Below are 57,671 nucleotides of genomic sequence, written 5' to 3' on the forward strand. Positions count from 1 at the left end.
CTCTTCCACCCTGTCGGGTGATTGACATGTGATCTTCCGGGTACAGGTCGAGCTCCGCACCACAGAGGGTGCGGCGCCGGACGGAAGAGCGGTCGGCTCAGACGTTGACGCCGAAGTCCTGCGCGATGCCGCGCAGACCCGAGGCGTAGCCCTGGCCGATGGCGCGGAACTTCCACTCCGCGCCGTTGCGGTACAGCTCGCCGAAGACCATCGCGGTCTCCGTCGAGGCGTCCTCGCTCAGGTCGTAGCGGGCCAGCTCGGAGTTGTCGGCCTGGTTCACGACGCGGATGTAGGCGTTGCGGACCTGGCCGAAGGACTGCTGGCGGGACTCGGCCTCGTAGATCGAGACCGGGAAGACGATCTTGGCGACGTCGGCCGGGACCCCGGCCAGGTTCACCTTGATGACCTCGTCGTCGCCCTCGCCCTCACCGGTGAGGTTGTCACCGGTGTGCTCGACCGAGCCGTCGGGGCTCTTGAGGTTGTTGAAGAACACGAAGTTCGAATCGTTGGTGACCTTGCCCTGGTCGTTGGTCAGCAGGGCGCTGGCGTCCAGGTCGAAGTCACCCCCGGTGGTGGTGCGTGCGTCCCATCCCAGACCGACGATGACCGCGGTCAGGTTGGGGGCGGCCTTGGTCAGCGAGACGTTGCCGCCCTTGCTGAGGCTGACTCCCACGAGTCCTCCCAATGGTGTGAGGGGCAAGCTTGGTCAGCGTCCCCGTCGTGCGTTGGCATCGGATCAACGAATGGATCCTAGTGACCGGTTCCCGGGTCAAACAGACGATTCGGCCGAACGCCGACCGGGTGTCGGCCGTGCGCCCGGGCCGGGGGTGCCGCGTCTCAGATGGTGTCGAGCGCCTTGAGGTACTCGTCGAGGTCGCGGGCGTCCGGAAGACCGTTCACCACGGTCCAGCGGACCACACCCTCCTTGTCGATGATGAAAGTGCCGCGCACGGCGCAGCCCTTGTCCTCGTCGAAGACGCCGTACGCGCGGCTCACCTCGCCGTGCGGCCAGAAGTCGGAGACCAGCGGGTACTCCAGGCCTTCCTGCTCGGCGAAGACGCGCAGGGTGTGGATGGAGTCGTTGGAGACGGCGAGCAGCTGGGTGTCGTCGTTGACGAACTTCGGCAGGTTGTCGCGCAGTTCGCACAGCTCGCCCGTGCAGACGCCGGTGAAGGCGAACGGGTAGAAGAGCAGCACCACGTTCTTCTCGCCGCGGAAATCGCTGAGCTTCACGGTCCTGCCGTGGTTGTCCTTGAGCTCGAACTCCGGGGCCTTGGTGCCGACCTCGATAGCCATGGAAACGCCTTCCCTTCACTGGGCCGATCTGGTGACACCCACCCTACGCACCCCGCCATGCACAGGGCCCCCTCAGGCGGATGCCTGAGGGGGCCCTGTGGGGCGTGAGGAGGGATCAGCGCTTGGGGGACTTCAGGCGCGTGCCCGACCAGTCCTTTCCGACGCTGACGCTCTTGGCCGCCGACAGGCCGGCCGTCTGCGCGGCGTCGTTGACGTCGCTGGGCTCGACGTAGCCGTCCCGGCCGGTCTTCGGGGTCAGCAGCAGCACCGCGCCACCGTCCTCAAGGAGACCGATGGCGTCCACCAGGGCGTCCGTAAGGTCGCCGTCCTCGTCCCGGAACCAGAGCACCACGACGTCGGCTGTGTCGTCATACTCCTCGTCGACGAGGTCCTGGCCAATAATGGACTCGATGCCCTCGCGGAGATCCTGGTCGACGTCTTCGTCGTAACCGATCTCCTGGACCACCTGTCCGGGCTCGAACCCCAGCCTCATGGCCGGGTTGGTCCGCTCCTCCGCGTGGTCCGCGGTCGCGCTCACGGCTTGCCTCCTGATCTTGATTCGGTAAGTTCTGCAGCCGCGCGCATACGCGTGGCATGGGGCGTAGTCCACACGGGCGGGACGAATCTCGCAAGTACCCGGCACCCGAACCCGCCCTTTGGGGGCCAGTGTGGCCGTGTTCAGGGGAATCCGCATCCCCGTCGGTGATTCATCCCACACGATTAGTGACTGTTTGTACCGTTCCGTTCCTCTGGGTACTCCATTCGGGGCCGAACACCCTTCGGGAACTGATGGCCGGGTTGAGCGTAAGGTTGCGATTTGGCCCGACCCGTCCAGGCCCTGAGCCTACTTCCTGCTCCGGTGACGGTTACCCCGCGGTTACCTCTTGGTAGAGATGACGTTTGCGCCCCAGCGGTACACGATGGGATGCGGCGCACAATTGGCTGTCTCCGCATCCCCCGACAGTGAAGGAACAGCGTGGCTTCCGGATCCGATCGCAACCCGATCATCATTGGCGGCCTGCCGAGCCAGGTCCCGGACTTCGATCCCGAAGAGACCCAGGAGTGGCTCGACTCCCTGGACGCCGCCGTCGACGAACGCGGCAGGGAACGGGCCCGCTATCTGATGCTCCGGCTGATCGAGCGGGCACGCGAGAAGCGCGTGGCCGTGCCCGAGATGCGCAGCTCGGACTATGTCAACACGATCGCCACCAAGGACGAGCCGTTCTTTCCCGGCAACGAGGAGATCGAGCGCAAGGTCCTCAACGCGACCCGCTGGAACGCGGCCGTGATGGTCTCCCGGGCCCAGCGCCCCGGCATCGGCGTCGGCGGCCACATCGCCACCTTCGCCTCCTCCGCCTCGCTGTACGACGTCGGCTTCAACCACTTCTTCCGCGGCAAGGAGGAGGACGGCGGCGACCAGATCTTCTTCCAGGGCCACGCCTCGCCCGGCATCTACGCCCGCGCCTTCCTGCTCGACCGGCTCAGCGAGCAGCAGCTCGACGCCTTCCGCCAGGAGAAGTCGAAGGCCCCGTACGGGCTTTCCTCCTATCCGCACCCGCGGCTCATGCCGGACTTCTGGGAGTTCCCGACCGTCTCGATGGGCCTCGGCCCGCTCGGCGCGATCTACCAGGCCCGGATGAACCGCTACATGGAGGCGCGCGGCATCGCCGACACCTCCAACTCGCATGTGTGGGCGTTCCTCGGCGACGGCGAGATGGACGAGCCCGAGTCGCTCGGCCAGCTCTCCATCGCGGCCCGCGAGAACCTGGACAACCTGACCTTCGTCGTCAACTGCAATCTCCAGCGCCTCGACGGCCCGGTACGCGGCAACGGCAAGATCATCCAGGAGCTGGAGTCGCAGTTCCGCGGCGCCGGATGGAACGTCATCAAGCTGATCTGGGACCGCAGTTGGGACCCGCTGCTCGCCCAGGACCGCGACGGCATCCTCGTCAACCGGATGAACACCACGCCGGACGGCCAGTTCCAGACGTACGCCACCGAGACCGGCGGCTACATCCGCGATCACTTCTTCGGCGACGACCAGCGGCTGCGCGCCATGGTCGAGAACATGACCGACCAGCAGATCCTGCACCTCGGACGCGGCGGCCACGACCACAAGAAGATCTTCGCGGCGTTCTCGGCGGCCAAGGCCCACAAGGGCCAGCCGACCGTGATCCTCGCGCACACCGTCAAGGGCTGGACGCTCGGCCCGAACTTCGAGGGCCGCAACGCGACCCACCAGATGAAGAAGCTGACGGTCGACGACCTCAAGGGCTTCCGCGACCGGCTGCACATCCCGATCACGGACCAGGAGCTGGAGTCCGGCGCCCCGCCGTACTACCACCCCGGACGCAAGTCCGAGGAGATCCAGTACATGCACGACCGCCGGCTCGGGCTCGGCGGCTATGTGCCGACCCGCGTGGTGCGCTCCAAGCCGCTGGCCCTGCCCGAGGACAAGACGTACGCCGTCGCCAAGAAGGGCTCGGGTCAGCAGTCGATCGCCACGACGATGGCGTTCGTCCGCATCCTGAAGGACCTCATGCGGGACAAGGAGATCGGCAAGCGGTTCGTGCTGATCGCGCCGGACGAGTACCGCACCTTCGGCATGGACGCGTTCTTCCCGAGCGCCAAGATCTACAACCCGCTGGGCCAGCAGTACGAGGCGGTCGACCGCGAACTGCTGCTCGCCTACAAGGAGTCGCCGACCGGGCAGATGCTGCACGACGGCATCTCCGAGGCCGGCTGCACGGCGTCACTGATCGCCGCGGGTTCGGCGTACGCCACGCACGGCGAGCCGCTCATCCCGGTGTACGTCTTCTACTCGATGTTCGGTTTCCAGCGCACCGGCGACCAGTTCTGGCAGATGGCCGACCAGTTGGCGCGCGGCTTCGTGCTGGGCGCGACCGCCGGGCGTACGACGCTGACCGGTGAGGGTCTGCAACACGCCGACGGGCACTCGCAGTTGCTCGCCTCGACCAACCCGGCGTGTGTCGCCTACGACCCGGCGTTCGGGTACGAGATCGCGCACATCGTCAAGGACGGTCTGCGCCGGATGTACGGCCCCGAGAGTGAGGATGTCTTCTACTACCTCACCGTCTACAACGAGCCGATCCAGCACCCCGCTGAGCCGGCCGATGTCGACGTGGACGGCATCCTCAAGGGCATCCACCGCTTCGCCCCCGGCACGGCGGGTTCGATCCCGGCGCAGATCATGGCGTCCGGTGTGGCCGTGCCGTGGGCCGTCGAGGCGCAGCGGATCCTCGCCGAGGAGTGGAACGTACGGGCCGACGTGTGGTCGGCGACCTCCTGGAACGAGCTGCGGCGCGAGGCCGTGGCGGTGGAGGAGCACAACCTGCTGCACCCCGAGGAGGAGCAGCGCGTCCCGTATGTGACGCGCAAGCTCCAGGGTGCGCAGGGGCCGTTCGTGGCCGTCTCCGACTGGATGCGGGCCGTTCCCGACCAGATCGCGCGCTGGGTGCCCGGCACGTACCAGTCGCTGGGTGCGGACGGGTTCGGCTTCGCGGACACGCGGGGTGCGGCGCGGCGCTTCTTCCACATCGACGCGCAGTCGATCGTGCTGTCCGTCCTCACGGAGCTGGCGCGTGAGGGCAAGGTCGACCGGTCGGCGCTCAAGCAGGCGGTCGACCGGTACCGGTTGCTGGATGTGGCATCGGCTGACCCCGGTGCGGCGGGCGGGGACGCGTAGCACTGGCGTGCGGCGGGGCGGGGTGCGGCGGGGTGGTGGGTGCGGCGGGGTTCCTCCCCGGGCCCCATCGCTTCCGCCGGTCCGTCCGTCGGGTGCCCGGGTGAGTGTGGCTGGGCGCGCAGTTCCCCGCGCCCCCGGTAGGCGGGCCCAGGCCCACGTCGTGTGGCTCGGCGGGCCTCGTTGCTTGCGCCGGTCCGTCCGTCGGGTGCCGGGGGGAATGTTCCTGGGGGCGCAGTTCCCCGCGCCCCCGGTAGGCGGGCCCAGGCCCACGTCGTGTGGCTCGGCGGGCCTCGTTGCTTCTGCCGGTCCGTCCGTCGGGTGCCCGGGGGAATGTTCCTGGGCGCAGTTCCCCGCGCCTCTGGCAGGGGGCCGGTGCTGATGGCCGAAGGGTGGCAGTCCCTCGCGGGGGGCTGCCACCCTTCGGTCGTTCACGGCACGGTCAGAAGATGCCGTTGCCCAAGGATGCCGTCGCTATCAGCGCGATGATGGACAGCAGTGTGTCGATGGCTCCGAGGACCACGGCTACCAGGGCCGGCACCGAGCCGGAGTTCCAGCGGCGGCCCATGGCCAGCCAGCCGCAGACGATCGCCACCGGACCGAGCACGATCCCGAAGACGAAGAATCCCGCGACCGCGCAGACCAGTCCGACGATGCCCAACGTCGCGCGGTCCTGCCCGGTCCGGGGCCTCATGCGGTTCCGTGACCGAGGGGTCCTGCGCGTGTGGCTGCTGTGTCCGAAGCCCGCCATCATCACTCCCTGAGGTTGGTCGGCTCGGCCTCCTTGAGACTCGGGTACCACGTCTCAGCTCTCCCACACCTTGAACGCCCGCACGCGATAAGGAACTTGTGGGACCCAGGTCCCACCGCCGGGGTAGGTGTCGAACTCGGCGGTCTCCGCGCACTCCTCCGACTGGTACGTGGTGACGGGCCGCCCCATGCGGTTGGCCAGGGACTGGACGTCGGTGCCCGGGGGCAGCAGGGTGCAGTTCTCGATGTCGACGCGTGTCAGGTCGTACACCTGCCTCGGGCCCTTGAAAGCGCCCTTCGTCCACAGGCAGAGCTCCCCCGGCGCGCAGTCGCCCATGCGTGGGGAAGCGGCGACAGCCGGGGCGGCGGCCGGCAGCAGGAGGGCGGTCGCGGCGAGCAGGGCCGCCGCCGCGGTCCTGGACGTCGAGGTGGTCGTCATTGTGGTCGAGGTCCGAGGTGCCGCCTGGGACGCGGTCGTGGTCCTGGCCGTGGTCTTGGTCGTGGTCCTGCGCATGGTCATCAACCCCCGTGATTTTTTGGATCAGTTGAAATCGGCAACGGCCGGCATCCGCGTGGGGTTCCGGCAGATGGGGGGTGGTGCGCACAACCATCCGAATAGGTGAAAGCCCCGCCGGATCGCATCCGGCGGGGCTTCGGCGTACGGGAGTTGACGGGATCAGATGTGAGCCGCGCCGGCCCCCGCCTCGGCGTTGACACCGCGCTTGGTGAACAGGGCGACCACCGCGGCGAGCACCGCCACGATCCCGGCGACGGTGAACGCGGTGCTCATGCCCGACACGAACGTGTCGTGCGCGACGCCCGCGATCTTGGCCGCGATCTGCGGCGGCGTGCCCGGCTGGACCGGGCCGAGGCCGACCTCGACCGCCTTGGAAGCTTCCGAAGTCTGCCCGGGCGTCATGGGCGGCAGCTTCGCGGCGGCCCAGTTGTCCGGGAGCTTGGAGGTGACCACCGACGACATCACGGCGCCCAGTACCGCCGTGCCGAGCGAGCCGCCGACCTGCATGCCGGCCTGCTGGAGGCCGCCTGCGACACCGGACAGCTCCAGCGGCGCGTTGCCGACGATGACCTCGGTGGCGCCGACCATCACCGGCGCGAGGCCCATGCCGAGGAGCGCGAACCAGATCGACATGGTGGCGGTGCCGGTGTCGATGGTCAGCCGGGACATGCCGAACATGGCGACGGCGGTGCAGACCATGCCGCCGACCAGCGGGATGCGCGGGCCGAGCTTGGTGATCAGCGCGCCGGCGATCGGCGAGGCGACGATCATCATGCCGGTGAGCGGCAGCAGGTGGAGTCCGCTGTCGACGGCCGACATGCCGTGCACGTTCTGCAGGTAGAAGGTGACGAAGAAGAGGCCGCCCATGAAGGCGAACGCCATGAGGATCATCAGGACCGTGCCCGCCGAGAGCGGGACCGACCGGAACAGGCCGAGCGGAATCAGCGGCTCCCTGACCTTCGTCTCCCATACGGCGAAGAGGACGAAGCAGATCACCGCGGCCGCGATGAATCCAAGAGTCCTGCCGCTGCCCCAGCCGTACTCCGAGCCCTTGATGAGCGCCCAGATCATGCAGAACATCGCGACCGACAGCAGCACGATCCCGACGACGTCGAAGGACTTCGGCGCGTTCTCCGCGCGGTGGTCGCGCAGGATCAGCAGGCCGAGGACCAGGGCGATCAGGCCCACCGGCACGTTGATGAAGAAGACCGACTGCCAGTTGACGTGCTCGACGAGCACGCCGCCGAGGATCGGGCCGCCCGCGGTGGAGGCACCGATGACCATGCCCCAGATGCCGATCGCCATGTTCAGCTTCTCGGCCGGGAAGGTGGCGCGCAGCAGGCCGAGCGCGGCCGGCATGAGGAGCGCGCCGAACAGTCCCTGAAGGACGCGGAACGCGATGACGAAGGTGACGCTGTGGGAGAGCCCGATGGCGCCGGACGCGGCGCCGAAGCCGACGACACCGATGAGGAAGGTCTGGCGGTGGCCGAACCGGTCACCGAGCTTGCCCGCGGTGATCAGCGAGACGGCCAGGGCGAGCATGTAGCCGTTGGTGATCCATTGGACGTCCTGGAGCGAGGCTCCGAGGTTGTGCTGGATGGCGGGGTTGGCGATCGCCACGATGGTGCCGTCGAGCGCGACCATCATCACGCCGATGGCCACGGCGAAGAGCGTCAGCCAGGGGTGCCCGCGCAGCCCTTTGGCCGGCCCCGGTATCTCGTCCTGTGGCGCCTTTTCGACGGTGGTCTGACTAGTCATGCGATCGAGGCTAATGTCAGCTACTGACAGTTGACAAACCATTTCACAAGTCGGTAACTGTCACGTTGCTCACAGCTAGACTGAACACGCCACATTGACTGAAAGAAGGCCCTGAAGTGACGGTGGAGCAGCAGCCGGTGGCGTCCACGGGCGGCCTGCGCGAGCTGAAGAAGCAGCGCACCCGAGACGCACTGCTGCGGGTGGCTCTGGAGCTCTTCACCACCCACGGGTACGAGCGGACCACGGTCGACGAGATCGCGGACGCCGTCGACGTGTCGCAGCGCACCTTCTTCCGTTACTTCGCCAGCAAGGAGGCCGTGGTCTTCGCGGCGCAGTCCACGGTGGAGTCCCACTTCGTCGACGCGCTGCGCGAACGGCCGCCCGCCGAGGGCCCGTTCACCGCCATGCGCCGGGCGGCGCTCTCGGCATGGGACACCATCGAGGAGCGCCTGTCCCCCGTGGTGCCGGTCACCCTGTACATGCGGACGTACCAGGTGATCGAGTCGACTCCGGCGCTGCTCGCGGTCCATCTGCGGCGCTCGGCGGAGCTTGAGGAGCGCGTCGCACGGCTGATCGCGGAGCGCGAGGGTCTCGACATCGACGCCGACCCGCGGCCCCGGGTGGCCGTGGCCGCCTTCACCGGCGTGATGCGCGTCGCGGGCGGCCTGTGGGGGCAGGGCGAGGACCCCAGCGTCACGGCGATCCGCGAGCTGACCGCCGCCCATCTGGACCATCTCGGCCCCGCGCTCGCCGACGACTGGCGAGCCTGAATCACACCGTCCGGTCACCGCCGTGAGCCGCGACACAGCGCCGTTCACCGGCATGAGCCGCGACACAGCGCCGTCACAGCGAGGCCACAGCCCCGGCCGACGCCGCGCCGAAATCGTACGGAGCGTGCGCCCGCGCGCGCGGTTGGTGAGACCACTCCCCGCTCAAACGTGATCTGAGTCACTGTCAGCCCAGTGGACCTTCCGGGTCTCTTACTGTGTTCAGCAGTGACTTCCTTCGACTCCTCCCCCACGTTGAACGCCTGGCGCGCGCTCCTCGCGCTCGCCGTCGTGTTCGTCATGCTCGCGACCTCCGGCTGGACGGCGATCCGCGGCCACTCCGGTGACTCCGAGCCCCGCTCCAAGGCCCTCGCCGCCTGGGCGCGCGACACCATAGACGGCCACAAGCTGCCCAAGGCGGACGGTACGGCCCAGCAGCTGGCCCAGTTCTTCGGCTCGATCACCGCCGCCGAGCGCGACCGGCTCGCCGACCGCTATCCGCTGGTCGTGGGCAACCTCAACGGCGCCCCCGTGACCCTGCGCTACCGGGCCAACCGGACCGCGCTGGCCGAGGCACGCACCGTCGAGCAGAAACGTACGGTCGATCCACGGCTCTCCGCCGACGGCCGCCAGGACGCGTCCCGCCGGATGCACCGGTTCGACTCGCTGCTCGACGACGACCGTCAGATCCTCGCCTTCGACCCCTCGGACACCGGCCGGGTCGCCGAGGTCTTCGGTGATCTGGACCGCGCCCAGCGTGTCTCGGTGATCATCCCGGGAGTCGACACCAACGTCCTGACCTTCGAGAAGTCCAGCCGCAAGAACACCGCCCCGGTCGGCATGGCCGAATCGCTGTACGCGGCCGAGCACGCCGCCGCCCCCAGCACCCGGACCGCCGTGATCGCCTGGGCCGACTACACCGCGCCGGCCGGTCTCGGCATGGACGCGGCGATCGGCCGACTGGCCGAGGACGGTGCGGTGCGGCTTTCCGCCATGGTGCGCGCGCTGCCCGGCACCGCGCCGGTCGAGCTGTTCTGCCACAGCTACGGCTCAGTGGTGTGCGGGGTCTCCTCCCGTGAACTGCCGTCCCGCGTCAGCGACATCACGGTGGCCGGCAGCCCCGGCATGCGGGTGCGCAACGCCGCCCAGCTGGGCACCAAGGCCCAGGTCTGGGCGATGCGCGACCGGGACGACTGGATCCAGGACGTGCCGTACCTGGACGTCGCGGGCCTCGGCCATGGCGCCGACCCGGTCTCGGCCGCCTTCGGTTCCCGCGTCCTGTCGGCCGCCGGAGCGATCGGCCACACCGGCTATTTCGAGCCGGGTACGCAGAGCCTCGCTAACTTCGCCGCGATCGGAGTTGGTGCATACCGGACGGTCGGCTGCAGCGCCGCCGACGCCGCCTGCGCCGACGGGATCTCCGACCGGCCGGCGGCCTGACGGACACGATCGCGGACTGACACGCGTAGACACCGCGTGATCGCCCGTAGGGCGACGCGATGACGGGGTTTCCTCCGAGGGGGGACGCGCGGGCGTGCGCCGCCTACGATGAGGCACATGGGTGATGTGCTGGCCGGAATTCATGCCACCTGGGAGTTCGAGACCGACTCCGTGCTCATCCGCTTCGAACGGGGGATCCGTGCGCCGAAGCTCTTCCAGGCGCTGCGCGAACGGCGCATCCCCCACGAAGCGTTGGAGGCGGTGACGCTCTCCCCGGGCAAACGCGGCACGGTGGTGCTGCACGCGGTGCCGAGACCGGGCGCCGATCCGCTGATGGAGGCCGCCGCGGGCCAGCTGAAGGAAGGCTGCGACCCCTACCGCCTGGTGCTGCCGGCCGAACGCGAGATGCTCGCCGAGTACTACGCGGACGAGCTGCGGTCCTCCTTGACGCCGTACGCCTCGAAACCCGCCGACCGTCATCTGGTCGCGGCCCCCGAGGCTCCGCTCCACTTCAAGGCGTACGACGGCAGGGCCGCCTTCGACGGGCGGCAGGTCAGCTTCCGCTGGTTCTGGACGGGTGCGTCGTCGGAGAAGTGGAAGGCCGGCGATCAGACCTTCCCCGTCGCCGCGCTCAGCGGCGTCGAATGGCGCTCCCCCGAAGTCTTCGACGGGCATCTGCGGCTGCTGCGCCGCGAGACGGACCGGCCGGGCGGGGGTGCCGGGCCCGGAGTCGCGGGGCACGAAGGCGCCGGGCCCGCAGGCGCCGGGCCCGCCGACCGTGACCCCGCGTCCGTCGTCTTCGGCCTCGGCTACGGCCCGGTGCACGAGTCGCTGCCCTTCGCCGCGGCGGTCCTCGCGGCCGTACGGGGCGGGGGCGGCAGCCCCTCGATCCCGCACCAGCTGGTCTCCGTACCGTCGGCCCGGCGCGACCCCGCGGACATCGCGGAACGGATCCGCCACCTCGGCGACCTGCACCGGGCGGGCCTGGTGACCGACGACGAGTTCACGGCGAAGAAGGCGGAGCTGCTGGCGGAGCTGTAGGGGGCTTCAGGGCTGAGCTGCAGGCGGGGCTTCAGGGCTGAGCTGCAGGCGGGGCTTCAGGGCTGAGCTGCAGGCTGGGTTTCAGGGCTGAGCTCCAGGGCGAGGGCGGCCGGGGCAGGCGCGTAGTACCTGGACGAACGCGACGAAGGCCCGCCGGGCAGCGGCCGGGCAGCTCGCGGCGGGCTTCGCGGTCTTCACCCTGGGGCTCGCAAGAGCCCCGGCCCCGGCGTACGGCCCACTGCTCGGGCCAACCCCGGCCTCGCCGTACGGTCTACCCCTCGCGAGCCGCCGACGTGGAGGACATGTCGGGGTAGCGGTCGCCCGCGACCTTGCCCGCGATGGGCTCAAGGAGCACCAGCTCCTCGGCGCTGAGCGTGAGGCGCGTCGCGCCGGCGTTCTCCAGGAGGCGGCTGCGCTTGCGGGTGCCGGGGATCGGCACGACGGTCAGGCCGTGCACCTGGGCCCGCTGCTGCACCCAGGCCAGCGCGATCTGCGCGGTCGTCGCGCCGTGGGCCGCCGCGATCTTGTGGAGGGGTTCGAGCAGGGCCGCGTTGGTGGCGGCGTTGTCGCCGGTGAAGCGCGGCTGGAACTTACGGAAGTCGCCCTCGCTCAGGTCCTTGCCGGCGTCGGCGAAGGCGCCGGTGAGGAAGCCGCGGCCGAGCGGCGAGTACGGCACGAACGTCACGCCGAGTTCGGCGGCGGCCGGCACCGCGCTGCGCTCCACGTCGCGGCTGAAGACCGACCACTCCGACTGGAGCGCGGCGATCGGGTGCACCGCGTGTGCCTCGCGCAGCTCGGCGCCGGTGACCTCGCTCAGGCCCAGGTACTTGACCTTGCCCTCGGCGACCAGCTCGGCCATCGCACCGACGGACTCGGCGAGCGGCACGTCGGGGTTGCGGCGGTGCATGTAGTACAGGTCGATGACGTCGATGTTCAGGCGGCGCAGGCTCGCCTCGACGGCCTTCTTGATGTAGGCGGGGCTGTTGTTGATGCCGCGGTAGTGCGGATCTTCGGCGCGGCGCTCGATGGAGAACTTGGTGGCCAGGGTCACCTCGTCGCGGTGGGCGGCGAGGAACGGCGCGAGGAACTCCTCGTTGGCGCCGGAACCATAGATGTCGGCGGTGTCGATGAGGGTGACGCCCGTCTCGACGGTCGCCTCCAGGGTGTCGCGGGCGGCCGCCTCGTCGGTGGAGCCGTAGAACTCACTGATGCCCATCGCGCCGAAGCCCTGCACGCCGATCTGCGGGCCGTCGGTGCCGAGACGTACGGTGCTGATCTTCTCAACCGGGGTATTGCTCATGGGTGTTCAGACCCTTTCCGACGCCTTGCGGGCATCCGCATAATGGTCGATCTTGTAGTCGAGTACGGCGAGCGTGTCCTGGAGTTCCGCCATGCGCGCGATCACATCACGCCGGGTCTGCTCCAGGAGCTCTTGGCGCGCCTCGAAGGTGTCCGCTCCCTCGCGGACGAGTTCGGCGTAGCGGACCATGTCGGCGACCGGCATGCCGGTCAGGCGGAGCTTGCCGACGAAGGCCAGCCAGTCGAGATCCTTGTTGGTGAACCGGCGCTGGCCGGTGTGCGAGCGGTCCACGTGCGGCATGAGGCCGATCCGCTCGTACCAGCGCAGGGTGTGCGCGGTGAGCCCGGTGCACGCGACGACCTCACTGATCGTGTAGCGGTCCTGGCCCTCGGGGCGTGGGTGGGGCGGCTCCGTCGCGCAGAGGTCCTGCCGGACCCCCGCCGCCACCTTCACCGCCGTGCTGTCGATCACCGTCATGCCTCCACGCTAGAACCTTCGAGTGCACTCCAAGCAAGCCCATTCCGTGACGTTCTCATGTCGTGGCGCTGCCGGGCTCCCGCCACGCGGTCCGTACGCCGCGCCCACTAGGCTCGTACGCATGGAGAGCCTGCGGATCATCGAGACCTGGCCCGTACCGACCGCGGCGGCGGCCGTGGTGCGGGCCGACGGAACGCTTGCCGGCACCCACGGACCGGTGTCCCACCGGTTCCCCCTCGCCTCCGTCACCAAGCCGCTCGCCGCCTACGCGGCCCTCGTCGCGTACGAGGAGGGGGCGATCGAGCTCGACGAGCCGGCCGGACCGCCCGGAGCCACCGTGCGCCATCTGCTCGCGCACACCTCGGGGCTCGCCTTCGACGAGCACCGGGTGATGGCGCCTCCCGGCGACCGGCGGCTGTACTCCAACGCCGGGTTCGAGATCCTCGGCGACCACATCGCCAAGCAGTCGGGCATCCCCTTCGCCGACTACGTACGCCAGGCCGTGTTCGAGCCGCTCGGCATGGCCTCCACCACGGTGGAGGGCTCCCCCGCCAAGGACGGCGTCTCCACCGTCGAGGACCTCGTACGGTTCGCGGCCGAGGTGCAGGCACCGCAGCTGCTCCACCCGGCGACCGTCGCCGAGGCGATGCAGGTGCAGTACCCGGGCCTCAAGGGCGTCCTGCCGGGATACGGCCACCAGAACCCCAACGACTGGGGGCTGGGCTTCGAGATCCGCGGCTCCAAGTCCCCGCACTGGACGGGCAGTTCGTCCTCGCCGCGCACCTTCGGCCACTTCGGCCAGGCCGGAACGTTCCTGTGGGTCGACCCCGACGCGGGCCTGGCCTGCGTGGCGCTGACCGACCGCGCGTTCGGGCCCTGGGCTGCCGAGGTGTGGCCCGCCTTCACGGACGCGGTACTGACCGAGTACATCCGCGGCTGAGCCGCGCCGCCGGGCCGGCCGGTGTCCGCGGGGCGGCTGAGGCTCCACGCCGTACCGGCCGGGCTCGCGCGGGACCACGCCGTACCGGCCCGGCTCACACGGAACCGAGCTCCCACAGCAGTACTTCGGCGGTGTCGTCCGCCGTCACCTCCAGGTCGGCGGCGCCGGTGATCCGCGCGGAGTCGCCGGGCGCGAGCTCCTCCCGCGCCAGGCGGACCCTGCCGCGTACGACATGGACGTACACCCCCGGGGCGTCCGGTACGGCGGTGCGCTCGCCGGGCGCGAGACGGCGGACGTGGAGCATGGCGCCCGCGGGGCGCACCGCGTACGGCGTGGAGTCCGCGATGCCGCGCACGATGTCGTACGCGGGGGTGCCGCCCGGCTTCGTGGGGGCGAGCCACATCTGGAGGAAGACCAGTGGGTCCGGGCCCTCGTTGCGCTCCTCGTGCCGTACGCCGCCCGCCGCGCTCAGGCACTGCACGTCGCCGGGGCGCACCAGCGTGGTGTGGCCCGCCGAGTCGCGGTGGGTGAGCTCGCCCTCGATCACCCAGGTGAGGATCTCGGTGTGGCTGTGCGGGTGCTCGTCGAAGCCGGCGCCGGGTGCGAGGCGCTCCTCGTTGCAGGCGAGGACGGGCCCGAAGCGGAGGTTGTCCGGATCGTAGAACCGGCCGAAGGAGAAGGCGTGCAAGGACTCGATGCCGGCATCCGGGTCGCCGCCCGGGTAGCGTTCGCCGCCGCGCCTGACTGAAATCACGCCCACCACCGTAGACCCGGTGGCGCCGGCCCCGCCCGTTTGTCGCCCGGACTCACCCCGGCCCGGCGAAGAGGGTTCCCGATAAGGCACTCTTGTCCCCGTGCCAGCACCCGATCCCGTACACCCCGCGAAGAATGCCCATCCGCACGCAGCGACCCTGAAGCGACTTGAGCAGTCCTCCGGCCGGCTCGCGGCGAACGCGATCGCCCGCATGGACGCGACGCTGCCGTGGTACCGGGCGATGCCGCCGGAGAACCGCTCGTGGATCGGTCTGGTCGCCCAGGCCGGGATCGCGGCGTTCACCGAGTGGTTCCGGCATCCCGAGACGCCCCAGGCGATCTCGACCGACGTCTTCGGCACGGCGCCGCGCGAGCTGACACGGGCGATCACGCTGCGCCAGACCGTGGAGATGGTGCGCACCACCATCGAGGTCATGGAGACCGCGATCGACGAGGTCGCGGCGCCGGGCGACGAGTCGATCCTGCGCGAGGCGCTGCTCGTGTACGCCCGGGAGATCGCCTTCGCGACGGCCCAGGTGTACGCGCAGGCCGCCGAGGCGCGCGGCGCGTGGGACGCCCGGCTCGAATCCCTCGTCGTCAACGCGGTGCTGTCCGGTGAGGCCGACGAAGGTGCGGTGTCCCGGGCCGCGGCGCTCGGCTGGAACTCGCCGGAGCACGTGTGCGTGGTGCTCGGCACGGCGCCGGACGGCGACAGCGAGCTGACGGTGGAGGCGATCCGGCGGGCCGCCCGGCACACCAAGCTCCAGGTGCTCACCGGGGTGCTCGGCAACCGCCTGGTCGTCATCGCGGGCGGCAGCGACAATCCGCTCCAGGTGGCGAAGGGCCTGATCGGGCCGTACGCGGCGGGTCCCGTGGTGGCCGGGCCCGTCGTGCCGGACCTGCTGGCGGCGACGCGCTCGGCGCAGGCGGCGGCGGCCGGTCTGAAGGCGTGTTCCGCCTGGCAGGACGCTCCCCGGCCGGTTCTCGCGGACGATCTGCTGCCGGAGCGCGCGATCGCGTCCGATCCTGCCGCGCGCGAGCAGCTGGTGGAGGAGATCTACAGACCGCTGGAGGAAGCCGGCTCCGCGCTCCTGGAAACCTTGAGCGTTTATCTGGAGCAGGCGAGCAGCCTTGAGGGCGCGGCCCGGATGTTGTTCGTCCACCCCAATACCGTTCGCTACCGGCTCCGACGTGTGACGGACGTCACCGGGTGGTCGCCGTCCGATGTGCGCTCCGCGTTCACGCTGAGGATCGCGCTGATCCTGGGGCGCTTGGCCGACGGAGATTCGCAGTCCTAGACTTTTGTCGGACACCCACAATTCCCCCGACGGTTCTTCGTCCCTGTCCCCACGGGCGTACCGAGCCGTCCACAAGAGAGAGTGTGAGAGTGCTCGTACTCGTCGCTCCCGGCCAAGGCGCTCAGACGCCCGGCTTCCTGACCCCCTGGCTCGACCTCCCCGGCGCGGCCGACCGGCTCGCCGCATGGTCGGACGCCATCGGTCTCGACCTCGTGCACTACGGCACGCAGGCCGACGCCGACGCGATCCGCGACACCGCCGTGGCCCAGCCCCTGCTGGTCGCCGCCGGTCTGCTGGCCGCATCGGCGCTGGGTGAGGTTTCCCCCGGCGCCGTCGCAGGACACAGCGTCGGTGAGATCACCGCCACCGCGTTCGCGGGCGTCCTGTCCGACGAGGCCGCGCTGGGCTTCGTGCGCAAGCGGGGTCTGGGCATGGCCGAGGCCGCGGCGATCACGCCGACCGGCATGGCCGCGCTGCTCGGCGGCGAGCCCGAGACGGTGCTGCCGCACCTGGAGAAGCTGGGCCTGACCCCCGCCAACGTGAACGGCGCGGGCCAGATCGTGGCCGCCGGCACCGCCGAGCAGCTCGCCGCCCTGGAGGCCGACAAGCCCGAGGGCGTGCGCCGCGTGGTGGCTCTGAAGGTCGCCGGCGCGTTCCACACGCACCACATGAGCCCGGCCGTGGCGTCCCTCGAAGAGGCGGCCTCGTCCCTGGACGTCGCCGACCCGCGCTTCACCTACGTGTCGAACGCGGACGGCAAGACCGTGGCGAGCGGCCAGGACATCGTGGCGCGCCTGGTCAACCAGGTCTCCAATCCGGTGCGTTGGGACCTGTGCATGGAGACGTTCACGGCGCTCGGCGCCACCGCGCTGATCGAGCTGTGCCCGGGCGGCACCCTGACCGGCCTTGCCAAGCGTGCGATGCCCGGCGTCAAGACCGTCGCCCTGAAGACCCCCGCCGACCTCGACGCGGCTCGTGCGCTCGTCGCCGAGCACGCATCCGCCTAAGGAGCGAGAGCCATGTCGAAGATCCGGCCCAGCAAGGGCGCACCGTACGCGCGCGTCATGGGCGTGGGCGGCTACCGGCCCGTGCGGGTGGTGCCCAACGAGGTGATCCTGGAGACGATCGACTCCTCCGACGAGTGGATCCGTTCGCGCTCCGGCATCGCCACGCGGCACTGGGCCTCCCCCGAGGAGACCGTGGCCGCGATGTCGATCGAGGCGTCCGGCAAGGCGATCGCCGACGCCGGGATCTCCGCCTCCCAGATCGGCGGTGTGATCGTCTCCACCGTGTCGCACTTCAAGCAGACCCCGGCGGTGGCGACGGAGATCGCCGACAAGCTGGGCACCGCGAAGGCCGCCGCGTTCGACATCTCGGCCGGCTGCGCGGGCTTCGGGTACGGTCTGACGCTGGCCAAGGGCATGATCGTCGAGGGTTCCGCCGAGTACGTCCTGGTCATCGGCGTGGAGCGACTCAGCGACCTGACCGACCTGCAGGACCGTGCGACGGCGTTCCTGTTCGGTGACGGCGCGGGCGCGGTTGTCGTGGGCCCCTCCGACGAGCCGGCCATCGGCCCCACGATCTGGGGGTCCGAGGGCGACAAGTCGGAGACCATCAAGCAGACCGTGCCGTGGACCGAGTACGACAGCTCGGGCAAGTTCCCCGCGATCACGCAGGAGGGCCAGGCGGTCTTCCGCTGGGCCGTGTTCGAGATGGCGAAGGTCGCCCAGCAGGCGCTGGACGCGGCCGGAATCAGCCCGGACGACCTGGACGTCTTCATTCCGCACCAGGCCAACATGCGGATCATCGACTCGATGGTGAAGACTCTCAAGCTGCCGGATCACGTCACGGTCGCCCGCGACGTGGAAACCACCGGCAACACCTCGGCCGCCTCGATCCCGCTCGCTATGGAGCGGCTCCTGGCGACCGGACAGGCGAAGAGCGGCGACACCGCGCTCGTCATCGGCTTCGGGGCGGGTCTCGTGTACGCCGCGACGGTCGTTACCCTCCCCTAGGCACTCCGGATCTTCCGGAAGCCCGTAATTCGCAGCATTAACACCGAAGGAGCGCCAACATGGCCGCCACGCAGGAACAGATCCTCGAAGGTCTCGCCGAGATCGTCAACGAGATCGCTGGTATCCCGGTCGAGGACGTCCAGCTGGACAAGTCCTTCACCGACGACCTGGACGTCGACTCGCTGTCCATGGTCGAGGTCGTCGTCGCCGCCGAAGAGCGCTTCGACGTCAAGATCCCCGACGAGGACGTCAAGAACCTGAAGACCGTTGGCGACGCCACCGGCTACATCCTGAACCACCAGGCCTGATTCAGGACCTGAATTCGGGCCGCCACCCAGCGGTGGCGCCGCTGATTCACGCCCCTTACACACGTGGAGAAATTTCCTGTGAGCTCGACCAATCGCACTGTGGTCGTCACCGGTATCGGCGCAACCACACCGCTGGGTGGCGACACCGCCTCGACCTGGGAAGGTCTGCTGGCGGGACGCTCCGGTGTCCGCCCCCTGGAGGGTGAGCGCTTCGCCGAACTGCCGGTCCGCATCGCGGCCCCGGCCGCGGTCGACCCCGGTGAGGTGCTGCCGCGCCCGCTCGCCCGCAAGCTGGACCGCTCGGCGCAGTTCGCGCTGATCGCAGCCAAGGAGGCCTGGGCGGACGCCGGTTTCACCGCCCCCGCGGGCGACGAGGCGGGCATCGCGCCGGAGCGGCTCGGCACGGTCATCGCGTCGGGCATCGGCGGTGTCACCACCCTGCTCGACCAGTACGACGTGCTGAAGGAGAAGGGCGTACGCCGTGTCTCCCCGCACACCGTGCCCATGCTCATGCCGAACGGCCCCTCGGCCAATGTCGGTCTTGAGGTCAACGCCCGCGCCGGCGTCCACACCCCCGTGTCCGCGTGCGCTTCGGGCGCCGAGGCCATCGGGTACGCCGTCGAGATGATCCGCACCGGCCGCGCCGATGTCGTGGTCGCGGGCGGCACCGAGGCGGCGATCCACCCGCTGCCCATCGCGGCGTTCGCCAACATGATGGCGATGTCCAAGAACAACGACCACCCCGAGCAGGCCTCCCGTCCCTACGACAAGGCCCGTGACGGCTTCGTCCTGGGCGAGGGCGCCGGCGTGGTGGTCCTGGAGTCCGCCGAGCACGCGGCCAAGCGCGGCGCGCGGGTCTACTGCGAGGTACTGGGCCAGGGCCTCTCCGCCGACAGCCACCACATCGCGCAGCCCGAGCCGACCGGCCGCGGTGTCGCCGCCGCGGTGCAGAACCTGCTCGACTCCACCGACCTGAAGCCGTCCGAGGTGGTCCACCTCAACGCGCACGCCACCTCGACGCCGCAGGGCGACATCGCCGAGATCAAGGCGCTGCGCAAGGTCCTCGGCGACGATCTGGACCACGTGGCGATCTCGGCCACGAAGTCGATGACCGGTCACCTTCTGGGCGGCGCGGGCGGCATCGAGACCGTCGCCACGGTCCTCGCCCTGTACCACCGCACGGCTCCGCCGACCATCAACGTCGACGACCTCGACGACGAGGTCGACGCGGCCCTGATCAGCAGCGAGCCCCGCAAGCTGCCCGAGGGGTCGATCTCCGCGATCAACAACTCGTTCGGCTTCGGCGGCCACAACGTGGTACTCGCCTTCCGCTCGGTCTGAGCGGACTGCGGCCTTCCGGGTCGCGTACGCAGCTGAAAGGGCCCCACCGCTCCGGTGGGGCCCTTTCGCGTACGCGGGGTGGGTCGTGGATCGTGGGTCAGACGACCTGGTGCAACCAGCGCACCGGGGCGCCCTCTCCCGCGTAGCGGAAGGGCTCCAACTCGTCGTCCCAGGGCTTGCCGAGCAGCTTGGCGATCTCGGCCTCCAGGTCGGTCTCGCCCTGTACGGAACGGGCGAGGGCGGCCCGCAGCCGGTCCTCCGGGATCAGGATGTCGCCGTGCATGCCGGTCACGGCGTGGAAGATGCCGAGGTCGGGCGTGGCGCTGTAGCGCTCGCCCTCGGCGGTGGCGCAGGGCTCGGCCGTCACCTCGAAGCGCAGCAGGTGCCAGCCGCGCAGCGCGGAGGCGAGTTTGGAGGCCGTGCCGGGTTCGCCGCGCCAGGAGAACTCGGCTCTCCAGGTGCCGGGCGATGCGGGCTGGCGGATCCAGTCGAGCTGGACGCGCACCCCCAGGACGCCGGCCACGGCCCACTCGACGTGCGGGCACAGCGCGCGCGGGGCGGAGTGGACGTAGAGAACTCCACGTGTCGTCACCGGGACCTCCAGTGCGGTTCGAGGTTCGCCTTCCCCAGCGGCCTCGCGCCCCTGCCGTTCCCGGTCAGGACAGCACTCGTCATTCTGCCCCTGGGTTCAACAGTAAACAGCATCGGGAGCTAATCTCCAGAAAAGGGACAGTATGTGACGTGATGTAATTTACCGGAGCCGTCTGGCGTGGTTCCTCTGGCTGGACGGGCCAAAGCTACCGCGCGGAGCCCTGCCAAGGGTGTCGTACTGTCGGTCGGAGCGTCTTCGGACACCAAGCTTTCACCCGCGAGGACGCCGTGAAACCCGACGACCGCCGCACGGAGAGGGACCTTGGATGCCGGACAGTCGCCGCAGTCGTCGTGCCCGCGTCGCTGCTGCCGCGCTCGCCGCGGGTGCGGAGAGCCGCCTCGGTCGTCGTGCCCGCGTCACGGCTGCCGCGCTCGCCGCGAGTGCCCTTGTCCTGACCGCGGGATGCAGCTCGGGGGGCGACCCCTCATCGGCGAGCCCGTCCGCCTCGAAGAAGCCCTCGCCGAGCCCCTCGCCGGCCTGGAACCGCAGCCCCGCCTCGCTCGCCGCGGTCGGCGACTCGATAACCCGCGGCTTCGACGCGTGTACGGTCCTGGCCGACTGCCCCGAGGTGTCCTGGGCGACCGGCAGCGACACCGGCGTCGACTCCCTCGCGGTGCGTCTGCTGGGGCCCGCGGCGCCCACCCACAGCTGGAACTACGCGAAGACCGGCGCGCGCATGGCCGACCTGCCGGCCCAGATGGGCCGGGCGGCGGCCGAACACCCCGGGCTCGTCACGGTGATGACCGGGGCCAACGACGCCTGCCGCGACGATGTGTCGGCGATGACCCCGGTGGCGGTTTTCCGTACGGAGTTCGAGGAGTCGCTGCGCACGCTGCGCGCCACCTCCCCGAAGTCGCAGGTGTACGTGGCGAGCGTGCCCGACCTGAAGCGGCTCTGGTCGACCGGCCGGGGCAGCCCGCTGGGCAAGCAGATCTGGAAGCTCGGCATCTGCCAGTCGATGCTGGCCGACGCGGACGATCTGGGGGCGACGGCGTCGGCGCGGCGGGCTTCGGTGTACGACCGGGTCGTGGCGTACAACCAGGTTCTCGCGGACGTGTGCGCTCGGGATCGCGCGTGCCGGTACGACGGTGGGGCGGTCTTCGCCTACGACTTCACCGGAACGCAGCTCAGCCGGTGGGACTGGTTCCACCCCAGCCGCGATGGCCAGGCGCGCCTGGCGGACATCGCCTACCGCAAGGTGACCTCACCCCGCTGACCCCTCGGCGGGGTCGGCCCGTGGTGCCCTACGGGCTCCGCCGCGGTGGGCTCGACCGGTCGGCACGGGGTGCCCTACACGGCTCCGGAACGGGGGGCTCGGCGGCTCGGCATCGGGTGCCCTCCAGGGGCGCGGGGCTGTGTCTTTTGCGCGGCTCCGCCGCGGTGGGCGCGGGTGCCCCAGCACGGTCCGCACCCGGAGGCCGGGCCTCTGGGGCTTCGCCCCGGACCCCGGGATGCCCCACCCCGCCCCTTCCCGAAACCCTCCGGGGGTGGAAAAGGGGCTGAGGCACCGGCTCCTGGGGCTCCGCCCCAGATCCCGTTCGCGCCCGAAGGCGCTCGTCCTCAAACGCCGGACGGGCTGACTATGCCCAGGCGGGCCGGCATTGCACAGCTAAGGGGCGCGGGGAACTGCGCGACCGGCCACCCGCGGCCCGCACCCGAGAGGAAAGGCCAGCACACCCATACCCCCCGGCACCGCGCCAGCAGCCGCACCGCTGAGCTCGCCCATACCACCCGGCACCGGACAGGTCGACCATGCCCAAGCCGCCCGGCACGGGGCAGCCGGACGACCGGGGGTCCTCGGGTGGGGCGGGGTCGGAAGGTCGGCCCGCCCGGCCCGGAGGGCTATACCTCCAGCGTCGCGCTGAGCCGCGCATCCGCCAGGGAGTGGCACGCGCGGACCTCGTACCGGCCAGGGACGAAGCGGAAGCAGCCCGCGGACTCGTCCCAGATCTCGAACGCCCGCCCGCGCAGGGGGATTTCGACCTCCACCGTCTCGCCAGGACCGGCCTCCACGGAGGCGAACCCGGCGAGCCAGCGCCGCGGACGCTCCACCGCGTCGGCGACCGGCGCCAGATAGATCTGCACGGTCTCGCGCCCGGCCCGCGCCCCCGCGTTGCGGACCCGGACCGTGGCCAGCGCGGGGGTCACCTCAAGGGATTCGTACTCCCAGATCGTGTAGCCGAGCCCATGCCCGAAGGGGTACGCCGGCGTCACCGCGTCCCGGTCGTACGCCCGGTAACCGATGAACAGGCCTTCTTCGTAAGGGAGTTGGCCGTCGGTCGGGCGGACCTCGGTGACGGGGGCGTCGGCCAGCCGGGCCGGCCATGTGGTGGGCAGGCGGCCGCCGGGCTCGGCGTGGCCGAGCAGCACGTCGGCGAGGGCCGCGCCGCCCTCCTGCCCGGGGAACCAGCTCAGGAGCACCGCGGCGACGGTGTCGCGCCACGGAAGCTCCACCGGCGAGCCGGAGTTGACGATCACCACCGTGCGCGGATTGACGGCGGCGACGGCGCGTACCAGGTCGTCCTGGCGGCCGGGCAGCCGCAGATCGCGCCGGTCGAACCCCTCGGACTCGACGCGGTCGGTGGTGGCGACCACCACCACGGCGGCATCGGCGGAGCGCGCCGCCTCGACGGCCTCGGTGATCAGCTCGTCCGCGTCGCGCCGCGGCCCGAGGTGGGTGAGCGAGAACATCACGGCGGTGAGCGCGGCGCGGGGCATGCGGTGCACGGTGTGCAGCAGGGACACCTCGACGGCCTCGCCCGCGGTGAGATGGGCGCGGCCGCGTTCGGCGGGGGCGCCGAAGAACGCCTCGAAGGGGTCGGCGCCGGCCCTCAGCTCCTGGGTGCCCTCCCACAGGGAGCGGCCGTCGACGGCGAGCGTGAACGCGCCGATGCCCCGGGTCCCGAAGGTGTGCTCGCCGCTCTCGCGCGGGGTGAAGGTGCCGGTGACCTCGATGGAGTGCAGGGACTCATGGGTGACCCCGGCGGGCAGGTCGTCGCCGATCCACTGGACCTGGCCGGTGGGCAGTGAGCCCGTGCCGAGGATGGTCCCTTCGGCGTCGCGGCACACCGCGCGCAGCTCGAACCCCTGGTCGGCGGGGGCGAGTTCATCGCTGGGGTCGGCGCCGACGGTGTAGGTCAGGGCGCCCTCGGGCAGGGCCGCGGTGAGGCCGGCGAGCGGTGAGACGACATGCTCGGGGAAGACGGTGGCGGAGCCGCCGCCGAGCACCCGGGCGTCGCGGGCGGCGGCGCCGGTGAGCGCCACCGTGCGCACCTGTGCCGGGTCGAGGGGCAGGGCGTCGCGTTCGTTGCGTACGAGGACGAAGGCGCGGCGCGCGACCTCGCGGGCCAGCGCCAGGCCGTCGACGGCGGCGGGGAGGTGGGTGACGGCCGGCTCGACGCCGTCGAGGATGCCGACGCGGGCAGCGAGCCGCAGCACGTTGCGTACCGCGTCGTCGACGACCGCCTCGTCCACGTCGCCCTTGCGGACGGCGACGGCGAGCGCGTCGCCGTAGACGGTCGCCGGGCCCGGCATCGCGACGTCGAGGCCGCTGAGGATGGAGCCGACGGTGGAGCGGGCGGCCATCCAGTCGGAGACGATGAACCCGTCGAAGCCCCACTCGCCGCGCAGCACCTCGTTCTGGAGGTGGCTGTGTTCGGTCATCGTGACGCCGTTGACCTGGTTGTACGCCGACATGATGCCCCAGGGGTGGGCGTTTTCGACGATCGTCTCGAAGGGGGCGAGGTAGAGCTCGCGCAGCGGGCGCGGGGCGATGACGTTGTCGACGGTGAAGCGGTCGGTCTCGGCGTCGTTGGCGACGAAGTGCTTGACGGTGGTGCCGACGCCGCCGCCCTGGACACCGTTGACGTACCCGCAGGCGATCTCGCCGGTCAAGCAGGGGTCCTCGGAGTAGCACTCGAAGTGCCGGCCGCCGAGCGGGGTGCGGTGCAGGTTGACCGTGGGCGCAAGCAGCACGTGGACGCCCTTGCGGCGGGCCTCCTGGGCGAGCACGGTGCCGGCCCGGCGGGCGAGCGCCGGGTCCCAGGTGGCCGCGAGCGCGGTCGGCGAGGGCAGTGCGATCGAGGGGTCGTCGGCGGTCCAGCGCACGCCGCGCACCCCGATCGGCCCGTCGGACATGACCAGGGATTTCAGCCCGATCTCGGGAAGGGCGGGCAGGGACCACATGTCCTGCCCGGCGAGGAGCCGGGTCTTGGCCTCCAGATCGAGCTTGCCCAGGGCCGCCTCGACGGCCTCGGCGTAGTCGGGGGTGGAACCAGATGCGCCGGTCACGGCCGTACCTCCTCGGAGAAGTCCACTGATGGGCCCATGGTGACCGGTTTACCTGTAGAACGGTAGGGTTAGTTACCTTACCGTGATAATAGGATGCCGTACGGTCCTCTCGGAGCCACGACGGCCACGACGGCCGACGGCCACGACGGACACGACGGCACACCCACAGCACACCGGCGGAACAGCACGAAGCGGGGGCAGACATGGCGAGGGCCAGGAGCGCCAGAAGTAAGGAACGGCGCGCGGAGATCCTGCGCGCCGCCCTTGAGGTGATCGCGGAGCGCGGCTACCGGGGCGCGTCGCTCGGCGCCGTCGCCGAGCGGGTCGGCCTCACCCAGCAGGGCCTGCTCCACTACTTCGCCACCAAGGAGGCGCTGCTCGTCGCGGTCCTGGAGGAGCGGGACCAGTGGGACACCGGCGGGCGGCGCGAGACGGCCGACGGCTGGCGGCTCGAACTGCTCGCCTCCCTCGTCGAGTACAACGCCATGCGGCCCGGCATCGTCCAGACGTTCTCGGCGCTGCTCGGTGAATCGGTGACCGACGGGCACCCGGCCCGCCCCTTCTTCACCCGCCGCTACGCCCAGGTGCGCGAGGAGATGGCGACGGTACTGCGGGCCGAGTTCGGCGACCGGTTGCCCGGCGGCCTCACCCCGGAGCGGGCCGCGCCCCTGCTCACCGCGGTGATGGACGGCCTCCAGTACCAGTGGCTCCTCGACCCGGACGCGGTGGACATGGCGGGCGCCTTCCGTGACTTCGTGACGCTGCTCCACGGTCCCGACGGCTCATAAGTCCCTCTATCCACACGGGACTTCCTTGCTAATACTGGGCGCCACCCGACCCCGACGGAAGGATCCACGGTGCGACGACGTGTACGGGTGGCACGGTTCGGCCCGGCCCTGGCGGCGCTGACCTGCTGTGCGCTGCTCGGCCCCACCCCCGCGCAGGCGCAGACACAGGCGGCGGCCCCCCGAAGCGCTACCCGAACCATCCCCCGATCCGTCACCGTCGAGGAGCAGCGCCTCGACGCGGCGGTACCGAAGGAGATCCTGGCGCGCAGCGGATTCGCCGGTGTGACACCGGAGTTCACCCGCGCCCTGCAAGGCGTTCGGTCCTACGACGCGGCGCGGCGGCTCGTCGGGCGTGCGGGAACAGGGCTGTGGCAGCGGGCGGTCGACCGGGCGCAGGGACGGGGCCCGGCCGGTGGCGACCTGAGCCGCGGCGACGACCGTCCGCTGTACTGGGCCAGGCTCGGCCTCACCCGTGAACTACGGCTCTGGCAGCCCCGGTTCACGCTCTCCGACGCAGACCGCGCGGCACTCATCGACCGCGTCGAACAGACCTCGCGCGGCCAGAAGAGCGTGGACTATCCCGACGGCACGGGGTTCAAGCGCATCCTGGTGACCGGCTTCGACCCGTTCACGCTCGACAGCGACATCCGCATCGGCAACCCGTCGGGCGCGACCGCGCTCGCCCTGGACGGCACCTGGATCCGCACCGCCGACGGGCAGCGCGCGCGGATCGAGACCATGACGTTCCCGGTGCGCTGGCAGGACTTCGCGGACGGGGCCGTGGAACGGGCGCTCACGCCGGTCCTTCCGGAGGTGGACGCGTTCACCACGGTGAGCCAGGGCCGGGTCGGCCGCATCGACGTCGAGCGGTTCAACGGGGCCTGGCGGGGCGGCTTTCCGGACAACGTCAACGCGTCAAGCACCGGCCTGGTCCCGGTGAGCGACCCGGCCACGCAGCCCCAGTGGACCCGCACGACACTCCCGTACCAGAGCATCGTGGCCGCGGACACCGGCCGCTTCCCGGTCTACGACCACACCGACGTCACCGAGATCCCGGCCGGCGCGGCCGCCCCGGTCGACCGGCCCGACGGTCCTACGCCCGGCTCGGCGGCGCGGGCCGGGGGCGGCGGCGACTACCTCTCCAACGAGATCGCCTACCGCGCCACCCTGCTCCGCGACCGCCTCGGCCTCACCACCCCGGGCGGCCATGTGCACACGCCGGTCCTGGAGTTCGGCCCCGGCAACACCGACCCGGAGACGGGCACGGTGAGCGACCCCGATTTCGTCCGCAACCGCCTGGACATCGTGACCCAGATGAGGGCGATCGTGGCGGTGGCGGCGCGGTAGCCCGGCCGAGGAGACCCAGGGGGTGTCTGGCGGATCACGGACGGGGCGGGGCGTCCGGCACCCCCTGGAGGGCGGTCGGCGCCGCACCCGACGCGCCGGCCGCACCCACGTCCCGGCGCCGCGAGCCATTCGCATCGGAGCTGTCCGCATGATCGGAGCTGTCCGCATGGGGGTCATCCGCGCCGGCCACGTTGTCCGCGCGGGCGTCGGCCGACTCGTCGAGCAGGTCGCGCACCATCAGGGTCGCGCCCGCGACCGCGCCCGGCATCAGGAAGACCGCGACCAGCGGTACGGCGAAGGCGACGGCGAGGGGCGCCCCGAAGCCGAGGACGAGCAGGCGCCGCGAACGCAACAGGGCGAGCCGGGGCCGCAGTTCCATGCCGCGGCGCTGGAGGGCGACCGCGGTGAGTTCCTCGGCGAGGAAGAACCCCGTGACGCAGAACCCGATCGCCGGGATCACGCTCTGCCCGATCACGGGGATGAAGCCGAGCGCGAAGAGCAGGAGGCCGTAGCAGGCGACCCGCACCAGGATGCGCAGCGAGTCTCGCGCGGAGATCCATAGCTCGCGCCAGAGCGGGAGGCCCGACTCGGGGGCCTCGCCGCCGCTCTCGGCACGGTCCACGTCGACGGAGAGCTTCTCGTAGAAGGGCTGTCCGACGAGGAGGGTCACCGCGGTGAAGGAGATGACGGCGAGGAACACGCCGAGCGCGAAGACCAGCACCGTCAGGAAGCCGCGGAACAGATCGAGCCAGGGCGAGGACCAGCCGTCGGCGAACGGAGTCGCCCATCCCACGAAGTCGTCCGCGCCGTAGCCGAGCCCGATCAGGGCGCCCGCGTACAGGACGAGGGTGATGAGGCCCGGCAGCAGTCCGATGCCGAGCGACCTGCCGTGTCCGGCCGCCCAGCGCTGCCCCTTGACCAGATAACCGAAGCCCGTCCCTATGTCACGCATGCCTGCGACCCTATCCGGCCCCCGGGAGACGGATCCCACCGCGCCAGACCCACCATCACGGCCGCCGTCACCGTCACGGCTGCCGTCACCGTCGGCGTCGCCGTCGCCCCCCGGTTCTGCCGCCGGGACCCCACTCCACCCGCGCTCGTTCAGCGGCAGCGGCGCGCGAACCGGTCGAGGGCGGCCTGCGCCGCGGCGTTCGTCGCCGGGTGGCCGAAACCGTGCCGTGCGTCGTCGATCACCTGGAGGTCACACCCGGGCCAGCGCGCCGCGAGCGCCCGGGCCGGGTCGGGCGGCGAGCTCACATCCTGCGCCCCCGTGATCAGCACGCCGGGAACGCCGGCCAACACGGCCGCGCCCGCGACGAGTTGGCCTTCCGCCAGCCAGGCAGCATGGCGCCAATAGTGTGTGACGAGGCGGGCCATGGTCATGCGCACGGCCGGGTCGGCGTACCGCGAGTCACCGAAGGTGGAGGGGAGCTGCGCCCCCGGTGCCCGCACGTGGGTCTCCTCCCAGCGGCACCAGTCGTAGGCGGCCTTCTCGCGCACCGCCGGGTCGGGGTCGGCGAGCAGCCGGGCGTACGCGTCGACGACCCGCTCCCCCACGCGGGGCCGCCCGGCGTCGCGGTAGGCGGCCCACGCCTCGGGGAAGTGGACCCGGACGCCCTCGGTGATCCACTCCACCTCGGCGCGGCTGGTCGTCGTGACCGACACGAGGACGACCTCGCTGACCCGCTCCGGGTGCGCCTCGGCGTACGCCATGCCTAGGGTGGCGCCCCAAGAAGCGCCGAACACAAGCCACTTGTCGATGGCCAGGTGCTCGCGCAGCTGCTCCATGTCCGCGACGAGGTGGTGCGTGGTGTTGGCGGCGAGGCTGGTCGATGCTTCGCTCACCGGTGGCGTGGAACGGCCGCAGCCACGCTGATCGAAGAGGACGACACGGTAGCGGGCGGGGTCGAAGTAGCGCCGCCAGAACGGTGTCGCGCCCGACCCGGGACCGCCGTGCACGACGACGGCGGGCTTCCCTTCGGGGTTTCCGCAGACCTCCCAATAGACGTGGTCGCCGTCACCGGTGTCGAGCATGCCGTGGTCGTACGGGGCTGTCTCGGGGAAGGTCATGCGGGCCATCATGACGAAAGGGCCGCGCACCGGCACGGCCCTTTCGTCACACGTTATTACGTGACTACGCGCTTACGCGACGGCGAGGTTCACCGTGATGTTGCCGCGGGTCGCCTTGGAGTACGGGCAGACCTGGTGGGCCTTCTCGATCAGGTCCTGGGCGGTGGCGCGGTCCACGTTCGGGATGGTCGCGGTGATCTCGACGTAGATGCCGAAGCCGTCGTCGTTCTTGCCGATGCCGACGTGCGCGGTGACGGTCGAGCCGGAGATGTCGGCCTTCTCGTTGCGCGCCACGACGCCGAGGGCGCCCTGGAAGCAGGCGCTGTAACCGGCGGCGAAGAGCTGCTCGGGGTTGGTGCCCGCGCCGTTGCCGCCCATCTCCTTCGGCGGGTTGACCACGACGTCCAGCTGGCCGTCGTCGGTGGAGACGCGGCCGTCACGGCCGTTCTCGGCGGTGGCGACGGCGGTGTAGAGGACCTCGGACTTCTGAATGGACATGCTGGGGTGCTCCTCCTGGGTACGCGGCCGCTCGCGCCTCACGGCCGCCGGGATGTGGAAAAACCTTATCGGATCGCGGAAACCGTGAGGCGGAGTGTGCGATGGGTCACTCACCGGCTCACTCGTCGCCGCGCACGCACCGGCCGCCTACCCGTGAGGTGAGGGCGCACGCCCCGGCGGGTTACTTGCCGAGCGAGACGACCATCTTTCCGGTGTTCTCGCCGCGCAGCATGCCGAGGAACGCCTCGACGCCGTGCTCGATGCCCTCGACGACGGTCTCGTTGTACTTGAGGTCGCCGGAGGCCAGCCAGCCCGCGACCTCGCCGACGAACTGCTGCTGCATGCCGTAGTGGTCGCCGACCAGGACACCCTTGAGCTGGAGCCGCTTGCCGATGATCATCATCATGTTGCGCGGGCCGGGGGCGGGCTCGGTGTCGTTGTAGCCGGCGATCGCACCGCAGAGGGCGGCGCGGCCGTGCACGTTGAGCGTCGAGATGGCGGCTTCGAGGTGGTCGCCGCCGACGTTGTCGAAGTAGACGTCGATGCCGTCCGGGGCGGCCGCGCGCAGCTGCTCCAGGACCGGGCCCTTCTTGTAGTTGAACGCGGCGTCGAAGCCGAGCTCCTCCACCAGCCACTTGACCTTGTCGTCGGAGCCGGCGGAGCCGATGACCCTGGAGGCGCCCTTGAGGCGGGCGATCTGGCCGACCTGGCTGCCGACGGCGCCGGCCGCGCCGGAGACGAACACGGCGTCGCCCTCCTTGAAGGAGGCGACATCGAGGAGGCCCGCGTACGCGGTGAGGCCGGGCATGCCGAGGACACCGAGGTAGGCGGAGAGCGGGGCGATCCCGGCGTCCACCTTCACGGCCTGCTTGGCGTGGAGGTCGGCGTACTCGCGCCAGCCGAGCCCGTGCAGGACGTGGTCGCCGACGGCGAAGCTGTCGTCGTTGGAGGCGATGACCTCGCCGACCGCGCCGCCGTCCATGGGCTGGTCCAGCTGGAACGGCGGGATGTAGGACTTCGTGTCGTTCATGCGGCCGCGCATGTACGGGTCGACCGACATGGCGAGGTTACGGACCAGGATGCGGCCGGCGGCCGGCTCGGCGACCGGGGTCTCCCGCAGCGCGAAGTCGGAGGGCACGGGCCAGCCGTTCGGGCGGGCGACGAGGTGCCAGGCGCGGCTGGTGGTGGGGAGTGCGGACGAGGTGGCCATGGGGTGCGTCCTCCTGCGAAGCAAAAACTGTTGGGTACGTCGGGCACATCAGTACCTCGGGACCGGGCACGCGGCACACTGCACACGGCTGTGTCCGGCCGTCCGAATACTTCAGGCACTGAAAGAACCATGCTCCCATATATTTGAGATTGTCAAGTAAGTCGGTAGACTGGTGGGCATGGCCCCCCGAACGGATCCCCTGAGCCTCGAAGTCGTAGAGCTGATCGGCACGGTCGTCAGCCGCTACTACGAGGAGTACGAGCGGGCCGCCGCCGCGCACTCCCTCACCGGCGCGCAGGCGCGGGTGCTCGGTCTGCTCTCGCACGAGCCGCTGCCCATGCGGCAGATCGCCCAGAAACTGAAGTGCGAGCCGTCCAACATCACCGGCATCGTCGACCGCCTCGAAGCCCGTGGTCTGGTGGAACGCCGCCCCGACCCGGCCGACCGCCGAGTCAAACTGGCCGCCCCGACCACCGAGGGCCACACCGTCGCGACCCATCTGCGCGAGTCCCTCAACTTCGCGAGGGAGCCGCTGGCGGAACTGTCGCCGGAGGAGCGCAGGGTGCTGCGAGATCTGCTGAAGAGAATGCTGGGCACGTGAACGTGTGGGGAGACGCCTGACCTGACTCCGGGCCCCCGAGGGAGGGCATAGTCCTAAGGGCCTGCCCCCTGGGGGAGGCCATAGGTATTGCTGAGGCCCGTACACGGTCAGAGCGGGCGGCTCCCCGCCGGATCACGCGACCGGGCCGGCGCCCCACCACCATCAGGTGCACCACCACCTTCAGGTGCACCCGGCCGGGCTGGCGCCCCACCCCATCAGGTGCACCACCACAGGAAGCGGTGACACGTCTGACTGGGCGAGGGTGAGGGCGTGGGGGGTGGCGGAGGAGGAGGCGCCGGGGTCGAAGGTGGCTGCGACGAGGGCGGCGGCTCACCGGTACCGGGCGAGTCGGATGCCCCCGGGGATGCGGAGGAGGAGGGCCGGGACGAGGGAGGCCGGGGGTCCGCGGGCCCCGAGGCCGTCACCTTCGGCGAGGAACCGGCGTGCCGCGGCCCATCACCGTCCGCGCCAGGCGATGCGGTACCCGCACCCGAGCCTCGTCGGCGCGAGGAGACCGGCTCGGCGGTGGGTCTCGACGGTGCCGTCACCGCGGCGCCCGAGGGCAGGGGCTGGGGGTCGGAGATCGTCTCGTCCTCGTGCACGGAGGAGGCGCGGTCATTGACCGACGGCTCCATCGCCATCTGTACGAAGCCCACCGCACCGGCCACCAGGACCAGGCCGGCCGAGCCGAACAGGACCACTTTCCCCCGCTTGCGCCGCGCCCGCCGCCCCTTGCGGGCGCGGCGATGACCGGACGGCGCGAGCACTTCCGCACCGCCATGGGACGGCGCGCCGGCATACACGAGGAGCTCGTCCTCGGGTGCGGGCGCCAGCTCTTGCGCGGGGGTCCCGCATCCGGCGCAGGCCAGGGCGCCGTTGAGGTGCCGGCGGCAGGAGTGGCAGTAATCCATGGCTCCGGGAGGCTATGCGGCAGCCGGGCGACAAAAGGGGCCGGAGATGTGTGGATCTTGTGGGGAAGGGCGCCGGCGTGGGCGTGGTCGCGTGACGAATCACCATGCACCGGGGCGTTGTCAGTGGGGCCGGGCAGGATGGACGTCATGACGGAAACCGGGACGCGGCCGTTCGGCCCGATGGAGTTCCAACTCGTGCTGCTGCGGAGGATGGCCGACCACCAGCCGGGCCTCGTCGAGGACGCCCGCCACGAGCTCGGTGCCTCGCTGGCGCAGATGCGGGAGGCCAACAGGCGCTGGCAGGCCATGCTCCGCTCGTCCCGCTCCCGCGGGGCGCTGTCCCGCTACCGCTCGGTGCTCGGGGCGCCGGAGGCGGTGGCGCCGCGCCGGATCGGCGACCTGGAGTGCGAGGCGCATCTGTGGCCGGTGCCGCTCTGGCCGGAGCTGAGGTTCGAGGTGCTGGCCGGGCCCGGGGGCGCGGTGTGGAACGAGTGGCTGATCCGGGCCCCCGGCATACCGGGCCCCGAGCTGCGCGGCGAGGAGGACCTGCGGCCCTGGTCGTGCACGGTCGACGAGGCGGCACGCGCCTTTCCCCCGGCCCGCCCGATGGAAGGCTCGGCACCGACCCGCTGGCAGCTGGAGGTCACCCTGCCCGGGGGCCGGGCGTGCGTGGCGGAGTTCACGTGGGGGTTGCTGCAACGGCTCCTGCCGTAGGGGGCGGCCGTAGAGGGGCGGGCTGTAGAGGGGCGGGCTGTAGAGGGGCGGGCTGTAGAGGGGTGGGTCATAGAGGGTCCTGCCGTGGTGGGTCGGCCGTAGGGGGCCCCACCACAGCGGGTCGGCCGTAGCCGGTCCTGCCGTGGCGGGTCGGCCGCAGGGGGTCCTGCCGTGACGGGTCGGCCGTAGCGGGCAAGGGGCCGGCCTTTACGGCGTCGCCGCACGGGGTCGTTCGGTGGTCGGCTCGCGGCGTCCCGCCCCGCCCTCCTCCCGTTTCTGGCTGCCCGTCAGCGGGGCCTCCCCTACCGGCGCATCCCAGCGCGCGCCGGACCTGGAGCGGTCGCATGATGCGAACTAGGGCCTCTCGTCCGGCCGAGCCCGGCCTATCCAGACGAGAGGCCCAAGTACCGGTCGCATGAAGCGAAACACGTACCGCTCTCGGGAGGATCTGCCGTGACCGTCAGTCTTGAGCAGTTGCGCCGTTGCCATGTAGCCGTAGACCTCGGAGCCGCCAGGACCCGGGTCTACATCAAGGGCGTGGGGCTCGTCGTGGACGAGCCGAGCGTGGCCGCCGTCAATACGCGCACCGGTGCGCTCATCGCAGTCGGCACCTTCGCCGAGCAGATGACCGGCCGCACCCCCGACTACATCCGGGTGGCCCGCCCCGTGTCCGGCGGCACGGTCGTCGACATCGAGATGGCCCAGCGCATGCTGCGCCATCTGCTCGGCGAGAAGCTGCGCCGCCAGTTGCGCCGCAAGCCGCGACTGCGCGCCGCCGCCTGCACCCCGCACGACAGCGACCCGCTCGCGCAGCGCGCCGCGATGGAGACGCTGGTGGGGCTCGGCGCCCGCCGGGTCGAGCTCGTCGACACCCTGATCGCGGCGGCCGTGGGGTGCGGGCTCCCCGTGGAGCAGCCCACGGCCACCATGATCATGGTGTGCGGCGCTGCCACGACACAGATCGCCGTGCTGTCGCTCGGTGCGATCGTCACGGCCGTACGCATCCCGGTCGGCGGCGAAGCCATCGATCACGCGGTCATCCAACACCTGCGCCACCAGCACGAGTTGATGCTGCCTAGCCAGTCGGTACGCCCGCTGCAGCTGGCTCTGCGCGGCAACGGCCTCACCCCGCAGGGGCCTGCGTCCACGGAGATCCACGGCCGCGACGTGGCGACCGGCCTCGCCCGCTCGGTGCAGGTCGACACCGCCGCCGTACGCAACGCGATCCACACCCCGCTCACCGCGGTCCTCGACGGCATCGGCAAGGTGCTCCGCGAGTGCCCGCCCGACCTGGTCGCCGACCTGGCCGAGCGCGGCATCATGATGGTCGGCGGCAGCGCGCTGCTCCCCGGCCTCGACCAGATGCTGCGTGACTCGACGGGCGTACCGGTGCACATCGCGGAGCGCCCCGACGTGTGCGCGATCCAGGGCCTCGGCGCGATGCTCGAAGGCAAGATCCAGCCGATGGTCCTCAGCCCGATGTCCGAGTGAACGGCACGCCAATCGTGCCGCCGGGGACAAAGGGCGGCGGTGAGGGATCCTCGAAGGATGAGTGAAGCGGAACGCCTGGCCCGCACGGAGAGGGCGGTGCCCGGCGGGGAACGCCTGGCCCGCACGGAGAGGGCGGTGCCCGGCGGAACCGAGCCGGGACGCCCGGGCCGTACGGGATCCGTGGGGCGGGGAGCCCCGGGCGGCGGCGATCCCTCACGGCTGGAGTCCCCCCGCGCCACCGCCCCCTCACGCCGGGAAGGCCCCCACGGCATGGGGGCCGCAGCGCCGGACACCCCCGGCGACACCGGCCCCTCGGGGCGGGAGGCCACCCGCGCCAGCGGCCCCTCAGGGAGGGAGGGCACCGGCGCCACCGGCCCCTCAGGGAGGGAGGCCACCCACGCCACCGGCCCCTCAGGGAGGGAGGCCACCCACGGCATCGCCCCCTCGGGCCACGAAGTCCCGGGACGCGACGCCACGGAAGCCGCAGCACCGGATGCCCCCGACAACACCAGCCCCTCGGCGCCGGGCAGCCCCGGCCCGGTCGGCCCGCCCCACCAGTCGACCGCAGGCTCACCCGATCCCGAGCCGCCCGCCCCCGACACCGCCCACCCCGGGCGCACCGAGGGTGCGGGCGGAGCCGGGAAGGGCGAGCGAACCGGGATGGTCGACGATGCCGGCCGAACCGGGAAAGCCAGGGAAACCGCAGAAGCCGACGAAGCCGGGAAAGCAGGGGAAACCGCAGAAGCCAAAGCAGCCACCAAAGCCTCCGAAGCTACCGAAGCCCCCGAAGCCGACGAAGCCGACGAAGTAAGCGAAATCGGAAACGCCGGCGGAGCCGAGAGCGCGGGGCCCCGGTTGCCCATGCTGCTTCAGGCCGTGCTCAGCGTGGGGACCGATCTCGAACTGCGCACCACGCTCCAGCACATCGTGGACACCGCGACCGACCTGACCGGGGCCGCGTACGGAGCGCTCGGCGTGGTCGACCCGGAGCGCGGGCGGCTCACCGAGCTGTTCACCTCCGGCCTCACCGACGCCGAGCGCGAACGGATCGGCCCGCTCCCCGACGGCCGTACCGGGCTGCTCGGCGCCCTCATCCAGGACCCGCAGCCGCTGCGCCTCGACGACCGGCGCGACGATCCCCGCTCGGCCGGGCTGCCGCCCGGGCACCCGCCGATGCGCTCCTTCCTCGGCGTACCGATCCGCGTGCACACCCAGGTCTTCGGCAACCTCTACCTCACCGAGAAGCGCGGCGGCGCCTTCACCGAGGACGACCTCGCGCTGCTGCGGGTCCTCGCCGCGCAGGCCGGCATCGCCGTCGGCAACGCCCGGCTCTACGAGACCGTACGGCTGCGGGAGCGCTGGATCGACGGCGCGGCCGCCGTCACCACCTCCCTGCTCACCGGCGACACCGCCGCGAACGCCCTGATGACGGTGGCCGAGCGGGCACGGCTGCTCGCGGACGCCGCGGCCGGCGTCGTGCTCCAGCCCACCGCCGCCGGCGGCATGGAGATCGTCGCCGCGTCCGCGCCGGACGACCCCGACGACATCATCGGCACGACCATCGAGCCCGGCTCACCGGTCCTGGTCCAACTCCTCGGCGGCGAGCCGGTGTTCCTGGAGGACTCGGCGACCGACCCCCGCATGACCACCCACGTACGCACCCGGTTCGGGCCGAGCATGATGCTCCCCCTGCAGAGCGGCGGCAAGCTCATCGGCACGCTCGCGCTCCCCCGCAGGCGCGGCGCCCGCCCCTACACGGCGGTGGACCGGTTGCTCGCCTCCCAGTTCGCCTCGCAGGCCGCCCTCGCCCTCGTCCTCGCCGACGCCCAGCACAACCGCGAGCAGCTCGCCGTGTACGAGGACCGCGACCGGATCGCCCGCGACCTCCACGACCTGGTCGTCCAGCGGCTCTTCGCCACCGAGATGATGCTGGAGTCGACGCGGCGCCGAGCGGAGAAGACGGCGGTCGACGACACGGACGAGCTGCTCACCCGCGCCGTCGACGAGCTCGACTCCACCATCCAGGAGGTACGCACCGCGATCTTCGCCCTCCAGCAGCCGCCCGCCGAAGCGCCGACGACGCTGCGCGGCCGGGTCCTGCGCGAGACGGCGGGGGCGGGCGCCCTCCTCGGCTTCCGGCCCTCGGTGCGGTTCGACGGCGCCGTCGACGCGCTGGTCGGCGAGCCCGTGGACACCCAGCTGGTCGCGGCCCTGCGCGGCGCGCTCGCCGCCGCGCACCGCCGGGCCGGGGTGTCCTCGGTACGCGTCGTCGTCGACGCGGGCGCCGAACTCCCCGACGCGCGACCCGCGGTACGGCTCACCGTCGTGGACAACGGCATGCGCGACGACGGCATCCGCGGCACGACCCTGACGTGGCAGGCCCCGCTGGAGTAACCCTCCCCCGTCCTGGAACGGCCCCGCCGCACGGTCCGCCGAACCTGTATCCCGTAACCCCCTACCGATAACCCGGGCACCGTAACCCGGCCCTCCCCTCCGTGACAGTGCTCACGCCTGGGGCGGCTCCAGCGGAACACCGGTGTCCGTGCGGCAGGATGTGGATCACGCGTCCGGACGGCGCCGCGTAGGGTCGACGACCTGGGGCCCGGCACGGTTCGGGCGCCGCCGAGCCGTCGACGCCGAGGAGTCCCGTACGTGTCCCCTCTCTTCCCGTCCCTGTACGCAGCCGAGCCCCGGGAGGCCGTCCGCTTCGGCGAGCATGTGCTGACGTACGCCGAACTGGTGGGCGCGGCTGGCTCGTTGGCGTCCCGGATCGCGGGCGCCGGGCGCGTCGCGGTCTGGGCGACGCCGACCCCGCGCACCGTGGTGGGCGTGGTGGCGGCACTCGTCGCCGGCGTGCCCGCGGTGCCGCTGAACCCGAAGACCGGTGAGCGGGAGCTGGCGCACATCGTGGGCGACAGCGAGCCGACCGTGGTACTTACCTCGCCCGAGGACCAACTCCCCTCCTCCCTGGCCGGCTTGACGCGGATCGACGTACCCCTGACCGGGACGGCGGGCGAGCTGCCCGCCGAGCCGGGCGACGAGACGCCCGCGCTGATCGTCTACACCTCGGGGACGACCGGTCCCCCGAAGGGCGCGGTGCTGCCCCGCCGGGCGATCGCCGCGACCCTCGACGCACTGCGGGAAGCCTGGGCCTGGACGGCGGACGACGTCCTGGTGCACGGGCTGCCGCTGTTCCACGTCCACGGGCTGATCCTGGGGATCCTCGGCCCGCTGCGCCGCGGCGGATCGGTGCGCCACCTCGGCCGTTTCTCGGTGGAGGGCGTGACGCGGGAGCTGTCGACGGGCGCGACCATGCTGTTCGGGGTGCCGACGATGTACCACCGCATCGCCGAAGCCGTAGCGAGCGACCGGGAGTTGACGAAGGCTCTCGCCGGTGCGCGGCTGCTGGTGTCCGGCTCGGCCGCGCTGCCCGCGCCCGACCACCGGCGCATCACGCGGGCGACGGGCCGGGCGGTGATCGAGCGGTACGGCATGACGGAGACGCTGATGCTGTGCGCCGAGCGTGCGGACGGCGGGGCACGGCCCGGCACGGTCGGTGCCCCGCTCCCGGGCGTCGATCTGCGCCTGGCCGACGAGGCCGACGGCATCGGCGAGATCCAGGTGCGCGGCCCGAACCTGTTCAGCGGCTATCTGAACCGGCCGGACGCGACCGCCGCGGCCTTCACCGACGACGGCTGGTTCCGCACCGGCGACATGGCGAGCGTGGACGAGGACGGTCAGGTACGGATCGTCGGCCGCAAGGCCACCGACCTCATCAAGAGCGGCGGCTACAAGATCGGCGCGGGCGAGATCGAGAACGTACTGCTCGACCACCCCGGTGTCCGCGAGGTCGCGGTGACGGGCGAGCCCGATGACGACCTGGGCGAGCGGATCGTGGCGTGGATCGTGCCGAGGAACCCCCAACTACCGCCCGGCGCAGCGGAGTTGGCGGATCACGTCGCAGCGCAGCTCGCCCCGCACAAGCGCCCGCGCGTGGTGCGCTACCTGTCCGAACTGCCCCGCAACGACATGGGCAAGATCATGAAGCGAGCCCTCCATGCCTGACAGCTCCGAGCGGATCCCGGCAAGGGCGGCGATCGCCCTCGTGGCAGCCGACTTCGACGAACTGGCCGCGCCCGCACGGGACTTTCCCGAGGACGGCCCGCTCTTCTGGACCGGCTACGGCACGTCACGCGCGCGGGCCACGGAACGTACCGGCGAGACGGAGTCGGTGGTCGCCGGAGTGGCCTCGGTCGGGGGCCGGCCGTGCGTGCTGCTCTCCTTCGAGTTCGGCTTCCTGGGCGGCTCGCTCGGGCAGCGGACGGGCGACCGCCTGGAGCTGGCGTACGAGACGGCACGCGAGCGCCGGCTGCCGCTCGTCTCGCTGATCGCCACGGGTGGCAGCCGTATGCAGGAGGGCATGCTCGCGCTGACCCAACTCCAGCGTGTGGCACGGCAGTCGGCGCTGCTCAGGGCGGCGGGCCTGCCCCAGATCGCGGTGGTGCGCGACCCGACGACGGGCGGCGGCTGGGCCACGCTCGGCGCGGGCGCCGATGTGGTCCTGGCCATGCCCGGCGCCCAGATCGGCTTCGCGGGCTCCCGGGTCCGGCCGGCGGACGCGGACCCGGCGGCCTACCGGGCGGAGGGCCAGCTGGCGGCGGGCCAGATCGACGCGATCGTACGCAAGGAGGACCTGCGGGATGTCCTCGCGGGCTGGCTCACGCTGCTGGGTACCGGCGGCTCCCAACCGGACCAGGCCCCGGCCCCGGCCCCGACTCCGGCCCCTTTCGGTACGTCGAATCTCCCGGCGGACGGCTGGGAGGCGGTGACCCGGGCCCGCGCGGCGGGGCGGCCCCGCGCGGAGGCCTACCTGGACGCGTACTTCCCGCACCGCCAGGCGCTGGTGGGCGACCGGTGCGGGGGCGTCGACCCCGGGATGCTGTGCGGCTTCGGGCTGCACCGGGGGACGAGTTACGCGTACGCCGCGCAGACCGGCACCGCGACGCGCCCGGCGGGTTACCGCACCGCGGCCCGCGTCATCCGCCTCGCCGACCGTCTGGGCATCCCGGTCCTGACCCTCGTCGACACGCCGGGCGCGGCGAACGACGCGGCGGCGGAGCGGGAGGGGCAGGGCGCGGCGATCGCGGACGCGTTCGCGGCGGTGGCCGCGGCGCGCGTCCCGGTCACGACCCTGGTCATCGGCGAGGGCGGCTCGGGCGGCGCCCTGGCCCTGACGTCCCCCGACCGTACGTGGGTCACGGCGGACAGCTACTTCTCGGTGATCGCGCCGGAGCTCGCGGCGGCCATCTTGAAGCGAGACGAATCGGAGGCGCGGCACACGGCGACGCAACTCCGGCTGCGCCCGCAGGACTTGGTGGAGCTGGGGGTGGCGAAGGGGGTTCTGGGCGCGTAGCCGGTGCCAGGATGGTTCCCCCCGCCTCGCCCCTCAACTACTCGGTGCCGGGCGCACCTACAGCCTGTCATGGGGGTCCCCCCTGGCCCTGAAGGCCTTGGGGGAATTTGAGGACGAGCGCCCTCAAAGCGCGAACCGAGGCCTGGGGCAGAGCCCCGGACTCCTGAACCGCAGCCGTCCACAACCCGAGGAGGGTGGCGAGCCGGCTCAGGGGACCGGATTGCGGGCGTCGTACCGCGCGAAGCTCCGCCGGGTCAGCCCCAGAACCGTGACCGCGAGGACACACGCCACCCCACCCCCCACCACCATCACCGCGGGCGACGTGAGATCGGCAACCGTTCCGGCAAGGAAGTCACCCAGCCTCGGCCCACCCGCGACCACCACGATGAACACGCCCTGCAACCGGCCCCGCATCTCGTCCGGCGCCGCGACCTGCATCATCGTGTTGCGGAACACCATGGACACGGTGTCCGAGAACCCCGCGACGGCCAGCATGAACAGGCCGAGCCACAGTTGCCGGGTCAGTCCGAACGCCGCGATGGCCGCGCCCCACCCGCCGACCGAGATCAGCACCGCGAGCCCGTGCCGGTGCACGCGGCTCTGCCAACCGGAGAACACCCCGCCGAGCAGCGCGCCGATCGCGGGAGCGGCGACGAGCAGGCCGGTGGTGCGCGCGTCACCTCCGTACCAGAGGACGGCGACGGCCGGGAACAGGGCGCGGGGGTGGGCCAGGATCATCGCGCAGAAGTCGCTGAAGAAGGTCATCCGCAGGTTGGGCCGGGTGGCGAGGAACCGCAGCCCCTCCATGACGGAGGGCCGCTTGGTGCCGCCGGCCCCGCCCGCAACCCCGCCCGGGGCACCGCCCGCAGTCCGCTCCGGCAGCATCGCCGGCAGCCGCCACATCGCGTACAGGGACGCGGCGAAGGTGATCGCGTCGATGAGGTACGCCGTCTTGTACCCGGCGAAGCCGACGACGAGCCCGCCCAGCATCGGCCCGACGAGCGTGCCGGTCGTCATGATCATGGAGTTGAGCGCGTTGGCGGCAGGCAGGTGCTCGGGCGGCAGCAGCTTGGGGATCATCGCCGAGCGGGCCGGCCCGTTGAGCGCCTGGCAGATCGACTGGAGCGCGATGACGGCGTACAGGAACCAGACGTTCGCGACCCCGGCGAACGTGCCGGCCGACAGCGCCGCGGAGAGCGCGGCGGACCCGAGCGCGCTGTAGAGGCCGAGCTTGCGGCGGTCGACGGTGTCGGCGACGGCACCACCGTACAGTCCGAACACGACCAGCGGTACGAGGGTGAAGATGCCGACCAGACCGACGTAGAAGCTGGAGCCGGTGAGGTCGTAGACCTGGAGCGAGATCGCGAGCGCGGTCATGCCGCTGCCGACCCAGGAGACCATGTTGCCGAACCAGAGCCTGCGGTAGTCGGCGGATATCCGGAACGGGGTGAGGTCGGCGAATATCCGCCCCCGGGTCCGCCCGGGCCCGTTCCCCGCCCCGTCACCCGGGCCGTCGGCCACCCCGTCGCCCGGGCCGGCAGCGGACCCGGTCTCGGCTCGGGCTGTGCCGTGCGGTGGTACGGGGGGCTGGGCGGGCTGCTCGGCTTGTTCGGTCACGCGGGATGCTAACCCCGGCCGGGAGGGGGGAGGTAGGGCCGACCTCACAGCGGCACCGTCCGGGGCCGGGGCGCGGAACCGGCGCGTCCGCCGAGGCCCGGACCGGACGCCCGTACCCCGGCCGGGTCAACGGGCCGGACAACAGTTTCGCGACGGTTGCGGGGCCCCGCGGACCGGCCCGGGAACCGCCCCGCACCCATCGCCTCAGGTCGGGGCCCTGACGGCCGTACCCGGTTGCCGGGACCACCTTTACGCCACACCTACACGCGCGCGCCGAACCCCCCGCCCGCCGCTACGCTTCCCCCGATCAGTCAACGTCATCGCCGCCCCCGCCTTCATCAGGCGGGGGCGGCGACGCATCTCGCCGAGAGGCTCACCATGAACACCCTGATCTCCGCCGCCGCCCGCACCGCCGCCGCCCCCCGGACCACCCGGCGGGTGCCGCTCACCGCTCGCGCGGCCGCCCAGCACGCCGGCCAGGCCCCCGCCACCCTCAGCCGCATCACGACGCCCACCGCCAACGTCCCGAGCGCCTCGGCGTTCCAGTCCGCCCTGTGAAGACCTCGTTTTAACCCCAACGCCCCACCGGGAAGCCCCCGCCACCCGCCCACTCCGTGCGCGGCACCGGGGGCTTCCTGCGTTCCGCCCGTGCGGAAGTCCAGTACCGAGGAATCCAAACTGGGCGGCCTCAACAGGATCCCGGACGAGTGGGTGCGCGGACACCGGAGCCCGGTCACGCTCGTGCAGCACGGTCACGCTCGTGCAGCACGGGGACGGCCACACGCGCCATTCCGGGGCCGGGACCGGCGTACGCCTGCCCGGCGCCCCGTTCGCTACTGCACCGCCGCGCTCTCCAGGACCGCGTCGACCTCGCGAATGCCGGTCGGTTCGGGCGACAGGGCGATGCCGAGCAGGAAGGCCGACCCGCCACTGTTCTGCGTGACGACGGTGAGGCGCAGCCGACCCTCCGTCCCGTCGGTGTCGTGCGTGTTCAGCACCACCGTGTACGCGGGGCGCCCGCTCACCTTCGTGGGCTGCGACTCCTCCAGCGTCCTGGTGCTGTCCGGGTAGAAGAACTCCGCGTTGGAGTGCGCCGCCGACTCGGTGAGGCGTCGCAGCGAGGACTCGTCGGCGGGCCCGCCGCGCCCGGCCATCACGACGGCTCCGCTGTGGCTGTCGGCACCGGTCCTGGCGATCGACGACGTGAACGCGCTGATCAGGTCCTTGCTTTGGTCTTGCTTCCAGCCCTCGGGGATGGCGTAGGAGAGACCGGCCACGGTGTCCGTCACGCGCGGCCGCCCGGCCAGCGGGGAGTGGTCGTCGTCCCGGACCAGCCACCACACCGTCACCCCGGCGAGAAGCACCGCGACCAACGCGCCCACGCCAACAATGAGCCAGGCGCGCCGACCGCGCGGCGCGGGCTGCGGCACGGGCACGGGCACGAACGGAGGTAGCGGCGGGAAGGGCGGCATGGAGACCGGCGGCGGTGTCGTCATGGCCTCAGCTTCCGCCCCGGCCCGGGACGCCGACCTGAGCGGTCGTACTCAGTTCCGTACTCAGGTCGCCCGAAACGCGAGGCCGGCTCGGGGCAGCGCTGGTGCAGGCCGGCGTGCAGGTCGCGGAGCCGTTCCGCGGCGAACCGTCCTTTGCCGGGTGGGTGCAGCGCACCCACGCCCCGGCGTCCGCCCGCGATTAGCGTGGCGGTCATGGAAAGCGTGAACGAACTCGGTGATTACCTGCGCGCCCGTCGTGCGGCGGTCGCCCCGGCGGATATCGGCCTGCCCGATGACGGCCCCCGACGGGTGCCAGGACTGCGGCGTGACGAAGTGGCCCTGCTCGCCGGGATGAGCACGGACTACTACATCCGGCTGGAGCAGGGCCGCGAGCGGCATCCATCCGAGCAGGTGCTGCGGGCGATCGCCGGGACCCTTCGGCTGGACGACGCGGCGACCACCCATCTCTTCCGGCTGGGTCTGCCCGCCGTCGGGACGGTGGCTGCCGCGAGGACCGTCGCTCCAGAGTTGCTGCGCCTGATGGACGGCATGCGTGAGGCGCCGGCCTTCGTGGTCGGAGCGGCGCAGGACGTGCTGGCGGCCAACGCGATGGCGCGGGAGCTGTACCGCGGGTTCGCCCGGTACGACAACCTACTGCGGATGATCTTCCTCGATCCCTTCGCGCGTGAGTTCTACGCCGACTGGGACCACGCGGCGAGGATCGCGGTGGGCAACCTGCGGGCATCCTCATCGCAGTTCCCGCAGAACGGGCGGATCGAGCGGGTCGTCGGCGAACTGAGCGTGCGCAGCCCCGCCTTCACGGGCCTGTGGGCGCGCTACGAGGTCCGTCCTCGTACGCACGAGGACAAGCACTTCCGGCATCCGCAAGTGGGGGAGATACGTCTGCACTTCGAGGCGCTCGCCGTCACCAGCGCTCCCGGACAGCATCTGTCCGTGTACAGCGCGGAACCCGGCAGCGCCGACGCCGACGCGCTGGTCCTGCTCGGCCGGCTGTCCGAGCAGGAACCGGACAGGGCGGACCGGACCGACCCCGCAGAAGAAACCACAGAAGAACCCGCAGAAGAAGGGGAATTGCGAACATGACCGCGTCTCTGTCCGACGCTGCCGGCACCTTCGAGATCGCCGCAAGAAGGTCGCCCGTCTCGGTTTCGGCGCCATGCGCCTGCCCGGACTCGGGGTGCGGGGCGAACCCGACGACCGCCGGGGGTGCGTCCGCGTGGTGCGCCGCGCCGTCGAACTCGGCGCGCAGCTGATCGACACCGCGGACTTCTACGGCCCGACGGCCCGACCACCCGACCACCCGACGGCCCGACGGCCCGACGGCCCGACCACCCGACGGCCCGACGGCCCGACGGCCCGACCACCCGACGGCCCGACGGCCCGACGGCCCGACCACCCGACGGCCCGACGGCCCGACGGCCTGACGGCCTGACGGCCTGACGGCCCGATCCAACAGCCCCGCGCGATCGCGGAGATCGCCACCGTCCAGAACCGCTACAACCTCACCGATCGCAGCGCCGCCGACGTCCTGGAGTACCGCACCCGCCACGGCATCGGATTCATCCCCTGGGCGCCCGGTGGCCGCGGGCGAGCCGGCCCGCCCCGGCGGCCTGGTCGACCGGACCGCGACCGCCCACCGGGCCCGCCCGTCACAGGTTGCGCCGGCCTGGCTGCCGGCCCGCCCGCCCGCCCGCCCTGGGATTTTGCGGGCGGCTGCTTCCGCTGGGCCTCACGGCTTTCGATGTCCCGGTACGTCATGGCGGGCTTGGCCGGGGCAGACCGCGCTACGCCAGTCCGGGCCTTGTGGGGGTTCTTGGGGGCAGCCTTGCGTGCCTCGGCAGCCGCTTTGAGTTCGGGAGTGGTCGGCGTGGGCGGCACGCCGAGCGGGAAGACGCGGTAGACCGCCGCACGGCCCGCTTTGCCCGTCTCGACGCGCTCGACGAGGCCCTTGGCGATCAGTTCCGTGACGATGGTGATGGCGCGCTTGTCGGTGACGCCAACCCAGGCTGCAAGGCGAGTGAGGCCCGGTCGGGCCAGGCGTGTCTCGTCGTCGGCGCTGTCGGCGATCTTCATGAGGGCTAGTTTCTGGCTCTGGCTCAGTTCGTCGGGCGGCAAGTACGCCGCGGCGATCAAGAGTTGGATGGACACGGTTCCCCTCGGGTGGTGCAGGCATGGCGGCAGGACGGGGCGCCCCGCCCGCCATTGGCGGGCGGGGCTGAAAAGTGACGGGTTGTGGGGTCAGGCCGGTCCGACGTTGATGACCGCAGCCGTCCGTCGGCCGGTCTTCCGCCGGGGTACGGCCAGCCCGGCCTCCTTGAGGTTTTTGACCATGCGGTCGGCGTCCGGCTTCATGGGCACAGGTATGCCGGCGGCCTCGTGCAGGGCGGCCATGGCCTCCACGTCGTCCTTCTCCTCGTCGTTCCCGCCCCGCCAGGAAAGGCGGTTGGGCCCGTAGATCCCAGCTGGGGAGCCGTCCAGCTTCTTGCGTGCGAGCTTCTTGATCCGGTCGCCGTCGCTGGCGAGTTCGTGTCCCTTCACGTAGTCGAGGAGCGCCTGCTCGCGGTCGGCATCGTTGTGAATGAGGGCAGTCTGCTCAGGGATGCCCGGGGCTGTCCCCGGCCAGCACAGGGATCGGAACGGGCAGTAGTCGCAGATTGCGTCGAGGCCTGGCCCGTCGAAGTCGCGCGGTATCTCCTCGGGGACGGTGGTCTCGCGCACGCGCTCAACCCACCACTGGGCCTCGGCAGCACGCTGTGGATCGAATTCGATCTCCTGGATGTGTTCCGCCCCGCTGTCGCGGTTGATGAAACGGAAGCGGATGCGACCGATGCAGAGGGGCCCTAGGCGCGACAGGTACCGCTGACCGGGGACGTCCTCGAAGCCCTCTTCGTGCAGGGCGCCAGCGTAGAGATACACCTGCCGCAGTTCGGCGGCCGTGGCGCCATAACGCAGGACCCGGTCCCACAGATAGGTCGACTTCGTCTTCACGTCCTCCACGGTGAGCACGTCGGCGGGTATCACAGGTCTGTGCCGGGCAGGGCAGGCGTGCGGCTGTCGCCGCATCAAGCTGGACGACATCGACGTGCCCCCGGATCAAGTGGTCCTGCACGCTGCGCTCAACCAGCCATCCGTACTCAGTGCGCGCCGACTCCAGCAGGCCGAAGTGGATGAAAGTGCCGAGGATCGCGGCCCGCTTGTCGGCGTGATCAGTCGGGGTGGTGCCGTGCAGGATGTAGGCGGCACGTCGGCCGCACACGGTGTCGGATGCGCCGAGCTGTGTCTGAAAGGAGCGGGGGCGGCGGGCGTCGACGTCATGAGCGGCGTCCCAGATAGAAGGTGCGACGCCGTCAACGATGGTGACTACAGACATGGGAGTCCTCCAAGAGATGAGTGCGGGCCGGTCACTGCTCGGCGTCCGCGTCCTGCTCGGCGGCCTTCCGCTTGGCGGCGGCACGGAGCTTGTCGGCGTCGCTCAGCGGGCCCTCGCCCATCTCCGGGTTCGGGTTGTCCAGTTCGGCCGCCCGCTGCTCGGCGGCGGCCCGGACTGTGGCGATCTCTTCCCGGCCGAGGCGATTGGCGGGGTCGGGAACTGAGCGCCACAGTGCGGCGAGAGCTTCCTTGTCTTTCAGGTCGGCGATGCGGGTCAGCCACGGCTGAACCCGGTCACCGGCGGGCGCGGGCATGATGCGCGGCTGGGATTCGACAGAGCAGCCGAGCTTGTTGAAGACCAGGTCCTCGATGCTGAAGTCCCGAAGCGTCAGCGGCTTCTTCTGCTCGACACGGACCCGCAACGACCGGACCTTGATGACCTGCGGCTCAGCACCGCGCTTCATCCGCACCCAGCACGTCGAGTCGAAGCCCAGATCCTTCTGAGCCGAGACTTTCCACTCGCTCATGTTCCGGATCGGCTGACCGTTGTCGTCCGTCGCGCTGACCTGCTTGCCTCGCGCCAGGACGATGGAGATGCCCGGCAGGGTGCGCAGCAGGTAGATGATCCTGTTCCACCGCTCCAGCGCGTCGTTCCACAGGCCGATGTCGTACGCCGCGTCCGGGTCATCCCGCAGCAGCGCACGGTTCTTCAGCGTCCTGCGACCTCGCTCGTACGTCCAGTTGGTGAGCATCCGCCACAGAGCGGACCCGGAGTCGATGGTGAGCACGACCGGCGGTTCCCCGGCTGCCGCCGCACGCCGAGCTTCAGCGTGCACGGCTTCAACCTGTTCGAGGATGTCCCGGTAGGTTCCGTCGTGCTCGATGATCAAATAGTCGGTGCCATCGATGGCCGCATACTCGTCGGCCGAACCCTCGTCGAGGTCGATCCAGTACATCTGACCGATGCGGTCGCTGCTGGAGAACTAAGCCGCCGAGTAGGTCTTGCCGGCGCCTTCCTCTCCCTCTATGAGGAGGAGGGGCCACGGGACGATGCCGGTCGGCTTGCGGGTCTTGAGTTTGACGGCGGGCGGCTTTCCGGCGCCCACGGGTGCGTTCACGGTATGGCTCCAAGAGGTCGTGTCAGTCCGCACGCAGGGCGCGGACTTCGAAGAGCGGGGTCCACTCCGGGTGCTCGGCCAGCAGGAGCCGGACGTACCGGGAGCGGTAGTCGTTGTTCAGCGCGAACTCGTCGCCGCGGGTCGCGGCGCCGTATCGGTAGCGCAGGAGCTCGAAGAGCATCCCGATCCCGATGCGGCTGAACCCCTTCTGTGCGCAGTCCGCCGTCATCACCGTCAGCTGTCGGAGCACCCAGGGGTTGAGGGCGTGGAACGCCTCGAACCGCTGCTGGATGGTCAGGTCACGGACGTTTTCGGGATGGCGTACGAGCTGGATGTCTTCGAGGCCGAACAACGGTTGTTGCTGAGTCGGCAAAGTCCCCCCTCAGAGATAGTGCGAACACTCTGGAGTGTTGGAATCTATCTGCGGGCGTGAAGAATGTCGATCGGCAACGGTGGCCGCAAGCGTCGGCGGCCCGCGCGAGCGGCGCCATGCGGCAGTAACGGTCAGGCGCACGGCAACCCCCAAAGGAATAGAGACACACCCCCATCGAGTGTGCTTCTATTTTATATGCATACGGGGGTTAGATCAACATCAACTAGCGATGAAAACAAGGCTACTTGGCCTGCTTCGCCGCAGGACCGCGCGGGATAATCCTCGCCCCCGGGCCGTCATAGGTCCCCGTACGAAGAGCCGCAAGAACACCGCCATCGAGCGACCAGTCGACGGTGCGCGCGCCCTGCTGAAGCGCCGGAGCATCCTCGACCACCGACTCAAGCAGCCAGATCGGCGAACCGGAGAGCGTGTAGTCAGAGGGGCGAAGGCGACCGGTGGTCACAGCCTTCCGGAGCAACGCAGTCGACGGCAGCCCGAACAGGGCCACCAGCTCCGTCTGGCCTACCAGCGGCGGGAGTTGGTCGACTTCGCCAACCCAATATCCCGGGTCCTGCTCCTTGACCAGGCGGGCGAGCTCAGCTTCGTTGAGATGCTTGGGGCGGGGCGTGGTCTCGCCGAAGCCCTTCACGAACTGGAGCAGCCAGTAGGGCGAGCCACTGATGATCTTGGCGTATCGGTAACCGAGCGTCTGGTCCCTGCTGATCCACTGGCTGACCTGGAGCCGCTTCACGTTGTAGAGCGCAGCGAACTCCGCCCCACCAGCCAGGTACGGCTTTCTCGCCGCCGGCCTGTCCTCGCCTGCCACTCCATCGCCTCCCGGTCCCCACACTCGTGCACATAGATTGTAACCAAGGAGGGGCGGGGAGTTCGCACCCCTGGCGGATCCAGTTACGGTGAGTGCTCCAAGAGGTCGAGGGCCCACATTGTGGGGCCCTCCCCTTTTGCCTTGAAGAGACCTCAGGCTCGCTGGCAGACAGTCACGACCACACCAGCATCACCGTCGACACGGGACCGTTTCCTGATTGGGCCGTTTCTCGATCCGCCACTACGGCGGCGCTCGTTCTCAAGGCACCTCGCGCACTTACAAGCAAGACGAAGACGACACGCTCATCGCGATGGCGCCTGGTGGGCAGCCGACGTGCAGCTACTCGCCACAGATGGCTGCGGCGCTCATAGCCAGGGCGCTTGCCCCATCGATGGGGGCATGCCACGGCCCACCACGGTGTAGACGTCCGGGCGGGGACGTGGCACTGATCGGTTCGGCTAGTTGTAGGGCCTAAGGACAGTGTTGGCTGCGTAGCTCCAGTTTGCTGGGGTGTTGAAGGAGTAGCCGGGGGAAGCGCCGTTGAGGGTGCCGTCAGGCTTGGTGGTCCAGGTGAACATGCGGCTGGTGCCGTCGCTGTAGCCGTACATGGCGCCGACGTCGTCGCGTCCGTCGCCGTTGAAGTCACCAGTGGTGATCATCATGTGGTTGTGGTCCCAGTTGCCGGGGTCGGATTTCCAGGCCTGGGTAGGGGTGTTGAACTTGCCGTCGCGGTTGCTGGTGGCGACCAGGGTGTGCATGGCGTCGCTGCCGTCGGTGTAGTCGTACCAGGTGATGATGTCGTCGATGCCGTCGCCGTTGAAGTCGCCGGCCTGGAGGTAGGTGCGGTTCCAGTCGCCCCATGAGGTGATGGTGCTGCCCCAGGAGGTGAGGTCCGGCTGGAAGGCGCCGGTGGGGCTGGCAAGGAAGGTGTGCATCTTGAGGGTGCCGTCGCCGTAGCCGTAGAGAGCGGCGATGTCGTCACGGCCGTCGCCGTTGAAGTCGCCCGTCACGGCCTTGCTCTTCTTCACGTCCCACCATCCGGCGGGCATCGCGTTGCCTTCGAAGGGCGGGTTGAAGCCGCCGCGGACATCGGCGGTGAGGGTGAACAGCCGGTCGGATCCGTCGGCGTAGGAATACCAGATGGCGAGGTCGTCACGGCCGTCGCCGTTGAAGTCACCCGACTGGAGACTCATGCTCTCGGAGTACCAGCTGCCCTTGGCGGAGGTGTAGGAGACAACGGGGGCCTGGAAGCCGCCGTCCGGCTTGCCGAAGGCGGTGAACACCTTCATCAGGCCGCCGCCGTAGTCGTAGGTCATCGCCGCGTCTCCGCGGCCGTCCCCGTTGTAGTCACCTGTCGCGAACCGCATCTTGTCCACATTCCAGCTGCCGATACCCGAACTGTATGAACCGAACGGCGCGTTGAACGTGCCGTCCGAGTTCGTCAGGAACGACTGGAACGCGGCGTGCCCGTCACTGTAGTTGTACCAGGACGCCATGTCGCTGCGCCCGTCGCCGTTGTAGTCGTGGCGGATGTGGGTTCCGCTGGACCACAACGCCTGGCTTTTGATGTTGTAGACAACGAGGTTGCCGCGGTCTTGGAGCAGGGCGTAGCCGCCTGCAGTGAGTCCCGGGGTTTTCGTCGCATCGAGGTCGGTGCCCCAGAGTTTGGTGGTGCCGTCGGCCGTGTAGACACGGAGGTTGCCGTCCGTGTTCATGGCAGCCGTGGCGCCAGGATTTCCGCTGGTCTTCGTCGACCACAGGACCTTGTCGGCATTGGAGGTGATGACGAGGTTGCCGTCGGTCTGCATGGTCAGCTTGGCCGACCGTGAAGTGAAGGACTTCCCGGAGGCGAGAGTGGTGCCAGCTGGGATCCGGGTGCCACCGGTGACGCCGTCGATCACGAAGGAGGTCCCGAAGGAGTTGCCGTCGCTGCCAGGGGCTTTGCCCTGCCAGCCGATCACGGTGTTGTCGGTCTTACGGGCCCACAGATCGGGCAGTCCGTCACCGTTGATGTCGCCGACGGAGCCGACCGTCGGGAAGGTGCTGGCGGGTACCCCGCTTCCTATCTTCACGCGCTCCAGGGCGTTGCCCCAGGTGGTGGGGTCGAGCTTGCCGGTGTTGGGGTCCTTCCTTCCGTAACTGCGGTAGATGTCACCGCTGTTGTTGTCGCGCAGCCATAGGTCAGGGATTCCATCGTTGTTGAGGTCGCCGGGGGCGATGACGGTGAACTTGTCCCAGTCGCCGTTGCCGACCAGAACGGGACCGCCGTCGTTGTCGAGCGTGAGGCTACTGCGACTGCCGTAGTAGGCCCACAGCTGCCTGCCCTCCTTGACTAGCAGATCGGGGTTGTGCTGTGGGTCGTTGTTGATGTCGCCGGGGGTGACGATCTGGTCTGCGTCGTGCCAGTGGTCGTCGCCGTTCCAGTCATCGCCGAAGTCGCAGCCCAAGTCAGGATTCTTGTCGGGGCAGTTGACAGACAGAGGCTTCCTGTCGCTGCCGCCGATGGCACCTTCTCCATTGTTGGGGTAGACCCAGAGGCCCTTTCTCTTATCGGCCGTGTTGTTCTCCAGAGCAACGAGGTCGTTGTAGTTCTCCTGCGTCCAACCGCCAGCGGAGCCGACCTGGGCGCCGTCGAAGGAGTTGCCACCATTGGTGGCAGCAGCGAACTGGCCATTACCCTGCCCGGCGTAGGTGAGCAGAGTGCCGTTGGAGTCGACGCTCCAGATGTCTCGATTGCCGTCGCCGTTCAAGTCTCCGAGGGCGTCCCGGTCCTTGTTACGGTTGGCGTAGTAGACATAGGTGGCAATGTCCGAACGGTTGCCGGCCTTGTCCACGCTGTAGGCGTACACGAAGTGCGGGCCGTATCCGGGGGGTTGTACGGACGCCGGGATGCCAGGGTCGACTTCCCGGATCTGGGCGTTGCAGTCAGTCCACCAGACGTACTTGGCCACGTCGGTGACGCCGTTGGAGGCGAAGGAGAAGGTTCCGGTGTCATGGGCCTTGCCAGTCGGGCTGGGCCAGCCTGCCTCGCCATTGGGGAATTTGCCATCACTCGACGAGATCACCGGCGGCTTGCTGGGCCGGGTGCGGTCGACGGAGAACTTACAGGTCTCGGACCACGCGGAGGCGGCCCCGTCGGAGTCCACGGTCCGAGCCCGCCAGGTGTAGCCGCCAGTCGGCAGGGTGTCGTCGGGCACGGCCCAGGTGGAAACCTTACCCTTGGCCGCCGGAACCGACATGGGAATGGGTGTCGTGCTACCGGACGGGAAGACCTGGAACTGGGCTGTCAGGTTGCCGCCGTCCGGATCGTCGAACTTTGCATACATACTGACCCGCGTATTGCCGATCAGCCCTCCGCTCGCGCACGAGGTGCGGGGGCTGGTGCCGAGCCCGCTGGGGGTGCTGGGCGGGTTGTTGTAGACGGTCTCCAGTGTCGCGGTCTTCGGGTCGAACTTCTTCCAGCCGAAGGTGTCCTTCTCGTCGCTCGCATACAGGCCCAAGTTCAGGCTGGCCCAGTTCTTCGAGGCAGCCTCCCGAACCTTGGCGGTGGCGTCGAACTCCAGGTTGCCCGCGGGGCAGTCGTCGCTGCCCTGCCAGCCCTTGGCATCGTTGACCGTGTAGAGCTTGTTGTACTTGGCAGGCTGGTTGTTCCAGGTCGTCTTCGACGAGATTCCCCCCACGCTCCACAGCTCCACAGGGCGGGCCTGGCATGACCACGACCATACGTTTCTGATCCGGAACGTGGAGGACTTGACTTGGGTGCCTTTGATGTTGGAGGTGTCCATCTGGAAGAAGGACCGCGAGAGGCCGTTCGTCTCGTTCTCGTAACCAACCCGCACCACATCCTTGGCGTTCCAGAAGGAGGTCCCGGGATACTTCTGGTAGACGCGGGTCCAGTTCTGCCGCTGCCCCCAGGCCCACGATGGGTCGATGAACACCGGGTACTTGGTGTCCGCTCCAGTCAACAGCTGCTGGTCCGGCTTGATCTCCAGCGTGCTCCCAGAGACCGTGGTCGGCATCTGGGCATCCCTTGCGCCTGCCGCCGGATCGAACGCGTCCGCAGGCGTCTCCCCCGCGTCAGCGGCGCCAGCGGCGTCTGCAGCGGGCGCCAGGGCCGACTTGACAGCGAGACCGGAAGGGGCGGAGGTGGCAGTGGTGGAGTCCCACATCAGTGGGGTCGGACTGGTGAATACGGTCTCTCCAGCGGGGTTGACCGCGGTGAGGCTACCCGTCGTCGCGTCAGTGGACACGTTCAGCCCGACCGTCCCCAATGTGTACTTGAGCGAGGCGAGGTCGGGATTCTTCGCCGCTGCCGCGGTCTTGACCACCAGCAGCTGGGAGAATCCCTCGACCTCGGCCTTCAGTTGCAGATCCACCCCCGGCAGCACCTCGGCGTAGGTGGCTACGTTCTGGTTGAGCGTTGGCTTCGGCAGCGGCTTGGGCCAGCTCAGGGTCAGCGCCCGCCCATCCTTCACCCCCGACAGCAACGGAGCACTGCCGCCTCCGGAGAACGTGACTGCCACCGTTGACGCCTTCGGTGCCACGCTGCCATCGGAGGCGAACACGAGACTCGGATCGGTCGGAATCCAGGCCCCGTCTCGCAGCATTCGTACCGGTGTGCCGTACCGCTTGACCTTCCACGTCCCGTCGGGCAGCGCCCACGTGTCCGACGACTCCGTCCGCGCCGACGTCAACTCATACGGCTCCCCAGCAGACTTGGCCAGTTGCAGTGCATTGTCCTCCTCGCTCAGGGAACCATCCGTCACCGGATCCGCAGCCTCTGCTGCGGTAGCCGGTGTCGCCGTGGAAAGTGGCCAGGCAGCCAGGGCAGGAACAACGAGTGCCCCTGCCAAAGCCATTGCTATCGCAGGCGTCCGTCGACCTCTTCCAGGCCGGGCCGCCGCCCTGTGTGTGTGCATCGCACCAATCCTTTTCATGTCAGGAAAACGAGTGGAACTCTATAACCCGCGACGAGGCGATGAAGGCGGTCGGGCTAAGCGATAGTACCGGGGATCTTTTTACGGTCGACAGAGCACCCTTATCTCTTCTTTATTGACTCAAAACGGACACGCAGGGGGCGCTCGGCAACCTCCTGACCAGCCCGCTTCCGCGCCAGCCGGAAACCTACCGAGGGTTTTTGCCGGAGTTGTGCACATTTCCTTTACCAAATCTAGCCGAGTTAGGTACGCCACCTTGACACCTATTTTATGTGAACTGCTACCCTCCGTCGGTCGTTTTTGAATTAGCTCGAGGGGTGGGGCGTGAGCCGTTTCGGCATGCGTGTACTGGCAGTCTCACTAGCTGCCGCAGTCATGACGGGGGTGTTGCCGACGGCTTCGGCAGCGGCCGCGGGGAAGGAGCCCGGGCCTCGGAGGCCCTCGTTGAAGCAACCTGCCGCTGTGCCTGTTGAGAAGGTTCGTTCAGGCGGGGTGAAGCGGCCTGAAACCGCCACCGTTACCCCATGGAAACAGCCGAAGGTGACCTGGCCGACTGCGGGTTCCGCCGAGGTCGACCTCACGGGCGCCGGCACTGTGAGTTCCTCAGACACGCTCGGACGCGGGGCGAACTCCGCGATGGGCGCCACCGCCCCCACGGGTGGAAAGAAGCGGGCGGGTACGCTGCCTGTATCCATCGCCAGTGCGCCTGGTCGGCCGGGTTCCGGGCCGTCCAAGGTCAAGGTGACGGTGGCGGACCGGTCCACCACGCAGAAGGCAGGTGTCGACGGCCTGCTGTTGTCGGTCAGCCGCACGGATCGGGCTGCCATCGGGCCTGGCACGGCGCAGATTGAGGTGGACTACTCAGCCTTCGAGCGCGCCTACGGCGGAGACTGGGCATCTCGGCTCCGACTGGTGCAACTGCCCTCTTGCGCTATGACCACGCCAGAAAAGGCAGAGTGCCAGATCGGTAGACCGCTCGCGACCACAACGAACAACTCACAGGCACGCACGCTGACCGCGACCGTGGATGTCCCTGCATCAGCATCTTCCTCACCTCGGACTCCAGCCGCATTCACGGCGACGGCGTCTCGTGCGTTGGTGCTGGCCGCTACAGCGGGTAACTCCGGGCCCACGGGCGACTACAGGGCAACCTCGCTGCAGTCTTCCGGGTCGTGGACGGCTGGCAGTGCGACTGGCGCATTCAGCTGGTCATACCCGATCGGTGTTCCGGCAGTGCCTGGCGGGCCGAAGCCCAGCCTCTCGCTTGCCTACAACTCCCAGTCAGTGGACGGCCGTACTGCTGTCTCGAACAGCCAGCCGTCCTGGGCAGGCGATGGCTGGTCACTGGACCCCGGCTTCATCGAGCGCCGTTACAAGCCCTGCAATGACGACAAGACCGGCGGCACGAACACCACCAAGGTCGGTGATCTGTGCTGGTTTAGCGACAACGCCACGATGTCGCTCGGCGGCAAGTCGACCGAGTTGGTCTACGACCAGGACAAAGGCTGGCACCCGGCGAAGGACTCGGGGGAAAAGGTTGAGAAGCTCACCGGGGCCTCGAACGGCGACAACGACGGTGAGCACTGGAAGGTCACCACGACGGATGGCACCCAGTACTTTTTCGGGCTCAACCACCTCCCCGGCTGGAAGGACTCATCCACACCAGCCACGAACTCGACCTGGACCGTACCCGTGTTCGGTAACCAGGCCGGTGAACCCTGCTACAACGCCTCCTTCGCCTCGGCCTGGTGCCAGCAGGCCTGGCGCTGGCAGCTCGACTACGTCGTCGACGTTCACAACAACGCAATGGCCTACTACTGGAACACCGAGACCAACAACTATGGCCGCGACGTATCCGAAACGACGGGCAAGGCGACGCCGACCCCGTACGTCCGGGGTGGCTGGCTGGACCACATCGACTACGGTCTGCGATCCGACAGCGTCTACAGTGCAAATGCCATGGGTCGAGTCAAGTTCGACGTCTCCGAGCGCTGCTTGACCACGTGCGACACCTTCGACGACACGACCAAGGCAAACTGGCCCGATACACCGTTCGACCTGTACTGCAAGGACGGCGCCGCTGAGTGCAAAGACCAGACCACCCCGACCTTCTGGTCCCGCAAACGCTTGACCTCGATCACCACCAAGGCTCTGGTCGGCGGCGTGTACAAAGACGTCGACTCCTGGTTGCTGAAGCAAGGGTTCCCCGCATCCGGCGACGGCATATCCACCCCCATGTGGCTCGAGTCGATCACCCGCACCGGTAAGGCAGGAGGCACAGCGAGTCTGCCGCCGGTTACGTTCGCTTCGGTGCAACTACCGAACCGCGTGGACAAGTTGGGTGATGGGCTAGCCCCGTTCGTACGCCTGCGCCTTTCGCAGATCACCACTGAGTCCGGCGGCACCATCGCCGTGAACTACTCCGCGCCGGACTGCACAGCCAGCAGCCTGCCCCCGGCGGACGGGTCTAATACGACCCGTTGTTACCCCGTGAAGTGGGAGTACGAAGGCGGTACCGCCAAGCAGGACTGGTTCAACTCCTATGTCACTACCCAGGTGTTCGAAGGAGACAATCTGGCCGACACCCCGGACAAGGTGACGTCTTACTCCTACCTGGGCGGAGCCGCCTGGGTGAAAAGTGCCGACGAGTTCACCAAGCCGGAGGACCGCAGCTACTCGGTGGCACGCGGTTACGAGCGGGTGCAGACCCGCACCGGTGCCGCCAACGATCCGAAGACCCTCTCCGAGACCCGCTACTTCCGCGGCCTCGACGGCAAGGACGTCGCAGACTCCGCTGACGTCGCGGTCACTGACCGCGACCAATTCGCAGGCATGCAGCGTGAGACCGCCACCTATAACGGTGACGACACCAGCAAGCTGATATCCGCGACTTCGTATACCCCTTGGCGCTCCGCCGCCACCGCAAGTCGTCCCCGGGCTGGGCTGTCTGACCTCGAGAGCTATATGACGGGAACGGAGAAGGAGTCCACCCGTACCGCCATCAGCAGCGGCACCCGCGTTACCGAACTGACGCGGCACTATGACGGCTACGGCATGGTCGACTGGACCTCAGAAGCTGGCGATACCAGCAAGACTGGTGACGAGAAGTGCACCACCACCAGCTACGCCCGAAACACCAACACGTGGTTCCTGAACAAGGTCTCCCGCACCGAAACTGTCGCTGTAGCCTGCAACAGCACCGCAAGTCGTCCTGCGGACGTGCTGAATGACATGCAGATGTACTACGACAATGGAGCCCTGAGTGCAGCCCCCACCAAGGGGGACTTGACTAAGACCGGGAAGCTCAACGGCCAGGGCGACGGCAGTGACACTGTGTCTTCTACCCCCAGTCTCTGCGGCCTGGCCAAGAATCAACTCTGCTACGACATGTATGGCCGTCCCTTGGCCACGGCGGACGCCTACGGGAAGGTGACCACCACCACCTACACACCGGCCGTAGGCGAAGCTGCCAGCAGCAGCACGGTTACCAACCCTCTCGGTCACACAGTAACGACGGTATTCGATCCTCTCCGTGGGCAGCCGACCCAAGTCACCGACGCCAACGGGAAGGTCTCTACCACCGCGTATGACCCGCTCGGCAGGGTGAGCAAGGTGTGGCTGCCGACCCGTTCGGCCACCATGTATCCCGACTCCCCGAACTATGCGTTCGATTACTTGATCCGTAATGACGGCGCGAACATCGTGACGTCCAGATCGCTCAACCAAGACTCGGAGTACAAGACCAGTTACGCGTTCTACGATGGGCTGTTGCGTCCGAGGGAGACGCAGGAGAGGTCGCCGGACCTCACCGGACGCCTGGTGACGGAGACTTTCTACGACACGCGCGGCCTTGCCTGGCGGTCCTCAGGAACCTTCTACACCGATGGGGCTGCAGAGCCGGTACTGGTCACGGGCCAGGAATTGAAGTATCCGGCCTCCACCGACACCGTGTACGACGGAGCCGGTCGCACGACCGCAGTGATCTCCAAGAAATTTGGAGATGAGACCAAGCGCACCGCCACCGCCTATAGCGGCGACACGACTACGGTCGTTCCGCCCGTCGGCAGCACGGCCACCACGACCGTAGTAGATGCACTCGGCCGTACTACCGAGCTCAAGGAGTACACCGACGTCGCGCGCACCAGCAGCCAGTCCACGCTCTATAGCTACAACAAGCAAGGCAAACTGCAGCATCTCACCGACCCATCGGGTGCCCAGTGGACCTACA

General features: G+C 69.9%; 48 protein-coding genes and 1 pseudogene (1 of these 49 running past the window's edge). 23 read left to right on the forward strand and 26 right to left on the reverse strand.

Annotation, left to right across the window (positions count from 1 at the left end):
• Window positions 1–97: 97 nt before the first annotated feature.
• The 3 genes from AB0D31_RS05025 to AB0D31_RS05035 form a co-directional block, all read right to left on the reverse strand.
• Window positions 98–673, reverse strand: a complete 576-nt coding sequence (locus tag AB0D31_RS05025) for a TerD family protein (RefSeq protein ID WP_267053427.1) — start codon at window positions 671–673, stop codon at window positions 98–100.
• Between the two features lie 164 nt (window positions 674–837).
• Complete coding sequence (locus tag AB0D31_RS05030) at window positions 838–1,296, reverse strand: peroxiredoxin (RefSeq protein WP_362717118.1); 459 nt, start codon at window positions 1,294–1,296, stop codon at window positions 838–840.
• A gap of 115 nt (window positions 1,297–1,411) precedes the next feature.
• Entirely contained in the window at window positions 1,412–1,834 is a 423-nt protein-coding gene (locus tag AB0D31_RS05035) for a DUF3052 domain-containing protein (protein ID WP_267053425.1), read from the reverse strand.
• 438 nt (window positions 1,835–2,272) lie between these two features.
• Here AB0D31_RS05035 and aceE point away from each other — a divergent pair, with 438 nt between their 5' ends.
• Window positions 2,273–5,002: a pyruvate dehydrogenase (acetyl-transferring), homodimeric type gene (gene aceE / locus AB0D31_RS05040; protein WP_362717121.1), complete on the forward strand. Its 2,730-nt coding sequence runs from the start codon at window positions 2,273–2,275 to the stop codon at window positions 5,000–5,002.
• Between the two features lie 439 nt (window positions 5,003–5,441).
• Here aceE and AB0D31_RS05045 read toward each other — a convergent pair whose 3' ends face one another.
• From AB0D31_RS05045 to AB0D31_RS05055, 3 genes are all read right to left on the reverse strand, one after another.
• Complete coding sequence (locus AB0D31_RS05045) at window positions 5,442–5,753, reverse strand: DUF4190 domain-containing protein (protein ID WP_362717123.1); 312 nt, start codon at window positions 5,751–5,753, stop codon at window positions 5,442–5,444.
• 51 nt (window positions 5,754–5,804) lie between these two features.
• The gene (locus AB0D31_RS05050) at window positions 5,805–6,188 is read right to left on the reverse strand and encodes a peptidase inhibitor family I36 protein (RefSeq protein WP_362717451.1); all 384 of its coding nucleotides are present in this window, start codon (window positions 6,186–6,188) and stop codon (window positions 5,805–5,807) included.
• 237 nt (window positions 6,189–6,425) lie between these two features.
• Window positions 6,426–8,024, reverse strand: coding sequence for an MFS transporter (locus AB0D31_RS05055; protein ID WP_362717126.1), 1,599 nt, complete (start codon window positions 8,022–8,024; stop codon window positions 6,426–6,428).
• A 116-nt stretch (window positions 8,025–8,140) separates the two neighbouring features.
• Here AB0D31_RS05055 and AB0D31_RS05060 point away from each other — a divergent pair, with 116 nt between their 5' ends.
• From AB0D31_RS05060 to AB0D31_RS05070, 3 genes are all read left to right on the forward strand, one after another.
• Complete coding sequence (locus AB0D31_RS05060) at window positions 8,141–8,794, forward strand: TetR family transcriptional regulator (protein ID WP_362717128.1); 654 nt, start codon at window positions 8,141–8,143, stop codon at window positions 8,792–8,794.
• A 225-nt stretch (window positions 8,795–9,019) separates the two neighbouring features.
• The gene (locus tag AB0D31_RS05065) at window positions 9,020–10,231 is read left to right on the forward strand and encodes an alpha/beta hydrolase (protein WP_362717131.1); all 1,212 of its coding nucleotides are present in this window, start codon (window positions 9,020–9,022) and stop codon (window positions 10,229–10,231) included.
• 117 nt (window positions 10,232–10,348) lie between these two features.
• Window positions 10,349–11,272 (forward strand): DUF4429 domain-containing protein, encoded by a 924-nt coding sequence (locus AB0D31_RS05070; protein WP_362717134.1) that lies wholly within the window; start codon window positions 10,349–10,351, stop codon window positions 11,270–11,272.
• A 271-nt stretch (window positions 11,273–11,543) separates the two neighbouring features.
• Here the strand turns inward: AB0D31_RS05070 and AB0D31_RS05075 are convergent, their stop codons facing one another.
• Window positions 11,544–12,572, reverse strand: coding sequence for an aldo/keto reductase (locus AB0D31_RS05075; RefSeq protein ID WP_362717137.1), 1,029 nt, complete (start codon window positions 12,570–12,572; stop codon window positions 11,544–11,546).
• A 6-nt stretch (window positions 12,573–12,578) separates the two neighbouring features.
• Window positions 12,579–13,049 carry a MerR family transcriptional regulator gene (locus tag AB0D31_RS05080; RefSeq protein WP_362717140.1) on the reverse strand — a complete coding sequence of 157 codons (471 nt, stop codon included), beginning with the start codon at window positions 13,047–13,049 and terminating at the stop codon, window positions 12,579–12,581.
• A 121-nt stretch (window positions 13,050–13,170) separates the two neighbouring features.
• Here AB0D31_RS05080 and AB0D31_RS05085 point away from each other — a divergent pair, with 121 nt between their 5' ends.
• Complete coding sequence (locus AB0D31_RS05085; protein WP_362717143.1) at window positions 13,171–13,989, forward strand: serine hydrolase domain-containing protein; 819 nt, start codon at window positions 13,171–13,173, stop codon at window positions 13,987–13,989.
• Window positions 13,990–14,083: 94 nt separating this feature from the next.
• Here AB0D31_RS05085 and AB0D31_RS05090 read toward each other — a convergent pair whose 3' ends face one another.
• Entirely contained in the window at window positions 14,084–14,743 is a 660-nt protein-coding gene (locus tag AB0D31_RS05090; RefSeq protein WP_362717146.1) for a pirin family protein, read from the reverse strand.
• A gap of 100 nt (window positions 14,744–14,843) precedes the next feature.
• On the opposite strand from AB0D31_RS05090, the gene AB0D31_RS05095 reads away from it, so the two are divergent.
• From AB0D31_RS05095 to fabF, 5 genes are all read left to right on the forward strand, one after another.
• A complete protein-coding gene (locus tag AB0D31_RS05095) occupies window positions 14,844–16,040 on the forward strand; it encodes a helix-turn-helix domain-containing protein (RefSeq protein ID WP_328313026.1) in 1,197 nt (398 codons plus the stop codon).
• 89 nt (window positions 16,041–16,129) lie between these two features.
• Window positions 16,130–17,047: an ACP S-malonyltransferase gene (locus AB0D31_RS05100; protein ID WP_362717149.1), complete on the forward strand. Its 918-nt coding sequence runs from the start codon at window positions 16,130–16,132 to the stop codon at window positions 17,045–17,047.
• A gap of 12 nt (window positions 17,048–17,059) precedes the next feature.
• The gene (locus tag AB0D31_RS05105; RefSeq protein ID WP_362717152.1) at window positions 17,060–18,055 is read left to right on the forward strand and encodes a ketoacyl-ACP synthase III; all 996 of its coding nucleotides are present in this window, start codon (window positions 17,060–17,062) and stop codon (window positions 18,053–18,055) included.
• Window positions 18,056–18,114: 59 nt separating this feature from the next.
• Complete coding sequence (locus AB0D31_RS05110; RefSeq protein WP_362717155.1) at window positions 18,115–18,363, forward strand: acyl carrier protein; 249 nt, start codon at window positions 18,115–18,117, stop codon at window positions 18,361–18,363.
• A gap of 78 nt (window positions 18,364–18,441) precedes the next feature.
• Window positions 18,442–19,704 (forward strand): beta-ketoacyl-ACP synthase II, encoded by a 1,263-nt coding sequence (gene fabF / locus AB0D31_RS05115; RefSeq protein ID WP_362717158.1) that lies wholly within the window; start codon window positions 18,442–18,444, stop codon window positions 19,702–19,704.
• Window positions 19,705–19,801: 97 nt separating this feature from the next.
• On the opposite strand, the gene AB0D31_RS05120 is transcribed toward fabF, so the two are convergent.
• Window positions 19,802–20,296: a DUF3145 domain-containing protein gene (locus AB0D31_RS05120; RefSeq protein ID WP_267053406.1), complete on the reverse strand. Its 495-nt coding sequence runs from the start codon at window positions 20,294–20,296 to the stop codon at window positions 19,802–19,804.
• A 325-nt stretch (window positions 20,297–20,621) separates the two neighbouring features.
• Between AB0D31_RS05120 and AB0D31_RS05125 the strand changes: the two genes are divergently transcribed.
• Entirely contained in the window at window positions 20,622–21,572 is a 951-nt protein-coding gene (locus AB0D31_RS05125) for an SGNH/GDSL hydrolase family protein (protein ID WP_362717162.1), read from the forward strand.
• Window positions 21,573–22,198: 626 nt separating this feature from the next.
• Here AB0D31_RS05125 and AB0D31_RS05130 read toward each other — a convergent pair.
• Window positions 22,199–24,646: a glycoside hydrolase family 3 C-terminal domain-containing protein gene (locus tag AB0D31_RS05130; protein ID WP_362717165.1), complete on the reverse strand. Its 2,448-nt coding sequence runs from the start codon at window positions 24,644–24,646 to the stop codon at window positions 22,199–22,201.
• Between the two features lie 203 nt (window positions 24,647–24,849).
• Between AB0D31_RS05130 and AB0D31_RS05135 the strand changes: the two genes are divergently transcribed.
• Window positions 24,850–25,434, forward strand: coding sequence for a TetR/AcrR family transcriptional regulator (locus tag AB0D31_RS05135; RefSeq protein ID WP_362717168.1), 585 nt, complete (start codon window positions 24,850–24,852; stop codon window positions 25,432–25,434).
• Between the two features lie 198 nt (window positions 25,435–25,632).
• The gene (locus tag AB0D31_RS05140; protein ID WP_362717454.1) at window positions 25,633–26,781 is read left to right on the forward strand and encodes a pyroglutamyl peptidase; all 1,149 of its coding nucleotides are present in this window, start codon (window positions 25,633–25,635) and stop codon (window positions 26,779–26,781) included.
• A 34-nt stretch (window positions 26,782–26,815) separates the two neighbouring features.
• Here AB0D31_RS05140 and AB0D31_RS05145 read toward each other — a convergent pair whose 3' ends face one another.
• The 4 genes from AB0D31_RS05145 to AB0D31_RS05160 form a co-directional block, all read right to left on the reverse strand.
• Window positions 26,816–27,733 (reverse strand): EI24 domain-containing protein, encoded by a 918-nt coding sequence (locus AB0D31_RS05145; protein ID WP_362717171.1) that lies wholly within the window; start codon window positions 27,731–27,733, stop codon window positions 26,816–26,818.
• Between the two features lie 149 nt (window positions 27,734–27,882).
• Entirely contained in the window at window positions 27,883–28,851 is a 969-nt protein-coding gene (gene pip / locus AB0D31_RS05150) for a prolyl aminopeptidase (RefSeq protein ID WP_362717173.1), read from the reverse strand.
• Between the two features lie 72 nt (window positions 28,852–28,923).
• Window positions 28,924–29,349 (reverse strand): organic hydroperoxide resistance protein, encoded by a 426-nt coding sequence (locus AB0D31_RS05155; protein ID WP_100576701.1) that lies wholly within the window; start codon window positions 29,347–29,349, stop codon window positions 28,924–28,926.
• Between the two features lie 181 nt (window positions 29,350–29,530).
• Window positions 29,531–30,559 (reverse strand): NADP-dependent oxidoreductase, encoded by a 1,029-nt coding sequence (locus AB0D31_RS05160; protein ID WP_362717176.1) that lies wholly within the window; start codon window positions 30,557–30,559, stop codon window positions 29,531–29,533.
• 178 nt (window positions 30,560–30,737) lie between these two features.
• On the opposite strand from AB0D31_RS05160, the gene AB0D31_RS05165 reads away from it, so the two are divergent.
• Window positions 30,738–31,160: a MarR family transcriptional regulator gene (locus tag AB0D31_RS05165; RefSeq protein WP_362717179.1), complete on the forward strand. Its 423-nt coding sequence runs from the start codon at window positions 30,738–30,740 to the stop codon at window positions 31,158–31,160.
• Between the two features lie 215 nt (window positions 31,161–31,375).
• On the opposite strand, the gene AB0D31_RS05170 is transcribed toward AB0D31_RS05165, so the two are convergent.
• Window positions 31,376–32,071 (reverse strand): hypothetical protein, encoded by a 696-nt coding sequence (locus AB0D31_RS05170; protein WP_362717182.1) that lies wholly within the window; start codon window positions 32,069–32,071, stop codon window positions 31,376–31,378.
• Between the two features lie 147 nt (window positions 32,072–32,218).
• Between AB0D31_RS05170 and AB0D31_RS05175 the strand changes: the two genes are divergently transcribed.
• The gene (locus AB0D31_RS05175; protein ID WP_362717184.1) at window positions 32,219–32,785 is read left to right on the forward strand and encodes a hypothetical protein; all 567 of its coding nucleotides are present in this window, start codon (window positions 32,219–32,221) and stop codon (window positions 32,783–32,785) included.
• A gap of 453 nt (window positions 32,786–33,238) precedes the next feature.
• Complete coding sequence (locus tag AB0D31_RS05180; RefSeq protein ID WP_362717187.1) at window positions 33,239–34,276, forward strand: rod shape-determining protein; 1,038 nt, start codon at window positions 33,239–33,241, stop codon at window positions 34,274–34,276.
• Window positions 34,277–34,846: 570 nt separating this feature from the next.
• On the opposite strand, the gene AB0D31_RS05185 is transcribed toward AB0D31_RS05180, so the two are convergent.
• Window positions 34,847–35,200: a hypothetical protein gene (locus AB0D31_RS05185; protein WP_362717503.1), complete on the reverse strand. Its 354-nt coding sequence runs from the start codon at window positions 35,198–35,200 to the stop codon at window positions 34,847–34,849.
• Here AB0D31_RS05185 and AB0D31_RS05190 point away from each other — a divergent pair.
• From AB0D31_RS05190 to AB0D31_RS05200, 3 genes are all read left to right on the forward strand, one after another.
• Window positions 35,138–36,670, forward strand: coding sequence for a GAF domain-containing protein (locus AB0D31_RS05190; protein WP_362717190.1), 1,533 nt, complete (start codon window positions 35,138–35,140; stop codon window positions 36,668–36,670). The two genes, AB0D31_RS05185 and AB0D31_RS05190, sit on opposite strands and share 63 nt — an antisense overlap.
• Window positions 36,671–36,928: 258 nt before the next feature.
• Entirely contained in the window at window positions 36,929–38,341 is a 1,413-nt protein-coding gene (locus AB0D31_RS05195) for an acyl-CoA synthetase (protein ID WP_362717193.1), read from the forward strand.
• Entirely contained in the window at window positions 38,334–39,689 is a 1,356-nt protein-coding gene (locus AB0D31_RS05200; protein ID WP_362717195.1) for a carboxyl transferase domain-containing protein, read from the forward strand. The genes AB0D31_RS05195 and AB0D31_RS05200 overlap by 8 nt, the downstream gene beginning before the upstream one ends.
• A gap of 207 nt (window positions 39,690–39,896) precedes the next feature.
• Here AB0D31_RS05200 and AB0D31_RS05205 read toward each other — a convergent pair whose 3' ends face one another.
• Window positions 39,897–41,210 carry an MFS transporter gene (locus AB0D31_RS05205; RefSeq protein WP_362717457.1) on the reverse strand — a complete coding sequence of 438 codons (1,314 nt, stop codon included), beginning with the start codon at window positions 41,208–41,210 and terminating at the stop codon, window positions 39,897–39,899.
• Window positions 41,211–41,684: 474 nt separating this feature from the next.
• Here AB0D31_RS05205 and AB0D31_RS05210 point away from each other — a divergent pair, with 474 nt between their 5' ends.
• Entirely contained in the window at window positions 41,685–41,864 is a 180-nt protein-coding gene (locus tag AB0D31_RS05210; protein ID WP_362717198.1) for a hypothetical protein, read from the forward strand.
• 275 nt (window positions 41,865–42,139) lie between these two features.
• Here the strand turns inward: AB0D31_RS05210 and AB0D31_RS05215 are convergent, their stop codons facing one another.
• Complete coding sequence (locus AB0D31_RS05215) at window positions 42,140–42,802, reverse strand: hypothetical protein (protein WP_362717201.1); 663 nt, start codon at window positions 42,800–42,802, stop codon at window positions 42,140–42,142.
• Between the two features lie 210 nt (window positions 42,803–43,012).
• On the opposite strand from AB0D31_RS05215, the gene AB0D31_RS05220 reads away from it, so the two are divergent.
• The gene (locus AB0D31_RS05220; RefSeq protein WP_362717203.1) at window positions 43,013–43,903 is read left to right on the forward strand and encodes a helix-turn-helix transcriptional regulator; all 891 of its coding nucleotides are present in this window, start codon (window positions 43,013–43,015) and stop codon (window positions 43,901–43,903) included.
• A pseudogene (locus AB0D31_RS05225) lies at window positions 43,900–44,099 on the forward strand (aldo/keto reductase); the annotation flags it as partial. The gene AB0D31_RS05220 and the pseudogene AB0D31_RS05225, both read left to right, overlap by 4 nt.
• Before the next feature lie 215 nt (window positions 44,100–44,314).
• Here AB0D31_RS05225 and AB0D31_RS05230 read toward each other — a convergent pair.
• The 7 genes from AB0D31_RS05230 to AB0D31_RS05260 form a co-directional block, all read right to left on the reverse strand.
• Window positions 44,315–44,968 carry a helix-turn-helix domain-containing protein gene (locus AB0D31_RS05230; protein ID WP_362717206.1) on the reverse strand — a complete coding sequence of 218 codons (654 nt, stop codon included), beginning with the start codon at window positions 44,966–44,968 and terminating at the stop codon, window positions 44,315–44,317.
• A 90-nt stretch (window positions 44,969–45,058) separates the two neighbouring features.
• Window positions 45,059–45,826: a PD-(D/E)XK nuclease family protein gene (locus AB0D31_RS05235; protein WP_362717209.1), complete on the reverse strand. Its 768-nt coding sequence runs from the start codon at window positions 45,824–45,826 to the stop codon at window positions 45,059–45,061.
• Between the two features lie 395 nt (window positions 45,827–46,221).
• Window positions 46,222–47,145: a hypothetical protein gene (locus AB0D31_RS05240; protein ID WP_362717211.1), complete on the reverse strand. Its 924-nt coding sequence runs from the start codon at window positions 47,143–47,145 to the stop codon at window positions 46,222–46,224.
• A 27-nt stretch (window positions 47,146–47,172) separates the two neighbouring features.
• Window positions 47,173–47,307 (reverse strand): hypothetical protein, encoded by a 135-nt coding sequence (locus AB0D31_RS05245; RefSeq protein WP_362717213.1) that lies wholly within the window; start codon window positions 47,305–47,307, stop codon window positions 47,173–47,175.
• 22 nt (window positions 47,308–47,329) lie between these two features.
• Window positions 47,330–47,680, reverse strand: coding sequence for a hypothetical protein (locus AB0D31_RS05250; RefSeq protein WP_362717216.1), 351 nt, complete (start codon window positions 47,678–47,680; stop codon window positions 47,330–47,332).
• A gap of 241 nt (window positions 47,681–47,921) precedes the next feature.
• Complete coding sequence (locus AB0D31_RS05255) at window positions 47,922–48,506, reverse strand: hypothetical protein (RefSeq protein WP_362717219.1); 585 nt, start codon at window positions 48,504–48,506, stop codon at window positions 47,922–47,924.
• A 458-nt stretch (window positions 48,507–48,964) separates the two neighbouring features.
• Complete coding sequence (locus tag AB0D31_RS05260) at window positions 48,965–53,272, reverse strand: FG-GAP-like repeat-containing protein (RefSeq protein WP_362717222.1); 4,308 nt, start codon at window positions 53,270–53,272, stop codon at window positions 48,965–48,967.
• An 807-nt stretch (window positions 53,273–54,079) separates the two neighbouring features.
• Here AB0D31_RS05260 and AB0D31_RS05265 point away from each other — a divergent pair.
• Window positions 54,080–57,671, forward strand: the 5' portion of a protein-coding gene (locus AB0D31_RS05265) for an RHS repeat-associated core domain-containing protein (protein WP_362717225.1). Its footprint extends 2,447 nt past the window's final position; 3,592 of the gene's 6,039 nt are visible here — the first part of the coding sequence; it begins with the start codon at window positions 54,080–54,082; its stop codon lies beyond the right edge, outside the window.

It is taken from the genome of Streptomyces sp. NPDC048361 (assembly GCF_040651795.1).
Classification (GTDB): Bacteria; Actinomycetota; Actinomycetes; order Streptomycetales; family Streptomycetaceae; genus Streptomyces.

Bases quoted from the DNA above. Each gene is read 5' to 3' on its own strand.
- AB0D31_RS05170 (WP_362717182.1), bottom strand. From the start codon at position 32,071: ATGGATTACTGCCACTCCTGCCGCCGGCACCTCAACGGCGCCCTGGCC.
- AB0D31_RS05045 (WP_362717123.1), bottom strand. From the start codon at position 5,753: ATGATGGCGGGCTTCGGACACAGCAGCCACACGCGCAGGACCCCTCGG.
- AB0D31_RS05175 (WP_362717184.1), top strand. From the start codon at position 32,219: ATGACGGAAACCGGGACGCGGCCGTTCGGCCCGATGGAGTTCCAACTC.
- AB0D31_RS05030 (WP_362717118.1), bottom strand. From the start codon at position 1,296: ATGGCTATCGAGGTCGGCACCAAGGCCCCGGAGTTCGAGCTCAAGGAC.
- AB0D31_RS05210 (WP_362717198.1), top strand. From the start codon at position 41,685: ATGAACACCCTGATCTCCGCCGCCGCCCGCACCGCCGCCGCCCCCCGG.
- AB0D31_RS05200 (WP_362717195.1), top strand. From the start codon at position 38,334: ATGCCTGACAGCTCCGAGCGGATCCCGGCAAGGGCGGCGATCGCCCTC.
- AB0D31_RS05135 (WP_362717168.1), top strand. From the start codon at position 24,850: ATGGCGAGGGCCAGGAGCGCCAGAAGTAAGGAACGGCGCGCGGAGATC.
- AB0D31_RS05050 (WP_362717451.1), bottom strand. From the start codon at position 6,188: ATGACGACCACCTCGACGTCCAGGACCGCGGCGGCGGCCCTGCTCGCC.
- AB0D31_RS05220 (WP_362717203.1), top strand. From the start codon at position 43,013: ATGGAAAGCGTGAACGAACTCGGTGATTACCTGCGCGCCCGTCGTGCG.
- AB0D31_RS05155 (WP_100576701.1), bottom strand. From the start codon at position 29,349: ATGTCCATTCAGAAGTCCGAGGTCCTCTACACCGCCGTCGCCACCGCC.
- AB0D31_RS05110 (WP_362717155.1), top strand. From the start codon at position 18,115: ATGGCCGCCACGCAGGAACAGATCCTCGAAGGTCTCGCCGAGATCGTC.
- AB0D31_RS05145 (WP_362717171.1), bottom strand. From the start codon at position 27,733: ATGCGTGACATAGGGACGGGCTTCGGTTATCTGGTCAAGGGGCAGCGC.
- AB0D31_RS05085 (WP_362717143.1), top strand. From the start codon at position 13,171: ATGGAGAGCCTGCGGATCATCGAGACCTGGCCCGTACCGACCGCGGCG.
- AB0D31_RS05125 (WP_362717162.1), top strand. From the start codon at position 20,622: ATGCCGGACAGTCGCCGCAGTCGTCGTGCCCGCGTCGCTGCTGCCGCG.
- pip (WP_362717173.1), bottom strand. From the start codon at position 28,851: ATGACCTTCCCCGAGACAGCCCCGTACGACCACGGCATGCTCGACACC.
- AB0D31_RS05080 (WP_362717140.1), bottom strand. From the start codon at position 13,049: ATGACGGTGATCGACAGCACGGCGGTGAAGGTGGCGGCGGGGGTCCGG.
- AB0D31_RS05215 (WP_362717201.1), bottom strand. From the start codon at position 42,802: ATGACGACACCGCCGCCGGTCTCCATGCCGCCCTTCCCGCCGCTACCT.
- AB0D31_RS05190 (WP_362717190.1), top strand. From the start codon at position 35,138: ATGCTGCTTCAGGCCGTGCTCAGCGTGGGGACCGATCTCGAACTGCGC.
- AB0D31_RS05165 (WP_362717179.1), top strand. From the start codon at position 30,738: ATGGCCCCCCGAACGGATCCCCTGAGCCTCGAAGTCGTAGAGCTGATC.
- AB0D31_RS05055 (WP_362717126.1), bottom strand. From the start codon at position 8,024: ATGACTAGTCAGACCACCGTCGAAAAGGCGCCACAGGACGAGATACCG.
- AB0D31_RS05105 (WP_362717152.1), top strand. From the start codon at position 17,060: ATGTCGAAGATCCGGCCCAGCAAGGGCGCACCGTACGCGCGCGTCATG.
- AB0D31_RS05070 (WP_362717134.1), top strand. From the start codon at position 10,349: ATGGGTGATGTGCTGGCCGGAATTCATGCCACCTGGGAGTTCGAGACC.
- AB0D31_RS05075 (WP_362717137.1), bottom strand. From the start codon at position 12,572: ATGAGCAATACCCCGGTTGAGAAGATCAGCACCGTACGTCTCGGCACC.
- AB0D31_RS05160 (WP_362717176.1), bottom strand. From the start codon at position 30,559: ATGGCCACCTCGTCCGCACTCCCCACCACCAGCCGCGCCTGGCACCTC.
- AB0D31_RS05240 (WP_362717211.1), bottom strand. From the start codon at position 47,145: ATGTACTGGATCGACCTCGACGAGGGTTCGGCCGACGAGTATGCGGCC.